52 protein-coding genes (1 of these 52 running past the window's edge) are annotated in these 57,671 nt (G+C 41.5%); 20 read left to right on the forward strand and 32 right to left on the reverse strand.

The features are described 5' to 3' along the window. Positions 1–350: 350 nt before the first annotated feature. The 3 genes from WG905_RS18890 (at position 351) to gltS (ending at position 6,419) form a co-directional block, all read left to right on the forward strand. Positions 351–3,443, forward strand: a complete 3,093-nt coding sequence (locus WG905_RS18890; RefSeq protein WP_339593322.1) for a SusC/RagA family TonB-linked outer membrane protein — start codon at positions 351–353, stop codon at positions 3,441–3,443. A gap of 48 nt (positions 3,444–3,491) precedes the next feature. Continuing rightward, positions 3,492–5,012 (forward strand): RagB/SusD family nutrient uptake outer membrane protein, encoded by a 1,521-nt coding sequence (locus WG905_RS18895; protein ID WP_339593323.1) that lies wholly within the window; start codon positions 3,492–3,494, stop codon positions 5,010–5,012. A gap of 207 nt (positions 5,013–5,219) precedes the next feature. After that, complete coding sequence (gene gltS, locus WG905_RS18900; protein WP_339593324.1) at positions 5,220–6,419, forward strand: sodium/glutamate symporter; 1,200 nt, start codon at positions 5,220–5,222, stop codon at positions 6,417–6,419. 115 nt (positions 6,420–6,534) lie between these two features. Here gltS and ahcY read toward each other — a convergent pair whose 3' ends face one another. Continuing rightward, on the reverse strand, positions 6,535–7,851 hold the full coding sequence (ahcY, locus tag WG905_RS18905) for an adenosylhomocysteinase (RefSeq protein WP_339593325.1): 1,317 nt from the start codon (positions 7,849–7,851) through the stop codon (positions 6,535–6,537). Positions 7,852–8,224: 373 nt separating this feature from the next. On the opposite strand from ahcY, the gene WG905_RS18910 reads away from it, so the two are divergent. Beyond that, positions 8,225–8,545 carry a DUF805 domain-containing protein gene (locus WG905_RS18910; RefSeq protein ID WP_339593326.1) on the forward strand — a complete coding sequence of 107 codons (321 nt, stop codon included), beginning with the start codon at positions 8,225–8,227 and terminating at the stop codon, positions 8,543–8,545. A gap of 18 nt (positions 8,546–8,563) precedes the next feature. Here the strand turns inward: WG905_RS18910 and WG905_RS18915 are convergent, their stop codons facing one another. Beyond that, the gene (locus WG905_RS18915) at positions 8,564–8,815 is read right to left on the reverse strand and encodes a sialidase family protein (RefSeq protein ID WP_339593327.1); all 252 of its coding nucleotides are present in this window, start codon (positions 8,813–8,815) and stop codon (positions 8,564–8,566) included. Between the two features lie 615 nt (positions 8,816–9,430). Here WG905_RS18915 and WG905_RS18920 point away from each other — a divergent pair. Further along, positions 9,431–9,856 carry a DUF1801 domain-containing protein gene (locus WG905_RS18920; RefSeq protein ID WP_339593328.1) on the forward strand — a complete coding sequence of 142 codons (426 nt, stop codon included), beginning with the start codon at positions 9,431–9,433 and terminating at the stop codon, positions 9,854–9,856. 12 nt (positions 9,857–9,868) lie between these two features. Beyond that, positions 9,869–10,537 carry a DNA alkylation repair protein gene (locus WG905_RS18925; protein ID WP_339593329.1) on the forward strand — a complete coding sequence of 223 codons (669 nt, stop codon included), beginning with the start codon at positions 9,869–9,871 and terminating at the stop codon, positions 10,535–10,537. A gap of 23 nt (positions 10,538–10,560) precedes the next feature. On the opposite strand, the gene WG905_RS18930 is transcribed toward WG905_RS18925, so the two are convergent. Next, positions 10,561–10,776 carry a hypothetical protein gene (locus tag WG905_RS18930; RefSeq protein ID WP_339593330.1) on the reverse strand — a complete coding sequence of 72 codons (216 nt, stop codon included), beginning with the start codon at positions 10,774–10,776 and terminating at the stop codon, positions 10,561–10,563. 163 nt (positions 10,777–10,939) lie between these two features. On the opposite strand from WG905_RS18930, the gene WG905_RS18935 reads away from it, so the two are divergent. Beyond that, positions 10,940–11,350 carry a BrxA/BrxB family bacilliredoxin gene (locus WG905_RS18935; RefSeq protein ID WP_339593331.1) on the forward strand — a complete coding sequence of 137 codons (411 nt, stop codon included), beginning with the start codon at positions 10,940–10,942 and terminating at the stop codon, positions 11,348–11,350. Positions 11,351–11,433: 83 nt separating this feature from the next. Here WG905_RS18935 and WG905_RS18940 read toward each other — a convergent pair whose 3' ends face one another. Next, entirely contained in the window at positions 11,434–11,997 is a 564-nt protein-coding gene (locus WG905_RS18940; protein ID WP_339593332.1) for an SRPBCC family protein, read from the reverse strand. A gap of 172 nt (positions 11,998–12,169) precedes the next feature. Between WG905_RS18940 and WG905_RS18945 the strand changes: the two genes are divergently transcribed. Further along, positions 12,170–12,355, forward strand: coding sequence for a hypothetical protein (locus WG905_RS18945; RefSeq protein WP_339593333.1), 186 nt, complete (start codon positions 12,170–12,172; stop codon positions 12,353–12,355). Here WG905_RS18945 and cdaA read toward each other — a convergent pair. Together cdaA and folP are read right to left on the reverse strand one after the other, a co-directional pair. Then, positions 12,352–13,143, reverse strand: coding sequence for a diadenylate cyclase CdaA (gene cdaA, locus WG905_RS18950; protein ID WP_339593393.1), 792 nt, complete (start codon positions 13,141–13,143; stop codon positions 12,352–12,354). The genes WG905_RS18945 and cdaA overlap by 4 nt on opposite strands. Positions 13,144–13,171: 28 nt before the next feature. Continuing rightward, a complete protein-coding gene (gene folP / locus WG905_RS18955) occupies positions 13,172–14,029 on the reverse strand; it encodes a dihydropteroate synthase (protein ID WP_339593334.1) in 858 nt (285 codons plus the stop codon). 54 nt (positions 14,030–14,083) lie between these two features. Here folP and WG905_RS18960 point away from each other — a divergent pair, with 54 nt between their 5' ends. Genes WG905_RS18960 through WG905_RS18975 form a run of 4 tightly spaced genes read left to right on the forward strand, consistent with a single transcriptional unit; the run spans position 14,084 to position 17,395 of the window. Further along, on the forward strand, positions 14,084–14,626 hold the full coding sequence (locus tag WG905_RS18960; RefSeq protein ID WP_339593335.1) for a DUF1599 domain-containing protein: 543 nt from the start codon (positions 14,084–14,086) through the stop codon (positions 14,624–14,626). Between the two features lie 46 nt (positions 14,627–14,672). Next, positions 14,673–15,824: a BT_3928 family protein gene (locus WG905_RS18965; protein ID WP_339593336.1), complete on the forward strand. Its 1,152-nt coding sequence runs from the start codon at positions 14,673–14,675 to the stop codon at positions 15,822–15,824. A gap of 1 nt (position 15,825) precedes the next feature. Further along, the gene (locus tag WG905_RS18970) at positions 15,826–16,881 is read left to right on the forward strand and encodes an ABC transporter permease (protein WP_339593337.1); all 1,056 of its coding nucleotides are present in this window, start codon (positions 15,826–15,828) and stop codon (positions 16,879–16,881) included. Position 16,882: 1 nt separating this feature from the next. After that, complete coding sequence (locus WG905_RS18975; protein WP_339593338.1) at positions 16,883–17,395, forward strand: shikimate kinase; 513 nt, start codon at positions 16,883–16,885, stop codon at positions 17,393–17,395. Here WG905_RS18975 and WG905_RS18980 read toward each other — a convergent pair whose 3' ends face one another. The 16 genes from WG905_RS18980 to WG905_RS19055 form a co-directional block, all read right to left on the reverse strand. Continuing rightward, entirely contained in the window at positions 17,396–17,791 is a 396-nt protein-coding gene (locus tag WG905_RS18980; protein WP_339593339.1) for an acyl-CoA thioesterase, read from the reverse strand. It lies immediately after the preceding gene. A gap of 34 nt (positions 17,792–17,825) precedes the next feature. After that, positions 17,826–18,284 carry a DoxX family protein gene (locus WG905_RS18985; protein WP_339593340.1) on the reverse strand — a complete coding sequence of 153 codons (459 nt, stop codon included), beginning with the start codon at positions 18,282–18,284 and terminating at the stop codon, positions 17,826–17,828. Positions 18,285–18,366: 82 nt separating this feature from the next. Beyond that, positions 18,367–19,176, reverse strand: coding sequence for a tRNA pseudouridine synthase A (locus tag WG905_RS18990; RefSeq protein WP_339593341.1), 810 nt, complete (start codon positions 19,174–19,176; stop codon positions 18,367–18,369). Between the two features lie 4 nt (positions 19,177–19,180). After that, the gene (locus tag WG905_RS18995; protein WP_339593342.1) at positions 19,181–21,142 is read right to left on the reverse strand and encodes a beta-N-acetylhexosaminidase; all 1,962 of its coding nucleotides are present in this window, start codon (positions 21,140–21,142) and stop codon (positions 19,181–19,183) included. Positions 21,143–21,333: 191 nt separating this feature from the next. Next, positions 21,334–22,746: a D-alanyl-D-alanine carboxypeptidase/D-alanyl-D-alanine endopeptidase gene (gene dacB, locus WG905_RS19000; protein ID WP_339593343.1), complete on the reverse strand. Its 1,413-nt coding sequence runs from the start codon at positions 22,744–22,746 to the stop codon at positions 21,334–21,336. An 83-nt stretch (positions 22,747–22,829) separates the two neighbouring features. After that, positions 22,830–23,822 carry an aspartate-semialdehyde dehydrogenase gene (locus WG905_RS19005; RefSeq protein ID WP_339593344.1) on the reverse strand — a complete coding sequence of 331 codons (993 nt, stop codon included), beginning with the start codon at positions 23,820–23,822 and terminating at the stop codon, positions 22,830–22,832. 69 nt (positions 23,823–23,891) lie between these two features. After that, entirely contained in the window at positions 23,892–24,764 is an 873-nt protein-coding gene (locus WG905_RS19010) for a sugar phosphate isomerase/epimerase family protein (protein WP_339593345.1), read from the reverse strand. 12 nt (positions 24,765–24,776) lie between these two features. Next, positions 24,777–25,664, reverse strand: a complete 888-nt coding sequence (locus tag WG905_RS19015) for a hydroxypyruvate isomerase family protein (RefSeq protein WP_339593346.1) — start codon at positions 25,662–25,664, stop codon at positions 24,777–24,779. Next, complete coding sequence (locus tag WG905_RS19020) at positions 25,661–26,905, reverse strand: nucleoside permease (protein WP_339593347.1); 1,245 nt, start codon at positions 26,903–26,905, stop codon at positions 25,661–25,663. The genes WG905_RS19015 and WG905_RS19020 overlap by 4 nt, the downstream gene beginning before the upstream one ends. Positions 26,906–26,932: 27 nt before the next feature. Further along, positions 26,933–27,625 carry a 3-keto-disaccharide hydrolase gene (locus WG905_RS19025; RefSeq protein WP_339593348.1) on the reverse strand — a complete coding sequence of 231 codons (693 nt, stop codon included), beginning with the start codon at positions 27,623–27,625 and terminating at the stop codon, positions 26,933–26,935. A gap of 197 nt (positions 27,626–27,822) precedes the next feature. Next, a complete protein-coding gene (locus WG905_RS19030; protein ID WP_339593349.1) occupies positions 27,823–29,280 on the reverse strand; it encodes a Gfo/Idh/MocA family protein in 1,458 nt (485 codons plus the stop codon). Positions 29,281–29,321: 41 nt separating this feature from the next. Further along, on the reverse strand, positions 29,322–29,711 hold the full coding sequence (locus WG905_RS19035) for a c-type cytochrome (protein WP_339593350.1): 390 nt from the start codon (positions 29,709–29,711) through the stop codon (positions 29,322–29,324). Positions 29,712–29,724: 13 nt separating this feature from the next. Beyond that, complete coding sequence (locus tag WG905_RS19040; RefSeq protein WP_339593351.1) at positions 29,725–30,777, reverse strand: sugar phosphate isomerase/epimerase family protein; 1,053 nt, start codon at positions 30,775–30,777, stop codon at positions 29,725–29,727. Between the two features lie 3 nt (positions 30,778–30,780). After that, complete coding sequence (locus WG905_RS19045) at positions 30,781–31,920, reverse strand: Gfo/Idh/MocA family protein (RefSeq protein WP_431844529.1); 1,140 nt, start codon at positions 31,918–31,920, stop codon at positions 30,781–30,783. Positions 31,921–31,940: 20 nt separating this feature from the next. Next, complete coding sequence (locus WG905_RS19050) at positions 31,941–33,644, reverse strand: GMC oxidoreductase (RefSeq protein WP_339593353.1); 1,704 nt, start codon at positions 33,642–33,644, stop codon at positions 31,941–31,943. A gap of 21 nt (positions 33,645–33,665) precedes the next feature. Further along, the gene (locus WG905_RS19055) at positions 33,666–34,334 is read right to left on the reverse strand and encodes a gluconate 2-dehydrogenase subunit 3 family protein (protein WP_339593354.1); all 669 of its coding nucleotides are present in this window, start codon (positions 34,332–34,334) and stop codon (positions 33,666–33,668) included. 171 nt (positions 34,335–34,505) lie between these two features. Between WG905_RS19055 and WG905_RS19060 the strand changes: the two genes are divergently transcribed. Continuing rightward, positions 34,506–35,456 carry an NAD-dependent epimerase/dehydratase family protein gene (locus tag WG905_RS19060; RefSeq protein WP_339593355.1) on the forward strand — a complete coding sequence of 317 codons (951 nt, stop codon included), beginning with the start codon at positions 34,506–34,508 and terminating at the stop codon, positions 35,454–35,456. Positions 35,457–35,471: 15 nt separating this feature from the next. Next, the gene (locus WG905_RS19065) at positions 35,472–36,197 is read left to right on the forward strand and encodes a YebC/PmpR family DNA-binding transcriptional regulator (RefSeq protein ID WP_339593356.1); all 726 of its coding nucleotides are present in this window, start codon (positions 35,472–35,474) and stop codon (positions 36,195–36,197) included. On the opposite strand, the gene WG905_RS19070 is transcribed toward WG905_RS19065, so the two are convergent. The 10 genes from WG905_RS19070 to WG905_RS19115 form a co-directional block, all read right to left on the reverse strand. Then, a complete protein-coding gene (locus WG905_RS19070) occupies positions 36,198–36,983 on the reverse strand; it encodes a carboxylesterase family protein (protein WP_339593357.1) in 786 nt (261 codons plus the stop codon). Positions 36,984–37,048: 65 nt separating this feature from the next. Further along, complete coding sequence (gene bglX / locus WG905_RS19075) at positions 37,049–39,340, reverse strand: beta-glucosidase BglX (RefSeq protein ID WP_339593358.1); 2,292 nt, start codon at positions 39,338–39,340, stop codon at positions 37,049–37,051. An 18-nt stretch (positions 39,341–39,358) separates the two neighbouring features. After that, positions 39,359–40,021 (reverse strand): GDSL-type esterase/lipase family protein, encoded by a 663-nt coding sequence (locus tag WG905_RS19080; protein WP_339593359.1) that lies wholly within the window; start codon positions 40,019–40,021, stop codon positions 39,359–39,361. A 6-nt stretch (positions 40,022–40,027) separates the two neighbouring features. Then, positions 40,028–41,779 carry a family 43 glycosylhydrolase gene (locus WG905_RS19085; RefSeq protein WP_339593360.1) on the reverse strand — a complete coding sequence of 584 codons (1,752 nt, stop codon included), beginning with the start codon at positions 41,777–41,779 and terminating at the stop codon, positions 40,028–40,030. A 1-nt stretch (position 41,780) separates the two neighbouring features. Beyond that, a complete protein-coding gene (locus WG905_RS19090) occupies positions 41,781–43,142 on the reverse strand; it encodes a glucoamylase family protein (protein ID WP_339593361.1) in 1,362 nt (453 codons plus the stop codon). 92 nt (positions 43,143–43,234) lie between these two features. Next, positions 43,235–44,719, reverse strand: a complete 1,485-nt coding sequence (locus WG905_RS19095) for a RagB/SusD family nutrient uptake outer membrane protein (protein ID WP_339593362.1) — start codon at positions 44,717–44,719, stop codon at positions 43,235–43,237. 12 nt (positions 44,720–44,731) lie between these two features. Next, the gene (locus WG905_RS19100) at positions 44,732–47,797 is read right to left on the reverse strand and encodes a SusC/RagA family TonB-linked outer membrane protein (RefSeq protein ID WP_339593363.1); all 3,066 of its coding nucleotides are present in this window, start codon (positions 47,795–47,797) and stop codon (positions 44,732–44,734) included. 243 nt (positions 47,798–48,040) lie between these two features. Then, positions 48,041–48,724 (reverse strand): helix-turn-helix transcriptional regulator, encoded by a 684-nt coding sequence (locus WG905_RS19105; RefSeq protein ID WP_339593364.1) that lies wholly within the window; start codon positions 48,722–48,724, stop codon positions 48,041–48,043. Beyond that, a complete protein-coding gene (gene trhO, locus WG905_RS19110; protein WP_339593365.1) occupies positions 48,721–49,653 on the reverse strand; it encodes an oxygen-dependent tRNA uridine(34) hydroxylase TrhO in 933 nt (310 codons plus the stop codon). The genes WG905_RS19105 and trhO overlap by 4 nt, the downstream gene beginning before the upstream one ends. Positions 49,654–49,753: 100 nt before the next feature. Next, positions 49,754–52,204: a DUF5686 and carboxypeptidase regulatory-like domain-containing protein gene (locus tag WG905_RS19115; RefSeq protein ID WP_339593366.1), complete on the reverse strand. Its 2,451-nt coding sequence runs from the start codon at positions 52,202–52,204 to the stop codon at positions 49,754–49,756. A 134-nt stretch (positions 52,205–52,338) separates the two neighbouring features. Between WG905_RS19115 and kbl the strand changes: the two genes are divergently transcribed. From kbl to WG905_RS19145, 6 genes are all read left to right on the forward strand, one after another. Continuing rightward, positions 52,339–53,526, forward strand: coding sequence for a glycine C-acetyltransferase (gene kbl / locus WG905_RS19120; RefSeq protein ID WP_339593367.1), 1,188 nt, complete (start codon positions 52,339–52,341; stop codon positions 53,524–53,526). A gap of 15 nt (positions 53,527–53,541) precedes the next feature. Continuing rightward, the gene (gene pheS, locus WG905_RS19125) at positions 53,542–54,579 is read left to right on the forward strand and encodes a phenylalanine--tRNA ligase subunit alpha (protein WP_339593368.1); all 1,038 of its coding nucleotides are present in this window, start codon (positions 53,542–53,544) and stop codon (positions 54,577–54,579) included. Beyond that, positions 54,579–54,983, forward strand: a complete 405-nt coding sequence (locus WG905_RS19130) for a Rieske (2Fe-2S) protein (RefSeq protein ID WP_339593369.1) — start codon at positions 54,579–54,581, stop codon at positions 54,981–54,983. Before pheS ends, WG905_RS19130 begins: the two co-directional genes overlap by 1 nt. After that, positions 54,983–55,558 (forward strand): TetR/AcrR family transcriptional regulator, encoded by a 576-nt coding sequence (locus WG905_RS19135; protein ID WP_339593370.1) that lies wholly within the window; start codon positions 54,983–54,985, stop codon positions 55,556–55,558. The genes WG905_RS19130 and WG905_RS19135 overlap by 1 nt, the downstream gene beginning before the upstream one ends. Before the next feature lie 548 nt (positions 55,559–56,106). Further along, positions 56,107–57,522: a 23S rRNA (uracil(1939)-C(5))-methyltransferase RlmD gene (gene rlmD / locus WG905_RS19140; protein WP_339593371.1), complete on the forward strand. Its 1,416-nt coding sequence runs from the start codon at positions 56,107–56,109 to the stop codon at positions 57,520–57,522. 3 nt (positions 57,523–57,525) lie between these two features. Continuing rightward, on the forward strand, positions 57,526–57,671 hold the beginning of the coding sequence (locus WG905_RS19145; RefSeq protein ID WP_339593372.1) for a hypothetical protein. It continues 259 nt past the right edge of the window; 146 of the gene's 405 nt are visible here — the first part of the coding sequence; its start codon is at positions 57,526–57,528; its stop codon lies beyond the right edge, outside the window.

Genomic DNA, 57,671 nt, shown 5'->3' on the forward strand with positions numbered 1-57,671 from the left:
GGTCAGGTTATGATGGGTCCACAGTGAGTCCACAGTGAGTGCACGTTTTGCCGAACAAACCGTGCACTCACTGTGGACGGACCGTGCTTTCAGTGTGCACGCATGAAGAAGTTACAGCGAATAGTCCTTTTATTTATTTGATCTTTTAAAAATTGTTCTTAGATTGCTGTTGAATTCGCTCGAATAACCTAAACAGTCCTTTACATTCAATTCAACCAACCTAAGCCTATGCTAAGTATTAAAATTCATACAATGTCAAGCATCTTCAAATGACGGGTACGTAACCGATACCCTTTTTAACTTTTAAAATCCGACTAACCATCCTTGAATCAACTAACACCTAAAAACAAATGATGACAACAAAGAATTTTACTGCAATAAGTTTCCTTTTGGGAATTCTATTTGCTTTACTCCCGGAAGCAGGTTATGCCCAGGGAACACAAAATGTACGTGGAAAGGTTGTAGACCGAACTAACCAGATTACCCTTCCGGGCGTCAGTATCAGAATTAAAGGAAGCAACTCCGGTAACGTAACCGACATCAATGGAGCCTTTCAATTGACCGCAAAAACGACCGATACCCTGGTTTTCTCTTTCATTGGTTACCAAAGTAAACAGGTGGCCGTCAACAACCAAACTGCCTTGACCGTTCAGCTTGATCCTGAATCAAGTGCTTTAAATGAAGTGGTGGTGGTAGGTTATGGAACACAACGTAGAAAAGACATGACAGGGGCCGTTTCTTCCATTAAATCAGAAGATCTAACCAAGGTGGCTACGCCAAGTTTCACCTCTGCCATCCAGGGTAAAATTCCCGGGGTATATGTTTCGCAGACCTCTGGCGCACCCGGCGGTTCTTCCTCTGTACGTATCAGAGGTGTTGGTACCACCGGGGGTAATCAGCCTTTATATGTAGTCGATGGTTTCCCCATCAGCAGCGGAAGTATGGGAACAGGCAGGAGTTCAGATAAAGTTGACGGTTTATCAGTGATCAACCCAAATGATATTGAGTCCATTGAAGTACTGAAAGATGCAGCATCAGCGGCTATCTATGGCTCCAGAGCCGCAAACGGCGTTATTTTAGTCACCACAAAACGCGGCAAGGAAGGACAGGCAAAGGTTAATTTTAACTCTTCGGTTGGTGTGGCGCAGTTGTGGAAGAAACCGGAATTTTTAAACGCCGAACAGTTTGCGACCCTGGCGAATGAGCTGTATACCAATTCAAAGATGACGCCAAATCCGGAATGGGCAAATCCTGCCTCTTTTGGAGCAGGTACGAACTGGATTGACCAGGTATTTAGAAACGCACCGATTCAAAATTATGATTTCAGTGCTTCAGGTGGCACGCAGAAATTAAAAGCTGCTGTTTCCTTAGGCTACCTAGACCAGGATGGAACCATGATTGAAACCAAGTATAAGCGTTATACCGGTCGGTTTACGGCTGATTTAGCAGCAAGTGAAAAATTATCTTTTGGTGGTTCACTTGCTTATACCATCACGCAGTCGCAGGGCCAGCAAAACCAGGTCATGAACTATGGTATTTTTAACCTGGCACAACAGTTTTATCCTACATTGGGTCCCGATGCGGTGATTAACGGCTCCTCCGCCTATTACACTACCCAGGGAGACAATCCGGTGCTCAGGGCAAAATCAATGGATAACCGTTTAAAAAATTCAAGGGTTTTTGGAAATGTGTTTGGTGCCTATGAAATTATCAAAGGCTTAAAATTCAGGACAAGCCTTGGTATCGATAACGATAATGGCAGAAATACCTCCTGGGAACCTACTGCAGAACGTGGGCATTACAGAAACCTTCAGGCTTATTTAGCTGAAACAGCCGCTACAGATTTAACCTGGTTAATTGAAAATACACTATCCTATAACAAGCTCATTGATAAACACAATATTTCGGTTGTTGTCGGACAAACGGCACAGAAAAGTGAAACGGATTGGATTACGGCTGTCGGCAGGGAGTTTTCTAATGAACAACTGCAGGTAATCAATGGTAGTAAAACAGATTTAAGGGAAGCAAGTGGCACCCGCGGTGATTATGCTTTAGCTTCTTACCTGGCACGTGTAAACTATACCTTCAACGATCGTTATTTGTTTTCCGCGAGTATCAGGAGAGATGGATCATCGAATTTTGGGCCCAATAACAAATGGGGTAACTTCCCTTCCGTATCGGCAGGATGGAATATTGCGGAGGAAAATTTCCTTAAAAATTCCACTGTCATCAATGCATTGAAAATCAGAGGTAGCTGGGGGCAGCTCGGTAATGACGCCATTGGTGCTTTCGGTTATTTAAATACCATCAGAAGTGGAACGGCAAGTGACAACTATGTATTCGGGCCAAACCAGGATTTGATATTAGGAGCCTCCATGTCCAGACCGGGAAATGCGAATCTGAAATGGGAAACTACCGAACAAACAAATATTGGTATTGATGCTTCCTTATTTAATAACGCTGTTTACCTGACGGCCGATTACTATGTGAAGAATACAAAGGACATGTTGGTTAACCTGCCTGTTTCTTACGAGGCTGGTTTTACAACGGCTCCTTCTGTAAACGGTGGTGCGGTACAAAACAAAGGTTTTGAGCTCTTACTTGGGTACAAAACACAGGTCGGTGGATTGAAAATCGATGTGAATGGAAATGTTTCCACTTTAACCAATGTGGTGACCAGTTTAGGTGTGGGCCGACCAATAAACGGGCCGACCATTAACTTTACCAGCATGAGTTCTTCGTTTACAGAAGTTGGCCAGCCTATCGGTTATTACCGCGGTTATGTGGTTGACGGAATTTACCAGACCAATGAAGAAGTGAATAAAACTTTACAACCCAATGCCGTAGCCGGAGATTTCAGGTTTAAAGACATCAATGGTGACAATATTCTTTCTGATGCTGATAAAGTGAAACTGGGAAAACCATGGCCGGATATCATGTATGGGATGAACCTGGACCTGGCTTTTAAAGGGTTTGATTTAAATGTCATGCTGCAGGGGGTTGCCGGAAATGAGATTTTCCATTCCAATAAGTTTTCTATGTATCCGATGAAGTATTTCGGAGGAACGGGTGTTGTGAACAGTTCAATAAATGTTTTAGAGCGCTGGACTCCTGGAAGTGGGAAAAATGAAATCCCAGCCTTAAAATATGTGGATGCGAACGGGAATTATGCAAATGCTTCTTCTTTTTATGTGGAAAAAGGTGATTACATGAGGGTAAGAAATATCGTTTTAGGTTATAGCCTGCCTTCGTCCTTAACCAATAAATTGAACTCCTTTAAAAATGTTCGGTTTTATGTAAGTGCGCAAAACCTGTTCACGTTCACTTCTTATTCTGGGTTTGATCCTGAAGTAGGCAGTACAAACCCGATCAGGGCAGGAGTTGATGATGGCGTTTACCCAATGCCAAGAACTTTCACCGCAGGTATTAATCTTACGCTATAATTCTCATATATGATGACTTCATCACCACTAAAAATCAAAAATATACAGATGAAAACAGGATTTAAATATATAATGCTTTTAATAAGCATCAGCATTTTTTCGTCATGTACGAAAGACTTTCTGACCTTGGCGCCGAAGGATCAATTAACGGATGCTAACTTTTTCCAGACAGAAAAAGATGCACTGGCATCACTTACCGGCGTTTATGGTCAGTTACAACCCAATGAAACTTACGGGGTATCCATTGATGCTGCGGATATTGAGTGGGCCATGAGTGGCGATTTGTATGAAATGGACGGATCGGCGGCAAGGATTGAAATTCACTCATTGAACCTGCCGTCCAGTAATACAAAGATCAGAGATCTGTATAGCCAGACTTATATAGGAGTGAGCCGGGCTAATTTAACGATTTCCAGTGTGAGTAAAATGGAAGGCCTGGACGAAGATGTGAAGGCGAAAATCGTGGCACAGGCAAAGTTTTTAAGGGCTATATTTTATTATCGCCTGGTTAATTATTTCGGTGGTGTTCCATTGGTACTGGAAGCACTTGATGCTTCTTCCAATATGGAAATTCCGAGAGCGAGCACAGCGGAGGTCTGGGCGCAGGTAGAGAAAGACCTCAATGAAGCCATTCCTGTTTTGCCTGCAAAATGGCAGGGTAATGATTTAGGCCGCGTTACCAAAGGTGCAGCTTTAGGGTTTTTAGCCAAAGCTTACCTATGGCAGGAAAAATGGACGGAGGCCGTGCGGGTGAGTGAAGAAATCAATGCACTGGGCATTTATAATATCCTGCCCAATTTCAGAGATGTTTTTCTGGAAACGAATGAAGGAAATGCAGAGATGCTTTTTGCTACACAGTTTCGTGGTGGAAACGATGGCGAGGGAAGTAATATCGTTTACCGGACTGCCCCAAGGGGAGCCCCTGCTGTGTTTACAGGTTCTGGTGCCTGGAGTAATTTCGTTCCACAGACACACTGGGTGCAAGCCTTTGAGAAAGACCAGGCTGGGAGGATTAAAGACGACCGCTATTGGAGGGCAATTATTGGTCCGGGAGAACCACACCAGGATATGGCTGCTTTTGTGATGCCGGCCAGCGTTCCGGCCGGGTGGTCTAAATCGGGCTACATCCTTACTAAATATTGGCAGAAAGCCACCATCGGGAACTCGGGTGTAAACGCGCCTGTGTTGCGTTATGCTGAGGTGGTATTGAACTATGCGGAAGCTTTGAATGAAGTTGGCCGCAGTCAGGATGCCATGATTCAGGTTAACCGTATCCGGACACGTGCTAAATTAGATCCTAAGCCGCTTACTTTAGGTAAAGCGGCTGTTCTTGATGCTATATTTTATGAAAGAAGGATGGAGTTTATATGGGAATCTGCAGGCGCTTTCTCCGATTTAAATCGCAGGGGCCGTTTCCTTAATTTTATCCGTGACAACAGGCCTAATTATTCAACCTTAGATGTGGCTAATAAACCGTGGCTTCAAACCAAGCCAATACTTTTACCTATTCCACGTGAGGCATGGGAAAGAAACAGGGCGCTTGAACAAAACCCTGGTTATACTTTTTAAATGTTCGAGTTATAATTTATGGGTTATGGTGACCAATTAGGGCTGGGGGTAATATCCTGGCCCTTTTTTTTTTTTCGTTTAACTTCTGGTAAATGGGGTATATCTATGTCCACAAGGTACAGTGCGTTTGTCCTGCAAAAAAACCTCTCTTATAATTTTATTATTACCTTTCCATTTCATTTTAAATTGAAACCTATACGAAACATTATGATATTTGGATTATTTGAAACATTAGCGTTTGCATGCCTTGTCTTACTTTTAGGGTTTTTTATCGTTAAAAAAGTAAGTTTTTTTAGAGACTACAACATTCCCGAACCTGTAGTAGGTGGCTTTTTCATTGCGGTTATCCTTTACATCTTAAATTCCACTATGGGCATTAGCCTCACTTTCGAAGGCTCGCTTCAAGCAGCGATGATGCTCATTTTCTTTGCCTCCATCGGGTTAAGTGCCGATTTCGAAAAGCTAAAAAAAGGAGGGAAACCCTTAATCATATTCATTTGTCTGACAGGTTCATTCATCATCATTCAAAATATTTTCGGAATATCGATAGCATCATTAGTAGGATTAAACCCCAGCTATGGACTAATTGCAGGCTCCATCACACTGACAGGAGGACATGGAACAGGCGCAGCATGGGCAGAAAATCTTACTGAAACGTTTCAAATCAGTGGAGCCATGGAACTAGCTATGGCATGTGCTACCTATGGCTTAGTTATGGGTGGTATAATCGGAGGTCCTGTAGCCAAAGTACTGCTGAAAAGAAAGAATATACAACCAGCAAATGAAATACAAGAACATCAACAACCAGTAGAAATGTTTGAAAGCCCAACTTCAAATAGAAGAATCAATGTTCGTAATATGATTGAAACGCTGACGATGTTAGCAATTTGTTTAGCAGCAGGACAACTACTATATGAATATTTAAAAGGAACGTGGCTTGAACTGCCCAATTTTGTTTGGTGTCTATTTATCGGCGTGATCATTCGCAATACCATTACCCGGGTTTCTAAGTATGTCGTAAACGATCATGCCGTAGATGTTCTTGGAAACACCGGTTTATACCTATTTTTAACCATTGCCTTAATGTCCTTACAATTATGGCAATTACAAGGGCTAGCATCTCAAGTATTAATCGTGCTGGTATTACAAACAGTAGTCATGATTTTATTTGCCATGTTCATCACCTTTAGGGTAATGGGAAGCGATTATGACGCCATTGTATTGAGTGCTGGACATTGTGGGTTTGGATTGGGTGCAACCCCAACGGCCGTCGCCAATATGCAAGCCATAACCGACAAATATGGTCCATCACATAAAGCATTTTTAATTGTTCCTATGGTAGGTGCCTTCTTTGTTGATATCTTAAACAACGTATTTATTAAATTATTTGTAAGTTATTTAGCGTAGTCTACACTGGATTAGTGTGATGCTACCGTGGAATTTAACCCAAAAAAATGCCCCCAAATTTGTTTAAATTTTGGGGGCATTTTTTTGACTCAGTCTTTTTTGTAATGCTGTTTACTTAGTACCTGTAAGTGTCAGCTTTAAAAGGACCTTCAACCGGAACACCGATATAATCTGCTTGGTGCTGATCTAAAACATCCAGTTCCACACCGATTTTAGCCAGGTGTAAACGTGCAACTTTCTCATCTAAATATTTAGGAAGCACATATACCTTATTTTCGTAGCTAGCGGTGTTTGTCCACAATTCTAACTGCGCTAAAGTTTGGTTGGTGAATGAGGCAGACATTACAAAGCTTGGGTGACCTGTGGCGCAACCTAAGTTTACCAAACGGCCTTCAGCTAATAAAATGATGTCTTTTCCGTCAATGGTATATTTATCAACCTGAGGTTTGATCTCTATTTTAGTATCTCCGTAATTTGTATTTAACCAGGCTACGTCAATCTCATTGTCGAAGTGACCAATGTTACAAACAATAGCTTTGTCTTTCATTACTTTGAAGTGCTCTGCACGAACGATGTTACAGTTACCTGTAGTCGTTACAATAATATCTGCTTCTAGAACGGCAGTAGCAAATTTCTTTACTTCATAACCTTCCATTGCAGCCTGTAAGGCACAGATCGGATCAATTTCAGAGATGATCACACGTACACCTTGTGAGCTTAGAGATTCTGCAGAACCTTTACCCACATCGCCATAACCGGCAACCACAGCAACTTTACCAGCCATCATGATATCGGTAGCACGACGGATTGCGTCAACCAATGATTCACGACATCCGTATTTGTTATCGAATTTCGATTTTGTTACCGAGTCATTTACGTTGATCGCAGGTAAGTGCAATGTTCCGTTTTTCATGCGCTCGTATAAGCGGTGAACGCCTGTTGTGGTTTCTTCAGATAAACCTTTGATACCGGCAATCAGTTCAGGGAATTTATCGAATACCATATTGGTTAAATCGCCACCATCATCCAAGATCATGTTTAAAGGCTGGCGCTCAGGACCAAAGTGTAATGTTTGTTCAATACACCAGTCGAAATCTTCCTCGTTCAGACCTTTCCAGGCATAAACCTGGATACCCGCAGCAGCAATTGCAGCAGCAGCGTGATCTTGTGTGGAGAAAATATTACATGATGACCAGGTTACTTCTGCACCTAATTCTACTAAAGTTTCAATTAAAACTGCAGTTTGAATGGTCATGTGAAGGCAACCAGCAATGCGGGCTCCTTTTAATGGTTTTGATGGGCCAAATTCTTCGCGCAATGACATTAGACCTGGCATTTCAGCCTCTGCTAATCCGATTTCTTTGCGGCCCCATTCTGCCAGTGAAATGTCCTTAACTTTGTAAGGAACGTAAGTTGTCTCTACTGATGACATATTGATTTTGATTAAGTTCTTAATTTATAGATAGTTAATGAGTTGAAAAAATACTTTGCTAATAATTGACTGCTAGATTTAATCCTCTTTTTTTCAGGTACAAATTTACGCAATAGTTTGGCCAAAAAACAAAAAGCTTTATTCTGATAAGTTTCTTTACTTTTTGCTTACACCGGGTAATATCAACAGTTAAACAAAAAGCTGACCGAATGGGGTAGGGCGTTAATATCATCTCCGTGTACTTATAACTTCTCCGTCAAAGTTTACAATAAATAAAGTAGTTTTCTCATTGAGAATTAAATTTATATATTTGAAACGTCTGCTCACTTATGAACAGACTCATTCTCTCATCTTATCAAATATAAATTAACGTATGTTTCAAAATCCATTTTCATTTAGTGGCAGGATACGCAGGCTCGAATATGGTCTGAGTTATCTTATTTACATGGTAGCAGCTTTAATGGCGACTGGCCTAACGATGACATTCGATGATCCTCAAGGCCAAACAGCCAATCTCCTTATCGTTCTATTTTATATTCCTATGATCTGGTTTTTACTAGCGCAGGGAACCAAGCGCTGTCATGACAGGGGCAATAGTGGATGGTGGCAAATCATTCCTTTTTACGGGTTCTGGATGATCTTCGCAGAGGGGGAGATAGGTGTTAACGAATATGGCGAGAACCCAAAGGTATAATTACTGTAAAAAAGATTCCTAAGGCTCCACCGTTCCATTTAAAATCCATTCAAGACTAAACTTATGGAATTCAATGGATTTACTACTGGTTTCGTTTTGAGTGATATCTTCGTTTAATTCCACTAATGCGCCAATATGATAATCAGCAGTTTTTGCCATACTGGTATATCCAGCTCTTGTTGTAATGGTATTGTTATAGTCGCAATTAATCGGACTAGAAAGGGCTCTGCTTTTGGCCCAGGTAACGCCGTCATCATAACTGATTCTCACAGTGAGGTTACATCTTTTATCGATACTGTTTGAGTTTAAAAAAATGATTCTTCGGTTTGGCAGATCTGTATTATACCGGAGGATGGAACCTTCACATTTCGGATCGGGAAGCGCACTCACTGTAGCAAATGAAGAGAATGCTTGTTCTATCTACAGGCGCTGACCAGGTTGCTCCATGATCATCACTATAAGTAGTATAAATTTTTCTGTCGCCCCATGCAGCAAAATCCGACCATTCGGCCTTAAACTCATCGTTCCAGATCATGAAAAGCCATATTCGCCCATTGGGGCCATTTAACCGGTCATAAACTGCAGTAGGATTACTGGTACGCCATTATATTTCCGCTCTTTTATTATTTTGCCATCAGGGTGTTTAAAAGCTATATCAAAACAACCGCGGATGCTGAAGACATTTTGAAAGAATTGCAGCGTTAAAAGATTTCGTTGAATAGTATCGGAAAGGCATATTTCGCCTACTTAGTTTTGATGTCTTAATTTGCGACATCAAAACTCAAACTCGTTTTCGAAATCCATTCTGTAGCGAATTCATTTTCAAGGAGGTTTGAAAAATGCCGAAAGTTGTCTAAACTTGAACAACGATAAATCCGAAACCTTATGGCAGAAGTAAAAACTAAGCAGACCGAGGCAGATGTTCAAGAATTCATTAATTCATTTGCCGAAACAGCGCAAAAGCGAAAAGACAGCTTCGAACTGCTGAAGTTGATGCAGGATTTTACAGGTGATGAACCAAAAATGTGGGGACCGACCATGATCGGTTTCGGCAGTTACCATTACAAGTCCGAACGGAGTAATCAAGAAGGGGACTGGCCACTTATTGGTTTTTCGCCACGCAAGGCGGCTATTTCGCTTTATGTGTACACCGGAAGCCCGGAGCATGAGCATTTACTGGAAGATCTTGGGAAATTCAAAATGGGTAAAGCCTGTATTTATGTCAAAAAATTATCGGACATCAACCAGGAAGCACTCAAAAAACTAATGAAAGCGACAATAGAATTCCTCCAGTCGAAATACCAGAGTTAACATTCGTATAACATGACAGTCAGAGAAATATTAACCCAACTCGAATCGCTCGGTAATGAAAAAGTCCGCGCGCACAATATTAAGTTCGGCGCAGGCGACAATCAGTTTGGTGTTAAGATGGGAGATATCAGGGCTATAGCCAAAAAAATCAAAACCAACCATCCATTGGCTTTGGAACTTTGGGAAACGGGCAATGTAGAGGCTCGTCTTTTAGCTACGCTGATCGTCAAGCCAAAGGAATTGAGTGTGGATGAAGTGGATAGGATGGTCCGTTCAGAAAGGTTTTCCCAGGTTGCCGATTGGTTCAATGCTTACGTGGTGAAGGAGCATCCTGACAACGAATTACTTCGTGGAAATTGGCTGAAGAGCAATGACCCGATGGCCGCACGTGCAGGCTGGAGCCTTACTGCAGGCCGTGTGGCCAGAAACCCCGATGGGCTTGACCTTTCTGCTTTGCTGGACAGGATTGAAGCAGAAATGCCGAAATCCGCTCCAGAAACTCAATGGACAATGAACAGCACTTTAGCGCAGATCGGCATTAATATGCCGGAGCTTCGTGAACGGGCTTTAGCTATCGGCGAAAAAATGGGGATTTACAGGGATTATCCGGTTTCTAAGGGCTGCACTTCTCCCTTTGCGCCGATCTGGATCAATGAAATGGTGAGCAGGAAAGAGAAATAATCATATGATGGTAGTAAAATGGATTACAATGAAAATCCTGATCTAACCGGAAAACGCTTAGCTGTTTTAAAAAAGATCTTCGTTAAAGCAAAATAGATAAAAGGCCATAAAAACGGTACAAATATAAGTGCCACTATATTTAGCCAATGAATTGTTTTTCTGTTTTTTTCGATGTCATAGGCGGCCCACAAATAGGAAGCGATAATGGCTGTAAACACTAAAATAATTAATATATTCATTCGTATTTATTTTTATTTGGCCCATGTAATATATGCAAAATCCTTTACTTGCTTTAGTAATTTCAACGTAAAAACTAATTCACAGTAATTGTATCGTTTTGATGCTATGAACCAGTACTGTACCTTTGTAACTTAAAGATTAGAAAACTCAAAAAATTATCATATGTATCCTGAATATTTAGTTGAACCGATGCGTGCAGAACTTACCAATGTAGGTTTTGAAGAATTAAAAACTCCTGAAGAAGTAGATAGCGCCATTAATACTGAAGGTACAGTGTTAGTGATTGTAAATTCTGTTTGTGGATGCGCAGCAGCGAATGCACGTCCTGCAGCAAGAATTGCAGCAGCAAATGAAAAGCACCCTACTAAACTGGTGACAGTTTTTGCAGGTATGGAAAAAGATGCTGTAGATAAAGCAAGAGGTTATATGATGCCTTTCCCACCATCATCACCTTCAATGGCTTTATTTAAAGATGGTAAATTGGTTCATATGATTGAGCGTCATCAAATTGAAGGCCGTCCTGCGCAAATGATTGCAGATAGCTTAATTGGTGCTTTCGAACAATATTGCTAGTTAAATTATTCTCCTGCGAATAAATTGCAGGTTAAAAAAATAAGGGGTGCTGTGAAAACAGACACCCCTTATTTTTTTAAGGATTAATAAGGCAGCGCTCCTTGTTCTTTGTTTTCCAGGATCACTTTCAGGTTATCCAAACCAGCCTGCAGCTGATTGCCAATGGTCTGGTCCATATTCATCACGAGAATCATAAGGTTCAATGGATAATTCATCTTGCCTGTAAAATTCCATTTCACTTTGGTGTAAATGTCCTGGTAATCCTCGGTGGTCATATAACTATAGGAAGTCGATTCCAAAGGTTTAACGAAACGAAGCTCAGTATCTATTCTAAACCCATTCTGTAGCTTCCTGATCTCCTGCTCCCCTTTCCCTACATTACTGTTCTTGCTTTCCCAGGCAGATACAAAACCCACCGCTCCATCGGTACCACGGTATTCCTTTTTCATGGCAGGATCCATATTGGCCCACACGCTAAACTGGTCCTGGTTCTTTAAAAATTTAATATAATCGTATACGGTTTGCCGCGGTTTCTCAATAACAATTTCCCGTTCTATGGCATATTCTTTTTTGACAAAGAGGGCAACGACTAGTGCCAATACAACAATTCCCACCAAGAGGAAAAGCAAGCCTTTTAAGATCTTCATTTAAATTTATTTTAGGTTTTTTACAGCCTGTGAATCCTACAGGTTGAATAGGTCAAACATGCAACTAATTTTTGTATACCAGGTAAACTCATTTTATACAAAATGAAACGTAAAATTGTTTTGCAATTATCCTACTTAAGAAATTTTTATTAAATTGTATTTATAATTTATAATGATGAAAGAAAGATCAGTAAGATATTGTGAAAATAAAAAGTTAGCTGCCTTGCGCTCCCTAGGTAAAAATAAGGATCATACCGTTTCAGAACAGCCTGCTGCAAAAGGAATGGTCATTTTTGTGAATGGTGTTCCAGTGATTCCATTTGAGGCAAAGGCAAATAATGAGAAAGGTAACAGCTAGAAGTCTTTATTAAGAAGTTTTTCAAGTTCCCCGAAAGATACATTCATTCTCACCCTGCCTTGTTTAGCGTAGGCTATTTCCCCTGTTTCTTCAGAAACAATCACAGCAACAGCATCTGTATGCTCTGATACCCCAATTCCTGCCCTGTGCCGCAGACCAAACTGTGGCGGAAGTTTATCGTTTTCCGTCAGTGGCAGGATGCAGCTGGCGCTTTTGATTTTGTTTTCAGAGATCACGACCGCGCCATCATGCAGCGGACTGTTTTTCTGGAATATACTTTCCAGCAGGCGTTTGGATATTTTCGCATCGATCACTTCGCAGCTGTTTGCAAAAAGCTGATCATCGTAAAATTTTACAAAGATAATCAAGGCGCCTGTTCTGGATTTTTTCATGCTCTTGCAGGCATCAATCACAGGTTTTATCCTGGCCAGGTTATCCCTTTCAATTTCTTTATTGCCAAAAAGATAACCCCACCAGGCTTTATTCTTCTGGAGAAAGGTGTTCTTGCCAATAAGGAGCAAAAATCGCCTGATCTCTGGCTGGAAAATGATAATCAGGGCAATGATGCCCACGCTCATAAATTTATTAATAATAGTGGAAAGCAGGTTCATGTGCAGCGCATCCACTACATAGTAAAAAAGGAGAATAATGAACATCCCCAATAAAAGATTAACAGCGAGGGTGTTTTTAATCAGGCTATATATGTAATAGATTAAAATAGCGACGAAAATAATGTCTACTATATCGGTAATGGTAATCTTTAAAAAGTCGAAATCAAAGCCTTTCATTCTTGCCAAGTTAATAATTTAATGCAAATTAAACTTGTTGCATTTTTTGAATCAGCGTAATACATTCACGTGCTTCCTGCACATCGTGCACCCTTAATATTTTTGCCCCTTTTAATAAGGCAATTGTATTTAAAACAGAAGTCCCGTTCAGCGCCTGCACTGCAGTGATGCCCAGTGTTTTTTGTATCATGGATTTTCGGGAAAAACCTACCAACAGGGGCAGGCCAATAATGTGGAGGTCTTCCATTTCCTGGAGGAGCTTGTAATTATGATCGACACTTTTAGCAAAGCCAAAACCGGGATCAAGGATGATGTCTTTAACGCCCAGTTTTTTTAAGGCGGCAACTTTATCGACCAGGTAAGTAATGACTTCCAGCGTAACGTTATCATAATGTGGATCCTGCTGCATATTTTGCGGCGTGCCCTTCATGTGCATCAGGATATAGGGAACGTTTAACTCCCCTGCTGCCTGGAACATCTCCTCATCCAGCTCACCGCCGGAAATGTCGTTGATCACGTGTGCACCTGCCTTTATGCTTGCCCTGGCTACAGCGGCCCTAAAGGTATCGATGGATAAAATTGCTTCGGGAAAACTTTTTTGAATGGCTTCAATTACGGGTACAACCCTGTCAATTTCTTCAACGGTGCTCACTTCCTTTGCCCCCGGTCGGGACGAGTAACCACCAATATCTATGAATTTAGCGCCTTCTTCCAGCAGTCTTTCCGTTTTAATCAGCGCCGCATCAACGGTTGCATTTCTGCTGTCTTTAAAAAAGGAATCGGGGGTAATATTTACGATTCCCATTACACAAGGGGTACTTAAATCCAGTATTTCACCTTTGAGGTTAAGTGTTGTCTTTCGGTTTAAAAATGTATCTTTATCCATTGTTTAATACAAAAATACAGTAATAAACAGCTTTAAACTAAATAATAAATTGTTTTGGCAACAAAAACCCTACAAGAATACGATGCAGTTATAGCGGTTTGTAAATCGCTTTTTTTAAAGAAAACCATAGACTACGGCACCGCATGGCGCATTCTCCGTCCTCAATCAATTACTGATCAGCTTTTTATAAAAGCTCAGCGCGTCCGTACACTTGAAGAGAAGAAAGTAGCTAAAGTTGATGAAGGAATAATCCCTGAATATATCGCCATTGTGAATTACTGCGTCATTGCCATGACACAGCTTCACCTTTCTCCCGACGACCCCTATGAACTTGAAGTTTCATTGGTGGAGTCATTATTCGATAACCAGGTAAGGGCTGCAAGAGAACTAATGCTAGCTAAAAACCACGATTATGGTGAGGCCTGGAGAGATATGCGCATATCTTCCTTAACGGATCTCATCCTCATGAAAATTTTAAGGGTTAAACAGATTGAAGATAATGCCGGCGCTACTTTAGCCTCTGAAGGGGTATATGGCAATTACCAGGATATGCTGAACTATGCTGTTTTTGCATTGATTAAAATGGATGTAAAATAATAACAAATCATGATGGCTTCATCACAATTAAACAAACTATAACCAGATGCATAGAGGGCTCCTTATTTTTGCGAGATTATTTGTTGGTATCCTGTTCATTTTTTCAGGCTTAATTAAGGCTAACGATCCGCTGGGCTTTGGCTATAAACTTCAGGAATATTTTGAAGTGTTTCATATGCCATTTTTAAGTGGAATTGCTACTGGCATCGCCATATTTTTATGTGTGCTTGAAATTGTGCTGGGCATCTTGCTGTTATTGGGTTTGTGGAGCAGGAAAGTGATTACCGGCTTGTTGGCCATCATCATCTTTTTCACCTTCCTCACCTTTGTTTCCGCCGCTTTTAAAGTGGTTACATCCTGTGGTTGTTTCGGTGATGCCATCCCGTTAACACCATGGCAATCCTTCGGTAAAGATATCATCCTGTTGATTTTAATTGTTTACCTGTTTATCTACAGGGACCGTGTTTTACCGCTGATTAGAAAAGAGCGCAGCCAGATAACGATCCTGGTCGTGGTGCTGATTGCCTCCGTCGGTTTTTCGCTGGTTACCTATAGCAGGGGGCCGTTTGTCGATTTTCTACCTTATAAAGTCGGGGCAAACCTGCCTGAGCTGATGAAAACACCTGAAGGTGCTGTGCTGGATGAATTCCTGATTATGTATCACCTTGAAAACCAGGCGACAGGTGAGAAGAAGGATATGTCTGACAAAGAGTACCTTAAAACCGAAATCTGGAAAGATACCAGCTGGGTAATTACCGGTGATCCGGTAAAGAAACTGATCAAGAAAGGCTTTGAGCCTAAGATTAAAGATTTGTCTATCAGTGACGCTTCAGGAACTGATTATACAAAAGAATTGATCGAAAATCCTTACTATAACCTGATTATTGTCGCCTACGACCTGGGTGCCACCAACGAAAAAGCGATGGCCAAACTGAACGATATGGCACTGGAAGCTGAAAAAGACTTTAACATCAGGACCGTATTGCTTACCTCAAATTCTGCTCAGGATGCAGCTGCTTTCAGCAAAAGGATGAAGTTGTTTACTGAAATCTTTTATGCAGATGCCGTGCCTTTAAAAAGTATGGTAAGGGCAAACCCCGGGGTATTATTGTTAAAAGACGGTGTAGTCATCAACAAATGGCATTACAATACCATGCCTTCTTTCGAATTTCTTGTAGATACTTATTTCAGTAAATAACATGTTTCAGTACGCATTAAAGAAATTCTTATACGGTTTGGCAGTAATTGCCGGCGTGGTTGTCGTGGTATTTGTTTTGTTTAATATTTTACCCGGTGACCCGGCAAGGATGACCATGGGGCAGCGCTCTGATGTGCAATCGCTGGATGCTGTACGTAAAGAGTTCGGACTGGACAAGTCTAAGCCTGTTCAGTTTTTTTTATATGTCAATGATCTTTCGCCCATCGGTCTTCATGAAAATACAGCCGAAGCGCAGCAAAAGTATGGTTACGCAAAGGTAATCGACCTGGGTGATGACGTGATTGCTTTGAAAGTGCCTTACCTGCGAAGGTCTTATCAAACCAAACGTGATGTCACAACAATCCTATCTGAAACGGTTCCCAACACCTTTATTTTAGCGGTAACGGCAATGATTTTTGCCACTGTGATCGGTGTGTTTCTGGGTGTGATTTCTGCCGTACACCGGGACACCTGGATTGATAAAGCCGCAAATTCTTTTGCTATCCTGGGTATTTCGGCGCCTTCGTTCTTCGCCGGGATTATCATTGCATGGTTCTTTGGCTTTGTGCTCAGTGATTATACCGGGCTGAGCATGTCTGGCAGTTTATACAGCTATGATCCTTTTGAAGGGGAAGTGACCACCTGGAGGAACTTGTGGCTCCCGATGGTAACTTTGGGCTTAAGGCCCCTGGCCATTATCGTGCAGCTGACACGCAGTGCCATGCTTGATGTATTAGGGCAGGATTATATCCGTACTGCAAGGGCAAAGGGGCTCGGCAGGGATGCCATTATTTATAAACATGCTTTGAAAAATGCTTTGAACCCTGTGATTACAGCTATCTCGGGTTGGTTTGCATCGCTGTTGGCCGGATCTTTCTTCGTGGAATATGTTTTTGGCTATAATGGCTTGGGCCGTACTACGGTAACCGCACTAGAGATGTCTGATTTTCCTGTCGTGATGGGTTCTATTTTATTTATTGCTTTTATATTTGTAATTGTAAATATATTGGTAGACATATTATATGCCTTGGTTGATCCAAGGGTTAAGCTTGCTTAAAATGAGGGTATTTCTAATTGGTTTTATGGGCTGTGGCAAAACCACGCTGGCAAAAAAGCTTTCTGCAAGGTTGGGTTATCGATTGGTAGACCTCGACCATGAAATCGAAAATAAGTTAGGGCAGTCGGTGGCTTCTTTTTTTGCTGATCATGGGGAGGATGCCTTCAGGAAGCTGGAAAGTGAAATGTTGAAGACGCTTAATTATGACCAGAATACCATTATAGCAACCGGTGGAGGCACGCCTTGTTTTTTTGATAACATGGATTGGATGAACGCTAACGGACATACCATTTACATCGAAATGCCCGCTCCTGCATTAGCTACCCGTTTGCAGGGTGGTAAATCTACCAGGCCTTTGTTAAAGGATCTTAATCAGGAACAAATCCAGGAGTATATTGAACAAAAACTCTCGGAAAGGAAAGTGCACTATCTTAAAGCAAAGTCAGTTGTAAATGGCATTAATTTAGGTGCCGATGACCTGAAGGCTTTAATCTTCTCGAACGATAAAAATTAATTATTTCTCATCCATGAATTGTTCTTCAATGAACTTGATCCGTGTTTTTCCATGCGGAAGTGGATTACCGTCTTCATCTACGTTCACAAAAACAAGCTTGTCGATCGTTAAAATGCTTTTACGGGTAATTTTATTACGTACCTCACAACGCATCGTTAAAGACGTGGTGCCAAAAGCGGTAGCCGTAATTCCCATTTCAATGATGTCGCCTTGTTCCGCAGAACTGACAAAGTTGATTTCAGATATGTATTTAGTCACTACGAGCGAATTTTCCAGCTGAACAATAGCATATATTGCCGCTTCCTCATCGATCCATTTTAATAAACTTCCTCCGAATAGTGTTCCGTTAGGATTTAAGTCTTCGGGTTTTACCCATTTACGTGTGTGAAAATTCATACTATTTTTTGAGCAAATTTACAAATTATATTGCTCAATCATATCTTACTCTCTTTTTCCCTTTCATCGTGTGATCAACGGAGAGGGGGCCGGAACCCACAATCCAGAAAAGAATCAGTAATAAGAAAACAATGATGGAGAGCCACAATTCTGAATTGAGTATGGTAAAGCCTTTGGCCAGGTTGACGAAAAGGATGGCGCCCAACAGAATTGGCATTTGTATGACGACTGAGAAGCGGGTAAGCAAACCGATGGCTATGAATAATCCGCCTACAAGGTGCGCAAAGGCGACGATATGTATGATCAGACTTGCAATCATTCCTGAAAATCCGAATACGTTGTTTTGTAATATTAAGTCTTGAGAGGCTGTATTGTTACTGATCAGCGCAATGCCTTTAAAAAAGATTAACAACCCTAATGCAATTCTGATCACATCTAACCATTTAGGCCTGTGGACATCACCCCAGTGTTCAACTTTGTTAATAACGTTCATACAATTCCTTCATTTTTAGCGAAGTCCTCGATTAAAGTTATATAAATTACAGGAATTAATCAAGTGCTTTAGCATAAGCGGCTTACAGCCGTTTCCACAGCTGGTCATCCTGGTTTTGCATGATGGCGGAGAATTGTGAACGTGGTGGCAGGTTCAAATAGGGGTAGATCACCCTGGAAAGATAAAGCCCTTGGGGATGGGCAGGGGTAATGAGCGCCGGCGTTTCTTTGCTGATCAGGTATCCTTCAAACTCGTCGACGCTAACGAGGCCACGGCCGATTTTTATCACCTGGCCCATGATGATGCGGATCATTTTACCTAAAAAACGGTTAGCGGAAATTTGGAACCTGATGCGGTCCGCATTGTCATCAACCAACAGCTGTGCCGACATGACGTTGCAGATGGTGTGTTCATATTTATCCGGACTAATGCAGAAAGCCCTGTAATCTTTGTATTGGGGCAGCAGGGCCACTGCTTGTTTCATTTTATCCAGATCCAGGTCTTTTACTAAGTATAAAGCACTAAGCCCATTAAGGAAGGGGTTTTTATAGGTATGAATAAAGTAATCGTAAGAACGCAATACGGCGTCAAAGCGGGCATGTTGCAGCCCATCCATAGGAATAATGTCGTAAACGGCTATACTTGCGGGCAGGAGCTTGTTTAAGCGGAAAACCAGGTCATAATCCCATGTTTTGTCCAGGTCCATGTGGAAAAAGAACTGACTGGCATGAACCTGTGCATCTGTGCGGCCACAGCCATTGATTTCCACAGGAGTTTTAAGCACCTGGGATAATGCTTTTTCCAGCACACCCTGTACGTTTAAAACCCCCGGTTGTCTCTGCCAGCCCCTAAAATGCAGGCCGTGATAACTGATATGAACAAAGTATCTCAATGTCTTATTTTTTTCCTATTCTTTTTTGTAATTCCGCTATCGGCATGTTGAGCATTCTGCCAACAGGTTGTGTTCCTTTATAGGTGATGACCCTCAATAAGGTGGCATCTTTTGGTGTTAACAATGGCTCCGTATACTTAGGGTAAAAATGGTCCGGATAAGAGTTGTCGAAACTGTAATAGATGTCCAGTCCTTCCACTTCTGTGCTTAAATCAATCAGCAGGTTTTTATCCGGTGTTCGGGATGCTTTAAATATAGGGTCATAAACACTTGGTGCATATTTTGTTTCTGCAACATCCAGTCTTTTAAAATGCTGTTCTACTTTAGCAAAGAAACTCTTCCAGTTTTTCTTTTCTTTGGGAGACCAAGCTGATTCTGCAATGGCAAAGCCTCTTGGCCAGGTCATGTATTCTGCCTGCCTGATGTTGAAAACTTGTTCTGTCCATAAATTTCCTTGTCCGCCTTTAATATAAGCCGGATCTACACCTGCAGGTATGGGGTCAAATTCATAAGCCTTGCTTAAACGCAGTGAGGCATATACTTTTGGCTCTGCAATCACATCACTTTGCATATAATCTAAATACGCATACTGGCTGGGGCTCATCACCACCTGGTGTTTCTTTTTTGCCGCTTCAATTCCATATTTCTCTCCTCTCCAGGCCATAATGGCTGCGCTGGATGGGATATCTCCGTCAAGAATTTCGTCCCATCCAATGAATTTCTTCCCTTTGGACTCGACGATGCGCTGTACTCTTTTTTCAAAATAACCTTGTACCTGGTCCATGTTTTTTAAACCTTCTCTTTTCATCAGGTCCAGTATGGCAGGATTTTTCGCCCAAAAATTTCTCGGGGCTTCGTCGCCTCCCATATGGATGTATTCGAAAGGGAATATAGAGGCAACCTGTGTAATCACGGTATCTAAAAACTGGTATACTTTTTCATTTGCCGGACAAAGGGTATTGTCGACCAGGGCAGTAGGTGGTGCGCCTCTAGACCAGTCCATGATCTTTTCTCCGGAACGCACTTTGTATTGATCTGCTCCCGGTGTGCAGGATAATTCTGGGTATGAGGCGATAACAGCAAGACTGTGGCCAGGCACATCTACTTCGGGTAAGATATTGATAAACCTATCCTGGGCATATTTAACGAGTTCTTTGAGGTCTTCCTGGGTATAGAAACCGCCGTAAGTTCTCGGCTCATCTGCTGTTGGTGGTATGAAATCTCCAAATGTTCCCACCTTCTTTACATTCCAGGCACCTACTTCTGTTAGTTTTGGATAGCCTTTAATTTCTATTCTCCAGCCTTCATCATCTGTTAAGTGCAGGTGCAAAACATTGAATTTATAACGTGCCATGGCATCAATGTATTGCTTTACCTCTTTCTTGGTGAAGAAGTGACGTGCCACATCAAACATCAATCCTCTCCAGCCCAGGCGTGGATAATCAGTAATCTCTACGCATGGAGCCTTCCATTCGATATCTTTCACCACATCTTTGGCCTCAATTTCTTTAGGGAACAATTGCAGGAGGCTTTGTATACCATAAAATAAGCCGGCTTCAGCATTGGCTTTAATCACAATTGAATTTTTTAAAACGGATAAATGATAGCCTTCTGCTCCTAATTCTTTGTTTTGTTTGCTGTTGATGATCAACCTGATTGTTGGTGCAGCTTCAGGTGCAGGACTGCTGCTGACGAAACTTCCTGTCGCAGTGGAAAGCCTTTCCTGGAGGTAATCTGTCACCGCTTTCATCGCTGGTGTGGCTACTGCCTTGATAATTACGTTCTCGGGCAAAATAAAATGTCCGGTATTTTTGATGACCGACACGGGTTCTGGTATGATCGCTATTTCTGGTGGTAATACGGCCATGCTTTCCGAAGACGACATGGTATGAATGGCAGTGATCTCCTGACCAGCTGCCTGAAAATAAAGGAACAGGCAAATAATAATCGGAAGGCTTCTTTTCATAGGGATTTCATTAATGTTTAATCGTAGTAACAGTATAATGTGGTATTATTTAACAGTATCCTATTCAACCAACATTACGCTATTTAAATAGTGTTGTTTTCAAAGACTATTAAAGAATACGGCTGCAAGATATTAATAAATCGTGGGACTGGTGTCAATAGGAGATCACGGCACTCGTTCCGTTCAATTGTTTATTTTAAGGCATCCAGTGCTTTGTAGATCTTTTTGTTTATTCCGGATCCATTGTAGTTGTTCACATTGATGACCACAATGTATTTCTTCCCTGCTGGGTTGGTGTAATAACCTGCAAAAGCGGATACATCATTGATACTCCCGCTTTTGATCTTCATGCCATTGAATTCGGGCAAAGACTCATAGAACTCTTTAAACCATGGTTCTTGTTGCGACTGGTATAAAATTTTTGCCATGGCATAAGTGGTCACTCTTGTTGCCGGAGATAATCCACTTCCATCTGCCATATTTAAGGCATTTGGATCTATGCCTTTACCTTTCCAGTAGTCGATCGCAATCGCTGTCCCATTGGCTGTGGTGGCTGGTTTGCCAGCTTTCCAGGCTAAAGTCCGCATTAAATTTTCACCATAAAGATTAATGCTTTTTTTGTTGAACCAATAGATAATCTGACTTAACGTGGGTGAATTGATACTGATCAATTCTTTAGTGATGGCGGGCATGGGTAATTTTTCTGCGCTGAGTTTCCTTGAGGTGCTGACTTCCTTTATTTTGGCGATGCCTAAGCGCTTTAGCGTGTCTTGAAGACGATAGGCCGCATCATATGCTGGATCTGGCAGTGCTGCGGCGATGCCAGTTTTACGGATGCCCAAACCCCAGGTGCCTCTTAAATAAGCGATGGAGGAGAGGGGTGGAAGAAAAGCATAGGCATTATCGCCAGTACCTGCAGGACCGGTGGTTAACTCGTTAACGATTTGAAGATAAGGCATGGCAGGCTGCACTTTTACCATGGTAACAGGTTGACCCACACCGTTACCCCCTTTTAGGTGAATGTCGAACTGGTTTTCACGCCAGCTGAGTGCCGAAGGGGCGGCACCGTAATAGTTGCCCATGTCTTGCCAGGTCCATCCCAGCGGCATTGAACTTGTACCCCAGGCACTGTCGTCACCAATTACCCGGCCTTCAATTTGATTGATTCCTGCTTCTTTGATGGCTTTTACCCACTGACTGAGGATTTCATTTTCTTTGCTTTGTGAATAGCGCGAGGAGCCTAGTGTAGGATCTCCACCACCAATAATGATCAGGTCTCCCTTAAGCACACCATTATGGATAGTTCCACTATGGGCCAGCCTGGTTTGGTATTTAAAGTCTTTGCCTAAAATTCCAAATGCTGTTGCAGCGGTAATTGTTTTGAGGGTGGAGGCGGTTGCCATACCAATATTTTCATTCCTGCCAAATATGACCTGTCCTGTATTGGCATCTAACACACATAGTGAAGTGAGCGCGTATTTGGTTTGGGGATCTGCTGTTAAGACTTTGTACGCCTGGTCGAGTTTTTGAACAGGGTTTTGTGCAGCAGCGAGGCCTTGCCACAACACTAAAGAAGCAAGGAGAACCTTGGATTTGAACTTCATGGTTAAGATTTTTGGTCATAAAAAAATGTGATGCCTCAACAGTAGGTAAACTGTTAAAGCATCACATCCTGGTATAAATTAATTTATATTAGTTCTGATCTTAGCAAATATTCTGCAATCTGAACAGCATTTGTTGCTGCACCCTTACGCAGGTTGTCTGCTACGATCCACATGTTTAATGAATTTGGCATTGACTCGTCACGTCTGATACGGCCAACAAATACTTCATCTTTTTCATGGGCATCTTTTGGCATTGGGTATTTCAGGTTGGCGATATCATCAACAACAATTATTCCTGGTGTTTTTTCTAAAAGTGATCTTACTTCAGCAACATCGAAATCATTTTCAAACTCCACATTTACGGATTCTGAGTGCCCGCCCATTACTGGAATGCGGACAGTTGTTGCGGTGATGCGGATCGTGTCATCAGACAGTATCTTACGCGTTTCCAGGATCATTTTCATTTCTTCCTTGGTGTAGCCATTTTCCTGGAATACATCAATCTGAGGGATGACATTTAAATCGATCGGATATGCATAAGCCATTGGTCCATCAATAATACCTTTACGCTCATTCATCATTTGTTCTACAGCTTTTACGCCTGTTCCAGTTACTGACTGGTAAGTAGAAACAACAACACGTTTAATTTTATATTTATCGTGCAAAGGTTTTAAAGCGACAACCATTTGGATGGTAGAGCAATTCGGATTTGCAATAATCTTATCATCAATAGACAATACATCTGCGTTTACTTCCGGAACGATTAGTTTTTTGGAAGGATCCATGCGCCATGCAGAGGAGTTATCAATTACGATCGATCCAGCTTCCGCAAAACGTGGTGCTTGTTCCAATGATGTAGTACCACCAGCAGAGAATAGTGCAATATCTGGTTTCATTGCAATAGCCGTATCTATGTTTACCACAGCATACTTCTTACCCTTAAAAGTGATTTCTTTACCTACACTCTTTTCTGATGCAACGGGGATTAACTCAGTTAATGGGAAATTGCGTTCTTCTAACACTTTTAAGATGACAGTGCCTACTAAGCCAGTGGCACCTACTACTGCGACTTTCATTGAATATTCTGTTCTAGGTTAAATAATTAAGAATTATATCATCCAAATATGGTGAAAAATCTCTAGTGTTTAACCTACTAATTCTGTATTGATGTAATTATAACTTTTTTTAATGCTTTCAAAAGGGTCTATTGAAAAGTTTTCCTGTTCCAAGAAAGGATATTCTAAACCAGCCAATTGCGCACTTTCAAAGATTTTTTTGTAGTCAATGCTTCCAGAACCAACTTCTGTGTTGATTTCGGGATTTGCTTTGTCCATATCTTTGATATGCCATAAAGGGAAACGCCCTGGATTTTCTTTGAATAATTTTACAGCATCCTGACCGGACCTGGCAACCCAATAAAGGTCAAGCTCAAACTGAACCAGCTTAGGATCAGTTTCTTTTAACATCACCTGGTAGCCATTGGTATCTCCAAACTGCTGGAATTCAAAGTCATGGTTGTGGTAGGTCAATTTTAAACCTGATGCCTGGCAAAGTTCTGCTGCCTTGTTTAATGCTGCTGCAACCTTTTTATAATCGTCGATGTTTTTTCTTAATGCATCCCCTAGATAAGGAACACTGATGTATTGGCCGCCAACTATTTTTGAAGCTTCAATATAAGACTTCAATTCATCGGTAGTGCCATCAGTAAAGTATTTATCCATACCGTAATGTCCACTTGGTGCTTTTAAACCATTTTCATCCAGCAAGCTTTTAAATGCTGCGGGTTCTAATCCCCAGAATTTGTCTTTTATAGAGTAACCATAAGTTTCTACATCCTTATAACCGGCCTCTGCGACTTTTCTGATGACGCCTTTAACATCTTTTGGCAACTGGTCTCTCAGCGAATAGAGTTGTATGCCGATTCTCTTTTCTGGCGCTGCACAAGCAAAGGTTGGCATAAAAAGCACACCAGCAGTTGCCATGCTCACTTGTTTGATAAAGGTTCGTCTTGAATTCATGGGTGATAATGATTAAACGTCACAGATTTTAACAGCAGTACTTAATGATTGAACTTTATTGGCTTTCTTGGGAATAAATTCCTGTGCTACATGGCCTTTAAATCCTGTTGCAACAATAGCCTTCATGATTGCAGGATAATATAACTCCTGCTGATCTTCAATTTCATTTCTACCCGGTACACCTGCTGTATGGTAATGGGCAATATAAGGGTGACTTTTTTTGATTGTGTTGATCACATTGCCTTCGTCAATTTGCATGTGATAGATATCGTAAAGTAGTTTGAAGTTTTCCGAGCCCAGTCTTTTAGCAAGTTCAACACCCCAGGCGGTATGGTCACACTGGTAATCTTTATGGTCCACTTTGCTGTTCAGCAATTCCATGACAAGCACTACATTGTGTTTTTCCGCCAGGCCAATGATTTTTTTGAGGCCCTGCACACAATTGTTCCATCCGGTTTCATCATCTTTTCCTCTGCGATTACCACTAAAACAGATCAGGTTTTTGTAACCCGCTGCGGCAACTTTAGGGATCATCTCCGTATAGTTTTTTATCAGCGTGTCATGAAACTTAGGATCATTCCAGCCATCCACTAAATTGATTTCTGCACCATTACACATGGTGGAGGTAAGTCCGTGTTTCTTCAGGATCGGCCAATCTTTAGGGCCTACCAGGTCAATACCTGTGATGCCGATTTTCTTAGCCTCTTTGCAAAGGGTGTCCAAATCAAGATCAGGAAAACACCATCTGCAAACTGCATGATTAATGTTTCCTTTTAAAGGAGCTGATGAAGGAACTTCATCAGCTGAAAAGGCAGGTAAGGCACCTGATGCACCTAATGCTATTGTACCCACAACTATATTTTTTAAAGCAGTTCTTCTGCTATTTTCAGATTTTATCATATTTTTTCTAATACTGGTTCTTTAACCTCATTCTTATCATTAAAGAAAATGGTGAACAACAAGAATACCACAATTGCAATTCCAGCAGGGACGATCCAGATCATCTGCCAATTTATTCCGCCATCGGCAGTTTTATAAGTATCGGTAATAAAACCAGCTACTTCAAATCCAATAAGCATGCCTACACCATAAGTTGCAAGGGTGATTAAGCCTTGTGCTGCACTTTTATACCTGTCTCCAGCTTTTGAATTGGTATATATTTGTCCGGATACAAAGAAGAAATCATAACAAACACCATGTAAGGCGATTCCGAGGATCAGCATAAAGCTTAAATCTGAAGCGTTACCGTAAGCGAATAAAGCATAACGTACAGCCCAGGCAAGCATACCGACAAGGATAGTTTTCTTAAAGCCGAATTTCTTGAAAAATAGTGGCAGTAATAATAAAAACAATGCTTCAGATATCTGTCCGATCGTCATTTTTCCGGTTGGATCATCCATTCCAACACTAGAAAGGAATGGGTGCGCATTTTGGTAATAGAAGGCAAGAGGAATACAGATAAGAATAGATGCAATAAAGAATATGGCAAAGTTTTTATCTTTCAGCAATTTCAAGGCATCTAAACCAAGTATTTCTGATACTTTAATTTTTTCTCCCGTAGCCACTTTTGGAGGTGTCTTTGGTAAGGCAAAGCTGAAGAGTCCCAAAATTAAGGACGCAACACCTGCCATTAAGAACGTGTTTTTCAACATGCCTTCTGATGTTGCTGCTGCAGTATCCCAGTGGAATATAAAACTAATCAGCAACCCCGCAATGATCCATCCAATGGTACCCCAAACCCTAACTGTGGAAAATTCCTTCTCAGGATCTCTCATCTGGTTAAAGGATACAGAATTCACCAATGCCAGTGTAGGCATGAACAGGATCATATAAGAAAGAACATACGGATAGAACACAGAAATATCGGGTGCTGAATACATTTGGTACATGAGCACAGCTCCGATTAAATGTAAAACCCCCAGGATTTTTTCTGCATTAAAATATCGGTCAGCAATCAAGCCAATGATAAAAGGAGCAATGATGGCACCCCAGGATTGAGTTGAAAACACAGAGGCCGTTTGAGAGCCTGTAGCATTTAAATTGTTAGCTAGAAAAGTACCGAGGGTTACAAACCAGGAACCCCAGATAAAGAATTCCAGGAACATCATGCTCGATAATTTAATGCGGTTGCTTAAGTTCATATGGGTTATATTTTATCTTGTTTAAATTTAAAGCTCTTTAATGGAGATATTTCTGTACCATACTTCATCACCGTGATCCTGTAAGGCAATCTTACCCGATTTAAAGGTTCCGAAGTTTTCCCACGTAGCAAACTTGCTTCCTGCGATCATGTTTTTCCAGTTTTCGTCCCACATGGTGGTAGATACAATTTTCACCCCGTTTAATGTGAAATCCAGTTTGCCATTATTGCTGACAACCTCTACTTTGTTCCATTGGCCAACTGGTTTTACAGGCTCCGAACTGCTTTTAATCAAGTCATACAGGTCACCCGCTCTGTGTTTTGTGATTTTTCCATCCGGATGTCCTTCATTATCCAATACCTGCATCTCAAGTCCTGTGCTGTAAGTCTGACGGTATTTTGACGGTTCCTCATGCACAAATAGCATAATTCCGCTATTACTTTTCGGTGCTACTTTCCATTCCAGTTTTAAATGAAAATTGCTGTATTCCTTGTCTGTAACAATATCTCCTCGTTGTGCTTTGTCAGCCTTAGGGTCAAAACGTAAAGCTCCTTTTTCAGCTTTCCAGGCAGTACCTGCTGTGTTTTTTCCATAAGTATGCCATCCTTGGGTAGTTTTGCCATCAAAGAGCTTTACCCATCCATTCTTTTTCTGTGCCATTGCCGCACCGCCGCTCAACATCGCTGTTAAGATAATGGCTGATATAATGTTTCTTTTCATCTGTTTCTAGTGTTTTTAAAAGGTAATAAAGCTGTCATTAGCTTATAATTATTCATCTTCATTTAGTTCTTTAAAGGTGATGAAGCTATCATAAGTTTATGATGATTAAAAAAAAAGATTTGTTTTTTTTGAAAAAAGGCTGTAGCACACCTTTGGTCATTATGACGCAGCAGGTGATGATACAGCCTCATTATTAATTAAACTCCTAAAGTATAACCTTTACGGTAATCACGTTTTACAAATTGGTTAACTTCATCAAGATTCGTAACTCTCATGTTGTCGTTATCCCACAATAATTTGATATTTCTGCCTGGATAAATAATCTTACCTTCAGCATTTTTGCGTTGAACATCTACACCTCTGATCGCAAGATTTGCCATCAATAAGGCTTCTGTCAGCGGACCAGCGATTTCAAATGGTGAACTCAGCTCTTTTTTTCCGTGTCCTGCAATACTTGCTTCTACCCACTGCGCATAGTGACCATTGGCAGCATCTTTTACACGTGCAAATCTTTCCGGAACTTTAATGTCATTGTTGCGGCTAAGTGGTAATAAGCGTGGGTTTGCACTATAGGTACTGGCCATCATTTTACCTTTCGTTCCAATAAACAGCGTTCCATTTCCACCATCACCAAATGTTTCGTTGGCAGCTAGTTCTTCAGGTCTTTCCGGCTGAATACCACCATCCATCCAGTGTACAACAACGTCACCTTTAGTTTTCTCTGTTTTAGGGAATTTTAAGGTCACATGACTTGATGGAGGACAGCTATCAGGGAAATAACCGCGTTTAAATTCATCTACATAGACAGAACCAACACTTGCCTGAACTTCACTTGCATATTTCAGGTTAAGCACACTGAAAGGAGCTTCCAGCAAATGGCATCCCATATCGCCTAATGCACCTGTTCCATAATCCCACCAGCCACGCCAGTTGAAAGGAACCAGTTTATCAACATAATCTTTGTAAGGTGCAGTTCCTAACCATAGATCCCAATCCAATTCTTTTGGAACTTCGGCTTTATTTGCTGACCATGGAATACCCTGAGGCCAAACCGGTCTGTCAGTCCATGCATACACAGTATGTACATCACCAATCAGACCTGCATCATACCATTCTTTCATTTGACGGGGACCATCGTTTGAAGCACCCTGGTTACCCATCTGTGTAACTACTTTATATTTTTTAGCTGCTGCAGTAAGTGCGCGCGCTTCATAGATATCATGTGACAATGGTTTTTGAACATAAACATGTTTTCCAAGTTGCATAGCGCCCATGGCCTGTACTGCATGGTTATGGTCTGGTGTCGAAACAGAAACGGCATCGAAGTTCTTATGCTCCTTGTCGTACATTTCACGCCAGTCTTTGTAAAACTTAGCCTTTGGAAAAGCTTTAACAGAATTTGCAGCCCTGCGTGTATCAACATCACATAGGAAACCGATGTCTGCTTTTCCACTTTTATAAAAACTCGCAATGTCAGACTGCCCTTTACCACCAACACCTACACCGGCAATGATAAGCCGATCGCTGGGCGCTAAAAATCCTTTACCACCTAATACGTGTCTTGGTACAATCATAAAGGCAGCAGAAGCAAGAGCTGCTGATTTAAGAAACGACCGTCTTCCTGCTGCGTTTTTATCTTTAATTGGTTCTTCCATAGTTTTGTCTGGTTTTAGGTTTCTATAAGTAGCTTATAAATTTACTTTTTAAGAGTTAAGATATATCTTACCATTTCTTTGGCATCATCAGGGGGAGTTGTTGGGTGTGGTGTCATTGCAACTTCACCCCAAACACCTTTACCACCGGAGATGATTTTGTCAGCCAGGTAATCGACATCCTTTTCGGTATACTTTGCAGCAATGTCAACGTAGGATGGGCCAATGACTTTTTGAGTCTTGTTATGACAGCCTATACAATCTGATTTTGCGATTAACTTTTCACCCGGAAGCATGGCTTCGGTAGGAGCTGGTGCAGTGCTTTCTGTTGTTGTTGTCGTCGTTGTGCTCTCCTCGGTTGATTTAGAAGCATCATTTCCACATGAGGCCATGGCCAATGTAAAGCAGCCTAAAATTAACATTATCTTTTTCATATCTGTGTGTTTTTTAAATTCCTAAAATCTTATTGTTAAAATCATCATTTCCACCTGATGCGGCAAAATCATCAAATGCACGTTCAGTAACCGGTATGATGTGATTTTTAATAAATTCAGCGCCTTCACGGGCACCTGTATTGGAATCTTTAATGCAACATTCCCATTCCATCACGGCCCATCCCGGGAAATCATATTGCGCTAGTTTACTAAAAATAGTTTTAAAATCTACTTGTCCATCTCCCGGCGAGCGGTAACGACCTGCCCGGTTTGTCCAGCTTTGATATCCGCCAAATGCCCCCTGTTTGCCAGTAGGATTAAACTCCGAATCCTTAACATGGAAAGCTTTAATTCTTTCATGATAAAAATCAATATACTGTATATAATCCAATTGTTGCAGCACAAAATGGGAGGGGTCATATAAAATACATGCCCTTGGATGATTATTTGCCTTTTCTAAAAACATTTCATAGGTAATGCCATCAAATAAGTCCTCACCGGGGTGAATCTCATAACATACATCTACGCCGTTTTTATCGAATTCATTCAAAATAGGAACCCAGCGCTTAGCAAGTTCCGTAAAAGCTGCGTCAACTAAACCTTCTGGCCTTTGTGGCCATGGGTGAAACATATGCCATAACAAAGATCCACTGAACGTAGCATGCGCTTTTAGGCCCAGGTTCTGCGAAGCTTTAGCAGCATACATCATTTGTTGCACCGCCCACTCTTGTCTTGCTTTTGGGTTGTTTTTGTAAGCATCTGGTGCAAAGGCATCAAATGCAAGGTCATATGCAGGATTTACAGCCACCAATTGCCCTTGCAAATGGGTGGATAATTCAGAAATCTCTAAGCCATAGGAAGCGATTTTACCTTTTAATTCATCAGCATAAGTTTTACTTTCCGCTGCTTTCTGTAAATCAATAAATCGTGCATCCAGGGTAGGCATCTGTATACCTTTAAAGCCTAAATCTGCTGCCCATTGGCAAATACCATCTAATGAATTAAATGGTGCCTGGTCTCCAATAAATTGCGCTAAAAAAACTGCTGGTCCTTTGATTGTCGTCATTTGTTAAATTTTAAAGTCAAACCATTTCTGATCTGATTGCCCCGAAGCTACTACATTTTCAATAAATGCCATGCCTCTAACGCCATCAGCAGAACCTGGGAAATCCAGCATTTCTTTTGTAGGAGTGCCACCAGCCAAAGTCGTCGTAATGGTTAAGGCAAAGTTTCTATAAATATTGCCGAATGCTTCCAGGTACCCTTCCGGATGCCCGGCCGGCGTTCTGTGGTTATGTTGTGCATACGAACCAAGATAGTCATGACCGGTGCGGTAAATCTGTGAAGGTGCATCAAGCCACTTTACTTTCAAAGTATTTGGTTCTTCCTGGTGCCATTCAAGACCACCTTTTTCGCCATATACTTTTATAACCAGCGCATTTTCTTCACCGGCAGCAATTTGCGAAGCCATTAAAATACCGTTTGCTCCATTATCAAATTTCAAAAGTACATTACCATCATCATCTAACAGCCTTCCCTCCACCACACGGTTCAAGTCAGCACATATTTTGGTAATTTCTAAACCTGAAATATATTCTGCAAGCTGCGCTGCATGTGTGCCAATATCGCCCATGCAGCCACTGATGCCGCTTCTCGCGGGGTCAGTGCGCCACGCAGCTTGTTGGTTGCCTTCATTTTCGGAAGGCTCACTAAGCCATCCCTGTGGGTATTCCACACATACCTTCCTGATTTTGCCCAGCTTTCCTTCAGCAATCAATTGTCGTGCTTCCTTTACCATCGGATAACCCGAATAGGTATGGGTTAAGCACAAAATCAATCCTGTTTCTTTCACTTTAGCATCTAGCTTTTTAGCTTCTTCAAGGGTTAAAGTGATAGGCTTATCTATAACGACATGGAACCCATGCTCCAAAGCCATCATTGCAGGTTCAAAATGTGCAAAATTAGGCGTCACAATGCTCACAAAGTGCATACGCTGATCTTCAGGGAGATTAGACTCCGCTTCAATCATTTCCTTGTAGCTGCCATAATTTCGGTCTTCCGGAATAAACAACGCTCTTCCGGAAGCTTTTGCAGTTTCAGGATTGGAACTTAAAGCGGCACAGCTCAGTTCAATTAATCCATCCATGTTAGCTGCAATGCGGTGGACAGCGCCGATAAAGGCATTTTTTCCACCGCCAATCATGCCCATTCTTAATTTTCCCAAAACCATTAAAGATTACCTTTTTTTAGTTCACTAACTGCATGATCACAAGCCCTTGCTGTTAAGGCCATATAAGTTAAGGAAGGGTTCTGACAAGCTGCTGAAGGCATACATGAACCATCAGTTACATATACGTTCTTCACCTCATGCATTGCATTCCATTTATTCAATACTGAATCTTTTGGATCATTACCCATTCTTGCAGTACCCATTTCATGGATCGCCATTCCTGGTGTAGAGCCATTGTCGTAAGTTTTTATATCCTTCAGACCTGCTGCTTCCAACATTTCTGCCGCATCGTTCATCATGTCCACGCGCATTTTTTGTTCGTTTTCTTTAAACTCACAATCAATTGCCAGAACAGCCTGACCCCATTTATCTTTTTTAGTTTTGTCAATGAAAACTCGGTTTTCATAGTAAGGTAAAGACTCACCAAAACCACCAAGTCCCATATTCCATGCGCCTGGTTTGGTCATCATATCTTTGAAATCACCACCAAAGGCCATTTCTGCAACATCAGCATGCCAGTTACCTCTGTTTGCACTTCCCTGGTAACCAAAACCTCTTACATAATCACGTTTATCGTTGCCAACATTTCTGTACCTCGGAATGTAAATTCCATTTGCACGTTTGCCGTAAACATATTTGTCCTCAAATCCTTCCGCACGTCCCGAAGCACCACAACGGAAATGGTGATCCATTAAGTTGTGCCCTAGTTGTCCGCTGCTATTTCCTAAACCATCAGGGAACTCATCAGAAGTTGAATTTAACAATAGGAAAGCAGTACCTAAAGTAGATGCATTTACAAAAACGATCTTTGCAAAATATTCTATGTTTTCGTTTGTTTCGGCATCAATCACTAATACACCTTTGGCTTTTTGAGTTTCCTTGTCATAGATCACCTGGTTAACAATAGAAAATGGACGCACAGTTAAATTACCGGTCGCCATTGCCGCAGGTAGGGTAGAGGATTGTGTGCTGAAGTAAGCACCAAAAGGACAACCCCTGCTACATAAATTACGGTACTCACATTTACCTCTTCCACCGTGAGGTACAGTTAAATTAGCTGTACGGCCAATAGTAATGAGCCTGGATCTGTTCCAATGATCTTCAACACGTTTCTTAACAGATTTTTCTACACAGTTCATTTCCATAGGTGGAAGGAACTGACCGTCAGGGAAATGAGGGTAGTTCTCTGCCTGCCCGCTGATACCTGCAAACTTTTCTACATAATCATACCACGGTGCAATGTCTTTATACCTGATCGGCCAATCATTACCATGACCGTCTTTTAAGTTTTCTTCAAAATTCAGGTCACTTAAACGGTAACTTTGACGGCCCCACATTAGTGATTTTCCCCCTACATGGAAGCCCCTATACCAATCAAAACGTTTTACCTCTGTGTACGGACATTCAAGATCGTCAACCCAAAAGCTCTCATTGTACTCCTGGTAAGGGTAATCCCTTTTTTGTACCGGGTGCGTTCTTTTCTGTTCTTCAGTTAACCTTCCTCTGTGCTCAAACTCCCATGGCTTCTTCATTGCCGTGGTATAATCTTTTATATGTTCAATGTTTCTGCCTCTTTCCAGCATCAACACTTTTAAGCCTTTTTCTGCCAGTTCTTTTGCAGCCCAGCCGCCACTAATTCCAGAGCCGACAACGATTGCGTCATAGGTGTTTTGTGCCGTAGCTTTTGTATTTAAATTACTCATGTTTGTTTTTGTGATTAATTACTATGCCCAAACTCTTTGACCTGGTTTAAGGTCTACACAGCCATCGTAACGGCCAGGGATTTCTAAATATTCATATGCCTGCGTAACACCTATTTCAGAAGTGAAATAACCTAATATGGTTAAATCGCGCATAATTGCAAAGAATAAAGGCTTATCCGCTTTTCTTTCTTTTGCATTCATCGGTTTGCCTGCTTCCTCTTTTTCAGATTTTTTTACTACCGTGTTTTCAGCAGCTTTTCTTTCTTCTTCTGATTTGTCTTTTTCACTCTTTTGTTCTGCAAGAGTTTCTTCTCTCACTTTCCCAATCAGCTGCTCGCGCTCTTTAACTGAAATCTCGAGGAACGATTTACCAAAGTCTTTTTTAGACCGGGCTTCAATGTCCTCTAATCCCTTAACAAATGCTTTTTGGGCATCTTCAGGATAACAATCTTGGATCATCATTGGAATAAATGGCCCTACTCCAGCAGCTTTAGCACCTGGCGTAGATGTAGTTGGGATAATGATGTCTGCAATTTCTGTAATTAATTTCTCCTGATCTGCTGAAAATAGGGAAGCATTACCTTTTTTATCTGAGGGGCCGCAACCCTCCAGAAAAACACCGATGGTGGTAGCAGAAAGGGCTCCTCCCAGTAAAAAAGCAACACTTTTGACTGCGTCTCTTCTGTTCATATTAATTATTTATGGGGTTTGTATAGGTTCTCTTTGAAATTTTAATCTTCTAAAATAATAAAAAGACAACGCAAAGTATATTATTTCATTAAAATCATTTCCATTTATATTGATTTTGTTACCTCAATAAAATATCCTTCATTTTTTTACCTTTGCCAAAACGTATTTTTAATGACTGAAAGAATAATAGTATTAGGCTCAAACGGACAAATCGGGACAGAGTTGGTTAGCACTTTGAGGAAAACCTACGGAGAAAGTAAAGTAGTTGCTTGTGATATTCGCAGACCTGATTATGATATCAAGAATTCTGGCCCTTTTGAATTTGTGAATGTTTTAGAGAAAGATACATTAAATAACTTGTTTCAGAAATACAGGCCTACCCAGGTTTACCTGCTGGCGGCTTTATTGTCGGCCACAGGTGAGCAAAATCCAAAGTTGGCCTGGGATTTAAACATGAACGGATTATTAAATATCCTTGACTTAGCCATGGCCTATAAAACAGCCAAAGTTTACTGGCCAAGTTCTATTGCAGTTTTCGGACCTGGTTCGCCGAAAGAAAACACGCCGCAGGATTGCATCATGGATCCTAACACAGTTTATGGCATCAGCAAACTTGCCGGTGAGCGGTGGTGTGAATACTACCATCAGAAATTCGGACTGGACGTAAGGAGCATTCGCTATCCGGGATTAATTAGCTGGAAAGCCGCACCGGGTGGTGGTACTACCGATTATGCCGTTCATATTTTCCATGATGCTTTAAAGAAAAGTAGTTATGCGTCTTTTTTATCTGCAGATACTAAATTGCCAATGATGTATATGGATGATGCCATCCGTGGTACCATTGCATTAATGGATGCGGAAGCAAGTAAATTAACCGTTCGTTCGAGTTATAACTTTTCCGGAGTTAGTTTTACTCCCGAAGATCTTGCTTCAGAAATCAGGAAACATATTCCTGAATTTAAATTAACTTACACTGATAACGATCCACGTCAGCAAATCGCTAACAGCTGGCCCAGGTCAATTAATGACAGTACCGCCGCCGCTGACTGGGGCTGGAAGCCAGAATTTGATTTGGCTAAACTGACACAGGATATGTTGGAGAACTTAAAAAATAATAAGTAATAAACTTATACCACTATGGGAAGAGCATTCGAATTTAGAAAAGAAAGAAAGTTTAAACGTTGGGCAAAAATGGCCGTTCAATTTACCCGTATCGGTAAAGAGATTGTAATGGCAGTAAAGGACAATGGGCCTCATCCGGAAACCAACTCTCGTTTGCGTACGGCTATCCAGAATGCGAAGGCTGTAAATATGCCAAAGGATAGGGTAGATGCAGCCATTAAAAGAGCATCTAACAAGGATGAAAACGGCTATGAAGAATATGTTTACGAAGGATACGCACAACATGGTGTTGCCATTTTAATAGAAACGGCTACAGACAATACAAACAGGACCGTTGCCAATGTACGCAGCTATTTTAACAAAACAGGTGGCACGCTGGGCAAAACTGGTTCCCTTGACTTTATATTCAACCGTAAATCCATTTTCAGGTTTTTACCGGGCGAAAAGGACCTCGAAGAATTAGAGTTTGAATTAATTGATGCAGGTCTCGAAGAATTATATGTAGAGGCAGACGAGGAAGGAAATGACATCGCAGTTGTTCAAACTGCCTTTGAAGATTTCGGAAAAATGCAAAAAGCATTGGAAGAACTCGGCGTTGAATTGAAAAGTGCTAAATTAGAGCGTATCGCTTTATCTACTACCTCCGTTACTGAAGAAGAAGCAGTAGATGTTTTTAAACTTATCGATAAACTGGAAGAGGATGATGATGTACAGGCCGTATATCATAACATGGAAGGATAGTTATTTTTGATGTGAAAATAACCAAGGCAATAATTGTGGTTCAGCGAAAGCTGAATCCCAACTATTGTGATTGGCATCTTCATATAAAGTATACTTCACTTCCTTGCCAATTATTTTCAGATGATCTGCAATGTCTTTTGATAACTCAAAACTGACTACATCATCTTTTCCACCATGGAAGATCCATAAGGGAACATTTTTATATTTCTTCACATTGGCGATATTGTCGCCTCCACAAATGGTAAAGGCTGCAGCGAAGGTTTTACGCTTGCGCCTCAATATTTCGAAGGTCCCCATGCCACCCATGGATAACCCGCCAACATAAACCTGTTTCTTATCTACATAAGGCTCATCTATCTGCTCATTAATCATACCCATCAACGCACGCATTGCCGCGGTAGGTTTTCCCCCTTTTTGGAAGTTGAACCTGTTTTTACCGGTTTGGCCACCCTTTATTTCCACATTTGACCAGAAGTCATTTTGCGGGCACTGTGGGAAAATCACAATGGCTTCAAACTTATCGCGTATCTCAGGTTTTGTAAATAAGTTTCCGCCGTGGATTAATTGCTTTTGATTGTCATCGCCACGCTCACCGCTTCCGTGCAGGAAAAAGATAACCGGATATTTTTTAGCAGGATTGAAGTTCTCCGGCATAAGAATTCTGTAACTGATGCTGTCTTTGCCATTGATATAACGCGCTTCCTTATAATCAGTTGAAATTTGAGCAGAAGTTTTTAACCCGCAAAGGATCATTAGCATGGATAAAATAATAGGAGCGGTTTTCATATTTCTAAAGTAAATAACCTTTATCTATTTTCTGCATATTTTATTAATTAAAAGCATTTTGTTTCTTATTTCACAAATGTGAATTGCGATTCTTTCACATCCCTCGAATTAGTGCCTATAAACACTTTAAAGTCCCCCGGTTCTGCGACATATTTAAGCTCCGCATTGTAAAACTTCAGGTCATCAATACCAATAGAAAAATCAACCTTTTTACTTTCTCCTCTTTTCAGGAAGATTTTTTTAAAACCTTTTAGTTCTTTAACGGGACGGGTGATGGATCCATAAATATCCTGAATATAGAGTTGCACAACTTCTTGTCCATCGTAACTTCCAGTGTTCTTAACGACCACACTGGCCTGAATTTTTCCTGCGGCATCCAGTTTAGGGTTACTTAAGGTAACAGGCGAATATGAAAAGCTGGTAAAGCTCAAGCCATAACCAAAGGGATATAAAGGGTCATTCGGACTGTCAAGGTAACGGGATTTGTATTTTTCTAGGAAGTTTCCCTCATAAGGCCGGCCGGTACTTTTATGGTTATAGTATAAAGGGATCTGCCCCACATGGCGTGGCCAGGTTGCTGTCAATTTCCCCGCGGGGTTATAATTTCCTACCAATACTTCTGCAATGGCATTTCCAGCTTCAGTACCTGCAAACCAGGTTGCCATCATGGCATTAACGTGGGTATCTTCCCATTCCAGTGTTAACGGGCGACTGCTCATCACTAACAATACCACAGGTTTACCCGTGTTGATAATTGCTTTTAAAAGTGCTTGCTGGTTGGGTAAAAGGTCTAAATTAGTGCGACTGGTGGCTTCTCCACCCATGATCGCACTTTCTCCTAATACCAGTACAGCGATGTCGGATTTCTTTGCGATGGCTACAGCATCGTCAATTAATTGTGCCGGCGATTTCTTATCTGGTGTTATTTCTGCTCCATTGTTGTTAATTTGTTTTAACAGTAGCGGATCATCCACTAAATTGGCTCCTTTAGCATAACTGATCTCCATTTTAGGGGCAACTCTTTTCAACCCTTCCAACACACTGATCGCTTTTTTCCAGTCGCCTGCCGCACTCCAGCTTCCAATCATATCTCTTCTATTGTCAGCTAAAGGACCAATCAGCGCTATTCTGGCATTACCTTTTAAAGGTAATAGGCCATCTTTGTTCTTCAGTAAAACCATGGATGCCTGTGCAATCAACCGCGCGTCCAACCTGTTTTGAGTGGTCATGATTTCATTTTTTGCACGCTCTTCACTGATATATTTATAGGGGTCGGCGAAGAGGCCCAGTTTGTATTTCGCCTCCAGAATTCTACGGCATGCCTGATCCAGGGTAGCCATGCTGAGCGTCTTATCAGCTAAGCTTTGTTTAATGGTTGTTAAAAAGCCCTCACCAACCATATCCATATCAATCCCTGCATTTAAAGCCAGTGCACTCACTGTTTTCAAATCACCCAGGCCATGTGCAATCAGTTCCGGAATGCCAGTGTAATCGGTGACCACAAAACCCTTAAAACCCCATTGATTGCGTAAAACATCGGTCATGAGCCATTTATTTGCTGTGGCAGGCATTCCATTAATATCATTGAAAGAGGCCATCACTGTGGCTGCGCCTGCATCAATAGCAGCCTGGTAAGGAGGGAAATACTCGTTGTACATCCTGTTTAAGCTCATGTCGGTCGTATTGTAATCCCTTCCCGCTTCAGCAGCGCCATATAAAGCAAAATGCTTCACACATGATAAAATGGCGTCTTTATTTGCTAAGCTATTGGTTTGGTACCCTTTCACCATCGCTTTTGCAATTAAGGAGCCGAGGAAAGGGTCCTCGCCGGAGCCTTCAGAGACACGTCCCCACCTGGGATCCCGGGAAATGTCAACCATCGGCGAAAAGGTCCAGTTTAAGCCGTCGGCACTTGCCTCCCTGGCGGCAATTCTCGCGCTTTTTTCAATAAGGTCCATATCCCAGGTTGCACTCAAACCCAGTGAAATCGGAAATATGGTCTTGTGGCCATGAATTACATCATAACCAAATAACAAGGGTATCTTTAAACGTGTTTTATTTACCGCCAGGTCCTGCAATTTTTTTACCGCTGCTGGTGTAAATGTGTTGAATACCCCACCTACCAAACCTTTAGCAATTTTTTCATCTACCCCCTGACTTAAAATTGGCCCGGTCACATCAAAACCTACAGAAGGCAAGTTGAGCTGACCAATCTTCTCCTCTACCGTCATTTTATCCATAAGCCTGGTGATGAAGGCGTTCATTTCCTTATCATCCGGTGTAATGCGTTTTGTTTGTGCCAATAAAGTATGAAAGCTCAGCATGGCAACCATTGATAACAGGAGGGCAGGTTTCATGGTATAAAAATTTAGGTGCTATTTAACTAAATAGGGCGTAATCTCTTTTATCCAGATGGCATAACCAGCTGCATTCAAATGAAGCATGTCCTCCAGGAAAAGTTCCGGCCTCAGCTCCTTATTTTCCGTTAACATTTTGCTGTTTACATCAACAAAACTGGTGTTCTTGTAGTTAGCCAGGTAATTTTTAATCAGTGTATTGGCATGTGTCATGATCTCTGCATAATTTTTTCTCGAAGGACTGCTTTTGATGGAGATATAAGTGACAACAGCATTCGGATACTTCTTTCTGATATTGCTGAAAAGTGCACTGAACCGGTCTAAAGTTTGTAATGCGGTGATATGATCTGAAGCGATGTCATTTTCACCACTATAAATGACTACCTGTTTTGGCTCATAAGGATACACCAGGTCTGCAATATAATAATTAGCCTGAGCGAGCGTTGACCCACCGAAGCCCCTGTTGATCGCTTTATAATCTTTAAATACAGTTTCCAGTTCTTTCCAATTGGTAAAAGAGGAACTCCCTATAAATATAATCCCCTTTTTGGGTGGCTTTGAGATGCTGTCTTTTTGCTTAAATTGTTGAATGTCATCCCAGAAAGCCGGCTTGTTTTGTGCATTGGATTCAGCACTAATTAAAACTGTAGCAAAGAAGAGGAGAAAATAGAAACGTTTCATATATATTTAGTTTACCTTAATTACTTTGGTTCTTTCAGATAAACCCTTCTCATTGATGGCTTCAATGCTGAAATAGTAAGGTTTATTCTTATCCATCCCTTTATACCAGTATTCATTACTATGGTGAACCATAATGCAGTTATACAGTTTATCGGGATGTATACCCAAATATATGTTATATGCATAAGCATTATCAACCATATCCCATTTTATCCAGGCACTTCTTTTGTCTTTCTCCGTCCGCAGTACAATGAAGTTCTTCACTTTAGCAGGCTTTGGAATTTCACTGTTGCCAAAAACCCGCAAACCACTAATGGCGAACTTGCCGGTGGGCATATGTATATTTTCCAGCTTGATGAAACGGGCCTTAACAGGATTATCTAATTCCACATAATCATGAGGCACATCTTTTTTGTGGTTACTCTTATCGATGAGTACTTCCCAGTTTTTTCCATCAGCCGAATACCATAACTTATACTGATGATAGATCCCCTGCTGTTTTCCTAAAAATTTGGCATCCTGATCCCCATAATTAATTTGTACAGCCCTTACGGTTGAAAGTCTGCCAAGGTCGCTTTGCAGCCATTCGCCTTTGTTCCCTGAAGCAGCGGACCAATAGGTTTTTATGCTTTCATCGACGGCATAATTTGGCTGGTAAGCGGCTAGCGTAGACGATACGGTCACCGGCTTATTATAATTCAGTAACATCCAGCCTGTAAAGCCACTTTTCAAGTGATCAGCAGCCCCCGAGGGTAAATAATGAGGGTAGTCGCCAAATGCAGCATCCATATAAAGTACATCATCTTTATCAAAACCTGCAGGCCAGATTCCGATGCGTCTTTCGAAATTGTTCTTCACACTTAGCACCACCGTGGCTACATGCCAGTAATTCTTCCACTTGTCTTGAAAAGTAGCCCCGTGGCCGGCACCGCGGGCGAAACCTCCGGGCTTGTAGGCGAAAGGGAGGGATAGCTGCTCAAAGGGGCCAAGGGGAGATTTCCCGACAGCAACCCCATCAGCATAACCACTAAACTCCGTACCTGGTGCTGCAAATTGAAAATAGTATTTGTTCTTGTACTTGTTCACCCAGGCTCCTTCTGTAAAAGGTTCCAGAAAGGTGTTGTCCAGGTACTCACCGAAACGCTGCCAGCCAAAACGATCAGGATTCAGTAGCAGCAATTCCTTCCTGGCACCAATTGGCTCAAATGTTTTTCTGTTCAATTCTATGCCATACAATGGATAAACATTACTGCTGCCATTATACATATACAGCCTTCCGTCATTATCGACGAAATGTGCAGGGTCCCAACCGCCTATGTCAAATTCATGAACGGCTTCTGTCCATTCATTTGCCTTTGGATTGGTGCTCTGCCATATCGGAAAGTTCCTGGAATAGGTAGAACCAAACACCAGCATGGTGTCTCCTTGTACCCACACGGAAGGCGCACAAAGGTCATCATAAACTTTATGCTCGGGCCGAAGGAAAGATTTGGAGACAAAATTCCAGTTGTAGAGGTCAGTGCTCCACCAATAGCCCCATTGGTTGGTAGAAAAAAGGTAATAATCGCCTTTATAGATCACGATAACCGGGTCGGCAGTGGCACGGTGCCTTCCTTGCTCCGAAAAATTGGGAATAGGGGTGTAGCCGTAATCGAGGTTAACCGGATTACAATAAGTAAGTTGTTTCTTTTGCGCCAACACAGGTAGTGTGCAAAAGAATGCCAGCACGATAAAAAGGATATTTTGTTTGTTAAACATGTTATTTTGCAATTGCAGGACTTGTAAAGCCCAGGTATTTTAATCCGTTCTGAACTTCCGGAATACTCATAAATAACTTCCATATTAATCCACTGCGGTGATTTTCAATCATCACAATGATCGGCCCCTGGTCTATGGCGAGATGTGATTTTGCTACCCAGTGGTGTTGCTCACTAAAAGCATCGGCAAAACCATATTCCGTCCATAGCTGTTCGCCCATATCTTCATAAAAATGCCTTAAAGCCTGCATGGAATATTCGGGCGTATAGGGAAAAGAGGACAGTGCTGCCGTCGGACTAATTACACCCAAATCTTCTGTTGGCGAATGAGCTGCATAACCCTTCCAGCTGTCACTTGCCGTTAAACCCCAGCTGTTCGCTCCATAACCTTTATATTTTTTAGGGTTTTCTATACAGTATGCACGGTTAACCAGGGTGTGGGCTTTGTTTTGTTCCCAGTAGTCACCAAACTGATCTTTTAAACCCCTGGGATCAAGGCCCAGAAAGGAATAATGGGAAAAGAATAAGGGGCCACCATATTCATCACCTAAGGGGAGGGTAATGCCATGGTACTGGCGCCCGTTATAAAAGGTCCTGCTGTGCGTCCAGCCATCCACGTAAACTCTTTTTTCAATGGGGTATCTTGGTGCGGAGGCGGCAAGTATATAGGTGATCAGACATTCATTCCATCCCCTGATCGGGTGATTCATGCTCCAGTCGTTATTCGGGCTCCAGTGCCAGTAAAGCACATGCTGGTTTTGCGTAAACCAATCCCATTCCACGGCCTCCCACATCCAGGTGATCTTGTTCCTGATGGTTCTTTCTACTTCGTTATCAGCGTTGTAATATTGACGTGCAGTCAGCAGACCCTGGAACAGCAGGGAGGTCTCCACAATATCAGCACCGTCGTCTTTTAAACTGAAACGGATCACTTTCCCCGTCTCTCCGTTTAGCCAGTGCGGGAAAGCACCATGAAACATATCAGCCTTCCACAGAAAGTCGACAATTTTTTTTGTCCGCTCTGCTGCCTGTTCGCGGGGAATAAACCTACGGTCGGCCGCAACGATAATGGCCATGAGGCCAAAGCCGGTGCCACCGGTGGTTACCACTTCTGGTCCGTAGTTAGGTGCTTTGTTACTGCGTTCACGTGCCATGCCACTTACCGGGTGTGCAAAATCCCAGAAATACCTGAAGGTTTGTTTTTGGACAAGGTCAAACAACTGATCGTCTGTAAGGTTCTTTTTTATTTTTAAATCAGCCGAAATCTTGTTATTAGTTTTTTGTGCCCCTGCAGGTTCAGGAGCAAGGATAGTGCAGGAGGCGAATAGCAACAACAGCGAATAATAGTTTTTCAGTTTCAGCATCTGGAAAAATTAAAAAAGACTGTTTCGTATGGTGATTGCCATGCCGAATGATGAAACTTTCAGATTGGCCTCTTCACTATATATAAGATATCTTAATAACCCGGATTTTGTGTCAATACCCCCCCGCTCAGGTCAACTTCTGTCTGTGGTAGTGGCCAAACCTCATTTCTGCCTGCAATCCAACCTTTAGGCCCAAATATTTCCGCTCCTCTTCCCTGACGGATCACATCGAAATAACGGTCATATTCCAAGGCCAGTTCTACATGTCTTTCTCTCCAGATCGCCAATCTCAATTCAGCCTGAACAGTGGTGGTAACCGGTGGTAAGATATTTGGATCGCCCTGGCGTGCCCTGGCCCTGACCATTTCCAACGATGATAATGCCTGTGCTGTATTGCCTAATTCATTAGCTGCCTCAGCATTCATTAACAAAACATCAGCATAGCGTAAAACCCGGTAGTTTTGTTGTGCACCTTCGTTATAACCGGTTACATATAAAGAAAAGGGCACATATGATTTCTGGTTATACATTGGATTATCTCCAGTTGCAGGGATCACATCACCTTCTGGTGTAGTTTCGCCACGGAAAATAATGGTGGCATCTCTGCGAGGATCACCGGGCTCAAATGCTGCAGCTAACTCTGCTGTTGGAACATTAAATCCCCAGCCTCCGCCAATACTCCCTTTTACGCCTTGAACCTGGGCATATTGAGAGTTTGAAGCGCCTGTATTTCCCGGAACTAAAGCAGCCTGTATCTCAAAAACAGATTCACTGCTGTTTTCATTTTCCAGTCTGAATACTTTCTCAAAGTCAGGTAGTAAAGCATAACCGAAACCCATTACCTGGTTGGTGTAATTGAGTACATCATTCCATTTTTTTAAATACATGGCTACTTTTGCATGTAAAGCCAAAGCAGCACCTTTTGTGGCACGGCCAAGGTCTTGAGCCCCATAAGACTGTGGCAATACGGCTGCGGCCTCCGTTAAATCGGTTTCAATCTGGGCATATACCTCTTGAGCAGATGCCCTGGGAATATTATATTCAGTGGCATCAGCTGGTACAGTTAAGCGCAAGGGCACACCGCCAAATGCGCGGACAAGCCTGAAATAAGATAAAGCCCTTACAAATTTTGCTTCAGCAAGATACCGGGCCTTTAAATTTTCATCCATGGTAATAGCCGGTACATTGTCTAATACCTGGTTTGCATAATTGATATTTCTGTATTGTCCGTTCCAAAAACCAGAAATTTGTCCCTGTGCAGGGTCAATTTTAAACTGATCGAATTCCAGGAAAAAGGTAGCATCAGTAGGGCTACTTCCTTTTTCCGCTTCGTCAGCGCCCATACTTTCAATAGCGATGGCAGGAAATGCTGTATTTTCCCAGGATCTCAGGTTAGCATAAATGGCATTGACGCCTTTTTCAGCATCCTCTGCGGTTAGCCAAAAGGCTTCGGCGTTTTGCTGGCCTTGTTCAGGTACATCCAAAAAGCTTTTTTTACAGGAAACGATTGTTGCTAGCGCGATACATAAAGTAAAACCTGTAAGGATTCTTCTATAAGTGATATGAATTGTTTTCATGGTCGTTACGAATTAAAATGTAAGGTTGACACCAAAATTATAAGTGGCAAACAAGGGGTATACACTGGCATCAATACCGCCATTCAGCGTCGTGTTCGTTACTGAAGTTGAAATTTTTGAAGCCGGATCTACTGGCTCCGGACCCACTTCAGGACTAAAGCCTTTATACCCGAAAATGTTGATGGCATTCTGCGCGTTTGCATAAATTCTGATCTTTTTTACTTTCCATTTTTCAAGAATATTACCTGGTAAAGTATAACCTATTTGTGCATTCCTTACCCTAAAATAAGCGCCGCTGGAAACGAAGAAGGAATTCGGTGCTGAGTTTGCAGTGGATCCAATATTAGCAGATGGGTAACTGTTGGAGGTGCCTTCACCACGCCAGCGGTTTTCAAAAAAGTCCCTGGTAAAGTTTTCATTTCCAAATCGGAAGGCAAGGTTTGCATTGTAAATATCAACATCCGCTACACCCTGAAAATCAAGGGCAAGGTCAAAGTTCTTGTATTCAAAACTTGTGTTTATACCATAAGTGTATTTAGGATTTGGATTTCCCAACACCACCTTATCCAATGAGTTAATCCTTCCGTCACCATTGGTGTCCTGGTATTTAAATCCTCCAGGAGCTGCATCTGCCTGTGTTGGCGAGCTGCTGATATCGGCAGCATTCTGGAAAACACCTACAGTTTGATAGCCATAAAATTGTCCGATTGGTTCACCTGTGATCGTTCTGGTTGCCAATGCACCGTTGGTAATGCCTAAGGTTCCAGAAAAGATGGGTGTACTTCCAGATACCACATCTAATACTTTATTGTTGTTTAAGCCAATATTTCCACTGATTCGATAGGTCAATCCTCCTTCCGTACTTGCCGTCCAGCCGATAGAAAGTTCAGCACCTCTGTTCTGAATATCAGCCTGGTTGCCTAAAATCTGGTTGTCAACCGTTCCCAGTGAGCCCAGGATAGGTAAGGCGAATATAGCCCTTGACGTTTTTCTGTTATAGTAATCTCCTTCGACATTTAGCCTGCTATCTAAAAAGGATGCTTCAAAACCTATATTTGTTCCAATTCCTTTTTCCCAGACAATAGAAGGAGGAACGAGGGTATTTCTGCTTGCGCCTGTATAGATGGCATCACCGAAAAAAGCAACAAGGCTTGCGGTTTGTGCAATTAATGCCTGCGTAGGGTTTACCGGCACACTGGCATTTCCTACTTTACCCCAGCTTCCCCTGATTTTTAAGGCGCTAAATATGGTTTGATTTTCCATAAAGTCTTCACTGGTAACCACCCAACCTAAACCCACAGAAGGGAAATATCCCCAGGTTTCTTCGCCAAAGAATTGAGAAGCACCATCCGCCCTCATGGAAGCGTTTATCAGGTATTTATTTTGGAAAGCGTAATTTACTCTTCCAAAATAGGATGCAAATTTAATTAACGTACCCTGATCATTTACAAATCTGGAGTCCGTATTTCCTAATCTTAAATACAAATCTGCATCCGTATTGAAAGGGACATTTTCTGCAGTTGCGTTAACGGTGTATCCTTTATTGGCCTGTGCCGACTGGCCCAGCAGCACCGTTAAATTGTGGTCCTCGTTAAAAGTGTTCTGATAGGTCAGCGTATTTTCAATGATCCAGTTGCGGGTTTCCACACGTTTTAAATCCAGCACACTGATGTCCCTTCTTTGGGTAAAAGTAGCTTCATAAACCGGCGCATAGGTTCTTGATTGGGCCTGGCCAAATTCACCTCCGAAACTGCTTCTGAAGGTGAAGTGGTCAGCGAATTTCAATTCAGCAAAGATGTTACCGGTAACCCTGTAATCCTGTGATTCCTGGTTAAAGAAGTCAATAGTAGCCTGAGGGTTATAAGCGGCAGCGTTACCCAAATTGAAATCTTCAGGGTCACCATAAGTGCCATCAGCATTAAATACGGGAATCACAGGGGCAGCAGTATACAACTGATGAAAGATCGCATTTGGGATGTCATCAGATCTGGTAGAAACACCCGTCAGGTTAAATCCTAATTTCAAATCTTTGAAGATCTGGATATCGTTTGTTACACGTGCGGTATATCTTTTAAAATTATTAGTTTCAATAATGCCATCCTGATCCAGGTAACCCAGTGAAACGTTAAAATTTGACCTTTCGCCTCCCCCAAGTATTGAAATGTTATGGCTTGTGACGAAGGCATTCTGCAGAATCTGGTCATACCAGCTTGTGCCTGCGCCAAGGCTTTCCGGGTTTGGAAATAGCGGGTCGAGGTTATTAGAGGTATACAATTCGTTAATCAAGGTTCCAAACTCACTCGCATTGGCCATCTCCACCTGGTTGGTTACTTTCTGAAGTCCTACATAACCGTCATAATTGATGGTGGTAGGGGCATTAATTTTTCCTTTTTTGGTCGTCACCAGCACAACGCCATTGGCCGCACGGATACCATAGATGGATTGTGCGGAGGCATCCTTCAGGATACTGATGTTTTCAATGTCATTGGGATTTAAGAAATTGATGTCGCTGTACCAAACACCGTCTACCACATATAAGGGCGCCTGGTTACCGTAAATGGTGCCAAGACCCCTGATCCTGATTTGCGGTGTAGAACCTGGTGCACCGGTATTGGTTACTGAAACCCCTGCAACCTTACCTTGTAAAGCGCTGACGGGGTTTGTTGAAGCTTGTTTGGAGATTTCTGCACCACCCACGGATGCGACTGATCCTGTTACATCAACTTTTCTTTGCGTACCATAACCAACCACTACCACTTGCTCGAGTTGTTGCGCTGATGATGTTAAAGCAATATTTAGCGTAGTCTGGTTATTTACAGGAACCTCTCTGGTGTCATAACCAACATAGGTGAACACGAGGGTGCTGGTTGCCGGTGCTTTAATTGCAAACCTTCCATTTGCATCTGTCTGTGTTCCTGTTGTGGTGCCTTTTACAATTATACTAACCGATGGGATAGTGGTTTTATCCTGAGCATCAGTGACCACACCGCTCACTGTAATGTCCTGAGCGTAAGTGGCATTGAAAAATAGCAAAAATAGAATAGTTACAACAGAAATTTTAGTAAAACTTCTTTCCATGGTATTCTAGTTTAGATTGCACTATTAAATTTCCACTAGTTATTTTGCTATTGCAAATTTTCAACCTCAACATTACTACATCACCAAAAGCATCAAAACGGCAGGTATAGCATTAATTAAATTGTTGATGGTGAAAATGTTTTCATTTGGTCTGGTTAGTAAGAAGTTACAAGTGATTTACGCCCCGAATTGACCTTCATTTTTACGGCACTTCTGGGGCAGAGGAGAGGTGTTGATGTAGCGCTAATATTCCAGTAAAAATTCAACCAGATTTTTATCATGAGGCACTTTTAGTTTTTTTCTTAAGCGGTAGCGTCTGATTTCCACCCCGCGTAGTGAGATATTTAGCAATGAAGCTATCTCCTTACTACTCATGTTCATGTGTAAAAATGCACAAAGTTTGAGGTCGTTGGGAACAAGTTCGGGATGCCCTGACTTCAACTTTTTGAAGAAATTTTCATGCGCTTCATTGAAACTTTGCTCAAATAAATTCCAGTCACGTTCATTATTCATTCCTTCGTCAATCACTTTTTGAATTTTCAGGAGCTGCTTCTCTGGCAAGGGCTTGCCATTTTCATCCTTAATTTTAAGGATCTCATCACTGATCTTTTGCAAAAGCTCGTTTTTGTAAACGAGGTTCATGGCAGCGTTTGCCAGTTCCCGGTTTTTACCGGCAAGCGCTGCCTGCAATTTTTCTGTCTGTATTTTTGAAATCTGCTTATCCCGGTCTTCAGCTTCTCTTTTTGAAAACGCCTCTTTTTCCGGTTGTACCTTTGCGCTGATATCAGCCCTGTGTTTTTGAAGCTTATTTTCATAAAACCGCTTTCCAACGAAAAAGCAAACAACGAACACGATTAACAATGCAGCTAATCCCAGGTAATTTACATCAATTGGGCTTAGTACAAAGAAATCGGCTGCGGTTTTCATGTAACATTGACTGGCTGCGGAACTTTCACATAATAGCCTGTTCCGTCATAAGGGCGCCTGCGCGGGTTAGTGGTACAGACTTCAGAACAGCATCCCAATAAGGTTTCTCCGCAATCATCACATTGGGTGACGTGCTCATTGCATTCGGGATTGGCACAATTGATCATTTTCGGGGTAATTTTTCCGCAGTTATAACATTTGGAAACTACGGTTGGGTTAACAGTATTTACATCAACCGCAATCCGGTTGTCAAAAACATAACATTTACCTTCAAAATCTTTACCGCCAGCTTCTTTGCCATATTTAATAATACCGCCATGCAGCTGATAAACATCATTGAAGCCATGGTGCAGCAGCAAGGCAGATGCCTTTTCGCATTTGATGCCACCGGTACAGTAAGTTAACACTTTTTTATCTTTATACTGTGCTAACTCATTTATTTTTTCGGGGAAATCCCTAAAGTTTTCAATATCCAGGGTGATGGCGTTTTTGAAACGGCCCAGGTTATGCTCATAATTTGAACGTACATCAAGGATTACCACATCCTCGTCATCAATCATCTTTTCGAACTCCGCAGGTGCTAAATGTTTACCCGTTTGGATATTGGGATTAATGATATTAGGATCTCTTAAGCCTGAATGCACAATCTCTGATTTATAACGGCAGTGCATTTTAATGAAGGATGGTGCTGGTACATCATCGATTTTAAAATCTGTTTTGGCAAAACGTTCATCTGCCTTGATATGTGCCATATAAGCTTCGCAAGCCTCCTTGGTTCCGGAGACAGTACCATTAAGGCCCTCTTCTGCCACAATAATACGGCCTACAAGACCGAGGGATTTACAAAAAGTAAGGTGATCAGCAGCGAATTGTTCGGCGTCAGCTATAGGACTATAGCAATAGTATAGGAGTGTCTGAAATTTGTTCATAAGATATTGATACCGTTGCATACGGCGTTTAATATTGCAAAAGTACAATTTTTTCCTAATCTCAATATAGCTTTTTCTATTTCAGCATCGTACAAAGCACTTAAAAGCCGTAAGAAATTCTAAAGCCTTCATGTACTTTTCTATTGCCGTCATAAGCATAGCCATACGTTACCCTGAAGATAAGCCTTTGCAAACCATAGTAGAACTCCTTGTAATTCTTTTTCAGGGGCTGGTTAAGGTAGCTTCCGCCAATCACTTCTTCGAGTTTTAATTTACGGATCAGTGGTATTTTGTTCATGATCAGTCCTGCGAAGTTATGTTCCACGTGTGCCTCTACATAATGGCGGTCGGTACTGTACTGGTAGAAATCAAGGAAAGAGAACTTACGGATATCCGGTAAGGAGGTCAGCGAGTTGTTACCTCTGAAATGTTTACTCTCCGGGTAAAATACCACATTATTGTTCAGGAATTTTCCGGCACCCACCACAAATGATGAATAGCCCCATAAGCCTGCACTGATCCGCTCTTTATAAACCTCCATGCTGATTAAATCATAATCTACATCGCTGCCCAGTACATTTTTGAACCCCTTTTGGTAGGTCAGTTCTATCCGCGGCGCTTTAGATTCCTGGTAAATTTTTCCGTCAGGTCGTGTAATGTACTTCTGGCCAAAAGTATAAATCAATGATAAATTGGTGGTTAATGCATTGTAATCAGGAAATAAAGGGGTCTCTACCAACGGGGTGTAAGGATTGTTGGAAGTGAACTCCTGGTCATCTCTGTCGAAGAATGAAAAGGTGGTATTATTAACCAGGTTCTTGTTTCTGGCATACTGTATGGCCACCGCACCTTGCAAACCTCTGGCTATTTCTCTGGTCGTTGCACCGTTGATAAAGTTTTTTTGGTAGAACTTTGGATAGTTCTTTTCAAACAGCAGCGTGTTCAAGGTATTGGATAATAAATTCATCGTTCCATAACGGTTAAGGTCATAGATGCCAGAACCCATGGAGAGACTTACATGAGCCTTTTTAACAGGGTCATAATAATAATCCCCGCTGATGTTTGCCGTAAGGGTGCGGCTTGCAAACCCGTACCTTATTTCCGGTCTGATGCTATATTTCCTGTTGTACTCAAATTCTTTGGTAAAGGTGAACCCATAGTTGATTCCAAAGCCCTCCACGGTGTTATAGATGAATGCCTTTAATACAGGGTCTAATTTAACGGAGTGTTGCGCATACCTGTTATTGATCGTGTAATGTGTCAGCAATAATTTAGCCGTCGTAAAGTTGTTGTTTACCCTTTCTAAAGAATCCAGGTAGAATTTACTTTCCTTTCTTTTTGCGATGCTGTCTTTTCTGATGTAATTGATCTTTTCCTCCAGATTCAGTGGAATAGGCCGCGATGCATTCCAGTAAGTCGTATCTTTTTGATTTACATTTTTAGGGATTTTTAGAATTTCACCATTAAAATAACTGTCCGGAAAATTAGGATTCAGGTTGTAATTGTTAAATACACCAAGGTAATAACCATCGAATTTAAACCCCATCACATTGCCATTAAAAGTGAAGTTGATATTGGAAGGCATATAGGTGCTATCCACTTTGGTAAACTGCTGAATAATATTCAGGGTGTCGATCAGGTTGATGCCGGTGTTTTTAGTCAGGTATAAATCTGTACCCTGTATTCTCCAGTTGTCATCGGCTATGTAAATGTAGCCACGGAAAGCAGGGTCGTGTTTTCGGCGTGGCGTTACCTCTATTTTATTGATATAAACACCGTTTTCTACGGTGGTGCCTATCAATTTATACTTATAATAAAATAAAGCATAATCTGCGATAGGGGAGACAAAGCCTCTTGAACTTAATACATTTTCTAAAATGATGTTGTTGTAAAAATTAATTTCCAGGTCCGAGGCTTTGTTAAAGCTAAAGGCATTATTTCGGCCCGCTACTTTTGAAGCAATCATCTCTTCGTGCACATGATTGGGTTTCCTGCAGTTGTAAGTAGACTGCGATTCTGATTGGTAGAGAATGCCTTTCCGGTTGGTGTCCAGGTCCAGGGTTTTTTGTATATCCCTGCCGAAGAACTTTTTCGGGGCACCCACTAACTTCTGTACACCTTTGATATAGACATTGCAACTGAACTCTTTTACTTCTTCCAGGTGTTTCTTTCGGTTTTTAATGGCATTTTTAATAATTTCATAGGCGGGGTCTTTTGCATTAGCACTAATGCTGACCTCTTTTAAGGAGTAGGTTTCCGGTGTGAGTACAACATTTTCAACCGCATTAGAATCCAGTTCCACCACTTTTTCTACTGTCTTATATCCTATCGTTTTAAAAACAATGGTATAAGCTCCTTTATTCAGTTTCAGCATATAAACACCATCTATATTTGCTGAGGTCCCAATGGTGGTGTTTTTGATATATACTGAAGTAAAAGGCACTGTCATACCCTGTTGATCTTTTATGTTACCTGTTAGGAGTAGCTGTTGAGAAAAAGCAGGTCTGACGATAGCCAGGAAGAATAAAAGCGTAAAAAAGATTTTTTTCATATGTAACCTAAATATATAAATATCATGTATTTTTTTTTAAAAAGGTATTTTAAAATACACGTTTAATAATGCCTTTAATAAGTTAGGGGTGATAATTGATAATTTCCTAACTTTGGGAACTTAATTTAATAAAAATGTATAAAACATTACAACCAATTCTTAAACAAGAACTAGACCAAATCGAGAAAGACGGGTTATATAAAAGGGAAAGAATTATTGTTACGCCTCAGGGTGCAGACATTAAGGTAAGCACCGGACAAAATGTAATTAATTTTTGTGCAAACAATTACCTAGGCTTGTCTTCTGATCCAAGGGTAACTGAAGCAGCAAAAAAAGCAATTGATAAATATGGTTATGGCATGTCATCTGTACGCTTTATTTGCGGCACACAAGATATTCATAAAGAATTAGAAGCTAAGTTATCTACGTTTTTAGGTACTGAAGACACTATTCTTTATGCTGCAGCTTTTGATGCGAACGGTGGTGTTTTTGAACCTTTATTTAACGACCTTGATGCCATTATTTCTGATGAGTTGAACCATGCTTCCATTATAGATGGTGTTCGTTTGTGTAAAGCCAAACGTTACAGGTACAAACACAATAACATGGAAGACCTGGAGCTACAGTTGCAGGCAGCAGCTGGCAGCAGAAACAGAATCATTGTAACCGATGGTGCTTTTTCTATGGACGGGACTATAGCGCAGCTGGATAAAATCTGCGACCTTGCAGACCGCTATGAGGCTCTAGTCATGATTGACGAATCGCATTGTTCGGGCTTTATGGGTAAAAATGGAAGAGGTACCCATGAGCATTGTGGGGTTATCGACCGCGTAGACATCATCACCGGAACTTTAGGTAAAGCTTTGGGTGGTGCATCAGGTGGTTTTACTGCCGGAAAAAAAGAAATTATTGATATGCTGCGCCAGCGTTCACGGCCATACCTGTTCTCCAACACTTTAGCGCCGGCTATTGCGGGAGCTTCGGTTGCAGTGCTTGACCTGTTAAGTGAAACGACAGAGCTACGTGATAAACTGGAAAGTAATACCAATTATTTCCGTGAGAAAATGACCGAAGCTGGATTTGATATTCCTGCGGGCATTCACCCCATCGTACCTGTTATGTTGTATGAAGCGAAACTAGCGCAGGAGTTTGCCTCCAAAATGCTTGATGAAGGCATCTATGTGATTGGTTTTTACTATCCTGTTGTGCCTCAGGGTAAGGCAAGAATCCGGGTACAGCTTTCTGCTGCACATGAACAACATCATTTGGATAAAGCCATCGCTGCATTTACCAAAGTTGGTAAGGAACTGGGTGTTATTTAGCGTATATTTGGAGCCATGTTACAAGAGAAGATAACACAATACACAGCCGAAATCAATGCTTTTTCAACCGCAAATGCGGATGAGCTGGAACAATTCAGAATAAAATTTCTGGGTACTAAAGGAATCATCAAGGACATCTTTGATGAGTTTAAAGCTGTTTCTCCTGAAGAAAAAAGAACATTAGGAAAAGTACTGAACGAGTTTAAGCAATTGGCTGAAGCAAAATACCAGACTTTAAAGGATCAAGGAGAAGAAGAAGTTACTGGTAACGAATCGGGATTAGACCTGACTTTACCAGGAGCGGGTTTCGACGTTGGTGCCAGGCATCCTTTGGCGCTGGTGAGAAGAGAAATTGTTGAAATATTTAACAAACTGGGCTTTATCGTTGCCGAAGGTCCGGAGATAGAAGATGACTGGCATATTTTCTCTGCCCTGAACTTCCCTGAAGAACACCCTGCCCGCGATATGCAGGATACTTTCTTTATCAAAAAAGGTGGAGAAAAAGGAGACATCGCTTTGCGTACGCACACTTCTTCTGTGCAGGTGAGAATGATGGAAGCGGGCAAACCACCTTTCCGGGCAATTATGCCTGGTCGTGTTTACCGCAATGAAGCCATCTCTGCCAGGGCACATTGTTTCTTCCACCAGGTGGAGGGTTTATATGTAGATGAAAACGTTTCTTTTGCAGACTTGAAGCAAACCTTGTTTTACTTTGTGCAGGAACTATATGGCGAAGGTACGAAAGTACGTTTCCGCCCTTCTTATTTCCCTTTTACGGAGCCATCTGCCGAGATGGATATCTCTTGCACTATTTGTAAGGGTGATGGTTGCCAGCTGTGCAAACACAGTGGCTGGGTAGAGATATTAGGCTGTGGTATGGTAGATCCTAATGTGCTTGAAAATTGTAACATCGATTCTAAGAAGTACAGTGGCTTTGCCTTTGGTATGGGCATTGAACGTATCGCCAATTTGAAGTTTGAAATTAAGGACCTTCGTTTGTTCTCTGAGAATGATGTGCGTTTCCTTAAACAATATAAAACATCATTAATTTGATGATAAAGAATAACGCTGCTTTATGTTTTCTTCTTCCACTATTCATCGGTTGTTCGAAAGAAGGAACATTTATTCCTGATGTGCCTGTTAATTATAAGATCACGATACAGGAATTTAAAATCAGCGCAACAAATAATGTATTACTGGTGCCAGATCAAGGTGTAGCTGGTTTACTCATTGTCTCAACTGCATTCGGTTATAAAGCTTATGACCGGTGCAGTTCAGTAAATCCGGAGTCGGGCTGTAAAGTTACGCCAGATGAAGGAAACATCACCGCAACTGATCCTTGTTCAGGAGCCCGATTTATGCTCACCGATGGAAGTCCGGCAAAGGCACCGGCAGTGCGGAATTTGAAGGCTTATACCATCACGCAAGGTTTTCAGCAATTACATATAACAAATTAATGGAACCAGAAAAAATTAAAGAAAATATACTTAGATCTGCTAAGGAGCTGTTCAGGAAATACGGGTATCATAAAACCAGTGTGAATGAAGTTGCCAAAAAAGCAAGAATTGCCAAAGCAACCATCTATAAATATTTTGATAGCAAGGAGCAGATCCTTGATGCTATTCTCATGAATTACCTCGACCTGAACCTGCACGAAATATTGAAAAACAAAGCGCAGTTTGCCGACGAGGAAGAACATTTGAAAGCGTTGGTGATGAAAACATGCCGGCTGACTTACACGGTGTGCAATGAGTTCATCGGCTGGGACTTCGTTCGTGAAAATGCCAACTCCCAGGAGTTCTTAAAACACCTTTCTGACCAGCTGGAGTCTTTATTACTGGCTGCTTACCTGGAGCTGGATCACTTTAAAAATAACCCTTCCCGCAGAGAAGGACTGGCATTTCTGTTAAAAGCCAGTAAAAGTATTGTGTTTTCTTTCGCCTTTACTTCAGTCAGCGATGCTGACGTTCGTAAAAACTTTGTGAGTTTCCAGAAAGAGCTCCTTCCCTTTCTTGTGAAGGCTGCATTATAGCCTTCTTTATCTTTACAAATTCTTAACATCGGCCTTTGTTTCCCTAATTTTAAAACCTTTATATTTGTTGTATCACAGTCATTTACAATGAGCAAAGAGGTTTTGGAATTTTCGGTTTTGGTAGATGAGAAGTTTGATATGAGCTTTAACATAGCAGGTGGTTTTTTTGGATTTATCCTTAAAATATTGGGCTAATAAAAAGTAAATACAGGTTTCTATCTTGCAGGCATTTATTCATGCCCTGGATTCCTGATGTCAAAAGTTAAGGACTGATCTTGTTTCCTAAGCACAAATTTTGCTGAAAAATTACAAATACGACAGTATCAACACCGATCAGCCACATACCTGCTACCGACCTCGTACCGGAAAACCGATAAAAGACAGGTCGCAGGTAGGTACTCAACAGGTCGTGTTAATGATGTGTCTGTAGCTATTGATTAACCCATCCCTTATCAGTCTGTAATTGAACCCTTCATCGTATGATAGCTTTATCACCGTTAAAAAACAAATTATATTCTGATGAAAAAAACCGTTAAATTTGCCGCATAATGAGTAGAAACAGAAAATCAGGGACGGTTACTATCCTTCCTAATTTGCATATTATAGATATTGCTGAAGAAGGTAAAGGTGTAGGCAAGGCAGATGAGCTTGTGGTGTTTGTAGATAAAGCCGTTCCGGGGGATGTAGTTGATGTACGTCTGACGAAAAAGAAGAAAAATTTTGCCGAGGCCGTTATTGAAGAACTGCACACTGCTTCTCCCTATAGAACTGACCCTTTTTGCCAGCATTTCGGCACTTGTGGTGGTTGCAAATGGCAGCACATGCAGTATGACGCTCAATTACAATTTAAGTATAAGAATGTAGAGGCTGCCCTGCAGCGTTTAGCAAAAATTGACACCTCTTCTATGGAGCCTATTTTGGGTTCTGCAGAAAATAAATATTACAGAAATAAGCTGGAGTATACCTTTTCTAACAAACGCTGGTTGGATAAAGCGGATATGGACGACCAGGAAAACCTGGAATTAAATGCTTTGGGCTTTCATGTTCCGGGTAGGTTTGATAAGATTCTTGATATCGAACACTGCTACTTGCAGGCCGAACCTTCGAATACGTTAAGAAACCAGGTGAGAAATTATGCGCTGCGCACGGGCCTTAGTTTTTATGACCTCCGTAACCATGAAGGCAGTTTACGTAACCTGATTATCCGTACTTCTTCTACTGGTGAAGTGATGGTTGCCGTTATATTTGCTTATGTAGAGCAAGAACAAATAGATGGTTTGATGGCGTATCTGCAACAGAACTTCCCTGACATTACTTCTTTACAATACATCGTCAATCAAAAAAAGAATGATACCATTTTTGACCAGGAGGTGATTACTTATGCAGGCAGGGATTATATTTTTGAGGAAATGGATGGCCTGAAGTTCAAGATCGGGATTAAATCTTTTTACCAGACCAATTCTCTCCAAGCACATGAGTTATATAAAATAACCAGGGATTTTGCTGATTTAAAGGGTGATGAACTGGTTTATGATTTATACACCGGCGCTGGCACGATTGCCAATTTCGTGGCACGTAACGTAAAACAAGTGGTTGGAATTGAATATGTGCCAACAGCGATTGAAGATGCGAAGTTCAACTCAAATTTAAATAAAATCGACAATACGCTTTTTTATGCCGGAGATATGAAAGATATCCTGACGGCTGATTTTATTCTTCAGCACGGTAAACCAGACGTTGTCATTACTGATCCGCCAAGAGCAGGGATGCATGCCGACGTGGTAGCGCGCTTGCTGGAAATGGAAGCGGAAAAAATTGTTTATGTGAGCTGTAACGCCGCTACACAGGCCAGGGATTTGGCCTTGTTAACGGAGAAATATGTAGTGACACGCATTAAGCCTGTAGATATGTTCCCTCATACACAGCATGTTGAAAATGTGGTTTTATTAAAGTTAGTTAAATAAGAGATGGATATAGAAGAATTATTGCCTCAGCAACCAGAAAGTAACAAAGAGGAACAGAAAAAAAGTCCTTTGGTAAGCCTGGAGAAAGACCTGGATTTTTATGCGGAGTCGATCAAGGAAGTGGCGGTTGAAATTATGGTGCAAGGCAT

Source organism: Pedobacter immunditicola (assembly GCF_037482985.1).
Taxonomy (GTDB): Bacteria; Bacteroidota; Bacteroidia; order Sphingobacteriales; family Sphingobacteriaceae; genus Pedobacter; species Pedobacter immunditicola.

Excerpts from the sequence above, each read along its gene's own strand:
- WG905_RS19025 (WP_339593348.1), bottom strand. The coding sequence starts at position 27,625 with ATGAAAAGAAACATTATATCAGCCATTATCTTAACAGCGATGTTGAGC.
- WG905_RS19045 (WP_431844529.1), bottom strand. The coding sequence starts at position 31,920 with ATGGGCATGATTGGCGGTGGAAAAAATGCCTTTATCGGCGCTGTCCAC.
- WG905_RS18930 (WP_339593330.1), bottom strand. The coding sequence starts at position 10,776 with ATGAATATATTAATTATTTTAGTGTTTACAGCCATTATCGCTTCCTAT.
- WG905_RS19130 (WP_339593369.1), top strand. The coding sequence starts at position 54,579 with ATGATAAAGAATAACGCTGCTTTATGTTTTCTTCTTCCACTATTCATC.
- ahcY (WP_339593325.1), bottom strand. The coding sequence starts at position 7,851 with ATGTCATCAGTAGAGACAACTTACGTTCCTTACAAAGTTAAGGACATT.
- WG905_RS18925 (WP_339593329.1), top strand. The coding sequence starts at position 9,869 with ATGACAGTCAGAGAAATATTAACCCAACTCGAATCGCTCGGTAATGAA.
- WG905_RS19065 (WP_339593356.1), top strand. The coding sequence starts at position 35,472 with ATGGGAAGAGCATTCGAATTTAGAAAAGAAAGAAAGTTTAAACGTTGG.
- WG905_RS19015 (WP_339593346.1), bottom strand. The coding sequence starts at position 25,664 with ATGATAAAATCTGAAAATAGCAGAAGAACTGCTTTAAAAAATATAGTT.
- WG905_RS18910 (WP_339593326.1), top strand. The coding sequence starts at position 8,225 with ATGTTTCAAAATCCATTTTCATTTAGTGGCAGGATACGCAGGCTCGAA.
- WG905_RS18965 (WP_339593336.1), top strand. The coding sequence starts at position 14,673 with ATGCATAGAGGGCTCCTTATTTTTGCGAGATTATTTGTTGGTATCCTG.
- WG905_RS18940 (WP_339593332.1), bottom strand. The coding sequence starts at position 11,997 with ATGAAGATCTTAAAAGGCTTGCTTTTCCTCTTGGTGGGAATTGTTGTA.
- WG905_RS19105 (WP_339593364.1), bottom strand. The coding sequence starts at position 48,724 with ATGAAAACCGCAGCCGATTTCTTTGTACTAAGCCCAATTGATGTAAAT.
- WG905_RS19070 (WP_339593357.1), bottom strand. The coding sequence starts at position 36,983 with ATGAAAACCGCTCCTATTATTTTATCCATGCTAATGATCCTTTGCGGG.
- WG905_RS19050 (WP_339593353.1), bottom strand. The coding sequence starts at position 33,644 with ATGAGTAATTTAAATACAAAAGCTACGGCACAAAACACCTATGACGCA.
- folP (WP_339593334.1), bottom strand. The coding sequence starts at position 14,029 with ATGGATAAAGATACATTTTTAAACCGAAAGACAACACTTAACCTCAAA.
- gltS (WP_339593324.1), top strand. The coding sequence starts at position 5,220 with ATGATATTTGGATTATTTGAAACATTAGCGTTTGCATGCCTTGTCTTA.
- WG905_RS18985 (WP_339593340.1), bottom strand. The coding sequence starts at position 18,284 with ATGAACGTTATTAACAAAGTTGAACACTGGGGTGATGTCCACAGGCCT.
- WG905_RS19135 (WP_339593370.1), top strand. The coding sequence starts at position 54,983 with ATGGAACCAGAAAAAATTAAAGAAAATATACTTAGATCTGCTAAGGAG.
- WG905_RS19060 (WP_339593355.1), top strand. The coding sequence starts at position 34,506 with ATGACTGAAAGAATAATAGTATTAGGCTCAAACGGACAAATCGGGACA.
- WG905_RS19040 (WP_339593351.1), bottom strand. The coding sequence starts at position 30,777 with ATGACGACAATCAAAGGACCAGCAGTTTTTTTAGCGCAATTTATTGGA.
- WG905_RS19095 (WP_339593362.1), bottom strand. The coding sequence starts at position 44,719 with ATGAAAACAATTCATATCACTTATAGAAGAATCCTTACAGGTTTTACT.
- WG905_RS18895 (WP_339593323.1), top strand. The coding sequence starts at position 3,492 with ATGAAAACAGGATTTAAATATATAATGCTTTTAATAAGCATCAGCATT.
- cdaA (WP_339593393.1), bottom strand. The coding sequence starts at position 13,143 with ATGAAAGGCTTTGATTTCGACTTTTTAAAGATTACCATTACCGATATA.
- WG905_RS19085 (WP_339593360.1), bottom strand. The coding sequence starts at position 41,779 with ATGTTTAACAAACAAAATATCCTTTTTATCGTGCTGGCATTCTTTTGC.
- WG905_RS19100 (WP_339593363.1), bottom strand. The coding sequence starts at position 47,797 with ATGGAAAGAAGTTTTACTAAAATTTCTGTTGTAACTATTCTATTTTTG.
- pheS (WP_339593368.1), top strand. The coding sequence starts at position 53,542 with ATGTTACAAGAGAAGATAACACAATACACAGCCGAAATCAATGCTTTT.
- WG905_RS18920 (WP_339593328.1), top strand. The coding sequence starts at position 9,431 with ATGGCAGAAGTAAAAACTAAGCAGACCGAGGCAGATGTTCAAGAATTC.
- WG905_RS19020 (WP_339593347.1), bottom strand. The coding sequence starts at position 26,905 with ATGAACTTAAGCAACCGCATTAAATTATCGAGCATGATGTTCCTGGAA.
- WG905_RS19080 (WP_339593359.1), bottom strand. The coding sequence starts at position 40,021 with ATGAAACGTTTCTATTTTCTCCTCTTCTTTGCTACAGTTTTAATTAGT.
- rlmD (WP_339593371.1), top strand. The coding sequence starts at position 56,107 with ATGAGTAGAAACAGAAAATCAGGGACGGTTACTATCCTTCCTAATTTG.
- dacB (WP_339593343.1), bottom strand. The coding sequence starts at position 22,746 with ATGAAGTTCAAATCCAAGGTTCTCCTTGCTTCTTTAGTGTTGTGGCAA.
- WG905_RS19090 (WP_339593361.1), bottom strand. The coding sequence starts at position 43,142 with ATGCTGAAACTGAAAAACTATTATTCGCTGTTGTTGCTATTCGCCTCC.
- WG905_RS19030 (WP_339593349.1), bottom strand. The coding sequence starts at position 29,280 with ATGGAAGAACCAATTAAAGATAAAAACGCAGCAGGAAGACGGTCGTTT.
- WG905_RS19005 (WP_339593344.1), bottom strand. The coding sequence starts at position 23,822 with ATGAAAGTCGCAGTAGTAGGTGCCACTGGCTTAGTAGGCACTGTCATC.
- WG905_RS18890 (WP_339593322.1), top strand. The coding sequence starts at position 351 with ATGATGACAACAAAGAATTTTACTGCAATAAGTTTCCTTTTGGGAATT.
- WG905_RS18975 (WP_339593338.1), top strand. The coding sequence starts at position 16,883 with ATGAGGGTATTTCTAATTGGTTTTATGGGCTGTGGCAAAACCACGCTG.
- WG905_RS19010 (WP_339593345.1), bottom strand. The coding sequence starts at position 24,764 with ATGAATTCAAGACGAACCTTTATCAAACAAGTGAGCATGGCAACTGCT.
- WG905_RS18945 (WP_339593333.1), top strand. The coding sequence starts at position 12,170 with ATGATGAAAGAAAGATCAGTAAGATATTGTGAAAATAAAAAGTTAGCT.
- bglX (WP_339593358.1), bottom strand. The coding sequence starts at position 39,340 with ATGAAACCTGCCCTCCTGTTATCAATGGTTGCCATGCTGAGCTTTCAT.
- WG905_RS19055 (WP_339593354.1), bottom strand. The coding sequence starts at position 34,334 with ATGAACAGAAGAGACGCAGTCAAAAGTGTTGCTTTTTTACTGGGAGGA.
- kbl (WP_339593367.1), top strand. The coding sequence starts at position 52,339 with ATGTATAAAACATTACAACCAATTCTTAAACAAGAACTAGACCAAATC.
- trhO (WP_339593365.1), bottom strand. The coding sequence starts at position 49,653 with ATGAACAAATTTCAGACACTCCTATACTATTGCTATAGTCCTATAGCT.
- WG905_RS18935 (WP_339593331.1), top strand. The coding sequence starts at position 10,940 with ATGTATCCTGAATATTTAGTTGAACCGATGCGTGCAGAACTTACCAAT.
- WG905_RS19115 (WP_339593366.1), bottom strand. The coding sequence starts at position 52,204 with ATGAAAAAAATCTTTTTTACGCTTTTATTCTTCCTGGCTATCGTCAGA.
- WG905_RS18980 (WP_339593339.1), bottom strand. The coding sequence starts at position 17,791 with ATGAATTTTCACACACGTAAATGGGTAAAACCCGAAGACTTAAATCCT.
- WG905_RS18970 (WP_339593337.1), top strand. The coding sequence starts at position 15,826 with ATGTTTCAGTACGCATTAAAGAAATTCTTATACGGTTTGGCAGTAATT.
- WG905_RS18995 (WP_339593342.1), bottom strand. The coding sequence starts at position 21,142 with ATGAAAAGAAGCCTTCCGATTATTATTTGCCTGTTCCTTTATTTTCAG.
- WG905_RS19035 (WP_339593350.1), bottom strand. The coding sequence starts at position 29,711 with ATGAAAAAGATAATGTTAATTTTAGGCTGCTTTACATTGGCCATGGCC.